General features: G+C 73.4%; 53 protein-coding genes and 2 riboswitches (1 of these 55 cut by a window edge). Of the genes, 19 read left to right on the forward strand and 34 right to left on the reverse strand.

What is annotated here, in order from left to right; genetic code table 11:
• Positions 1 to 154: 154 nt before the first annotated feature.
• The 3 genes from ABT232_RS25195 to ABT232_RS25205 form a co-directional block, all read right to left on the reverse strand.
• The gene (locus tag ABT232_RS25195) at positions 155 to 544 is read right to left on the reverse strand and encodes an SCO2097 family morphological protein (protein WP_351843666.1); all 390 of its coding nucleotides are present in this window, start codon (positions 542 to 544) and stop codon (positions 155 to 157) included.
• Positions 545 to 820: 276 nt separating this feature from the next.
• Positions 821 to 1648, reverse strand: a complete 828-nt coding sequence (locus ABT232_RS25200; protein WP_351843668.1) for a methyltransferase — start codon at positions 1646 to 1648, stop codon at positions 821 to 823.
• A gap of 158 nt (positions 1649 to 1806) precedes the next feature.
• Positions 1807 to 2367: an SAV_6107 family HEPN domain-containing protein gene (locus ABT232_RS25205; protein WP_351843670.1), complete on the reverse strand. Its 561-nt coding sequence runs from the start codon at positions 2365 to 2367 to the stop codon at positions 1807 to 1809.
• A 172-nt stretch (positions 2368 to 2539) separates the two neighbouring features.
• Here ABT232_RS25205 and ABT232_RS25210 point away from each other — a divergent pair, with 172 nt between their 5' ends.
• The 4 genes from ABT232_RS25210 to ABT232_RS25225 all read left to right on the forward strand — a co-directional run bounded on the left by ABT232_RS25210 (position 2540) and on the right by ABT232_RS25225 (position 8165).
• A complete protein-coding gene (locus ABT232_RS25210; protein ID WP_351843673.1) occupies positions 2540 to 3484 on the forward strand; it encodes an ATP-binding cassette domain-containing protein in 945 nt (314 codons plus the stop codon).
• Positions 3456 to 5540 carry a YhgE/Pip family protein gene (locus ABT232_RS25215; RefSeq protein ID WP_351843675.1) on the forward strand — a complete coding sequence of 695 codons (2085 nt, stop codon included), beginning with the start codon at positions 3456 to 3458 and terminating at the stop codon, positions 5538 to 5540. The genes ABT232_RS25210 and ABT232_RS25215 overlap by 29 nt, the downstream gene beginning before the upstream one ends.
• A 59-nt stretch (positions 5541 to 5599) precedes the next feature.
• Positions 5600 to 6229, forward strand: coding sequence for a TetR/AcrR family transcriptional regulator (locus tag ABT232_RS25220; protein WP_351843677.1), 630 nt, complete (start codon positions 5600 to 5602; stop codon positions 6227 to 6229).
• Positions 6230 to 6665: 436 nt separating this feature from the next.
• The gene (locus tag ABT232_RS25225; protein WP_351843679.1) at positions 6666 to 8165 is read left to right on the forward strand and encodes a phytoene desaturase family protein; all 1500 of its coding nucleotides are present in this window, start codon (positions 6666 to 6668) and stop codon (positions 8163 to 8165) included.
• 31 nt (positions 8166 to 8196) lie between these two features.
• Here ABT232_RS25225 and ABT232_RS25230 read toward each other — a convergent pair whose 3' ends face one another.
• From ABT232_RS25230 to ABT232_RS25255, 6 genes are all read right to left on the reverse strand, one after another.
• Positions 8197 to 9108 (reverse strand): SCO2102 family sporulation regulator, encoded by a 912-nt coding sequence (locus tag ABT232_RS25230; protein WP_351843681.1) that lies wholly within the window; start codon positions 9106 to 9108, stop codon positions 8197 to 8199.
• 56 nt (positions 9109 to 9164) lie between these two features.
• The gene (gene metF / locus ABT232_RS25235; protein ID WP_351843683.1) at positions 9165 to 10088 is read right to left on the reverse strand and encodes a methylenetetrahydrofolate reductase [NAD(P)H]; all 924 of its coding nucleotides are present in this window, start codon (positions 10086 to 10088) and stop codon (positions 9165 to 9167) included.
• Between the two features lie 100 nt (positions 10089 to 10188).
• On the reverse strand, positions 10189 to 10848 hold the full coding sequence (gene thiE, locus ABT232_RS25240) for a thiamine phosphate synthase (RefSeq protein WP_351843686.1): 660 nt from the start codon (positions 10846 to 10848) through the stop codon (positions 10189 to 10191).
• A gap of 128 nt (positions 10849 to 10976) precedes the next feature.
• Positions 10977 to 11342 (reverse strand): Rv2175c family DNA-binding protein, encoded by a 366-nt coding sequence (locus ABT232_RS25245; protein WP_351843688.1) that lies wholly within the window; start codon positions 11340 to 11342, stop codon positions 10977 to 10979.
• A 118-nt stretch (positions 11343 to 11460) separates the two neighbouring features.
• Positions 11461 to 12720 carry an NAD(P)/FAD-dependent oxidoreductase gene (locus tag ABT232_RS25250; RefSeq protein WP_351843691.1) on the reverse strand — a complete coding sequence of 420 codons (1260 nt, stop codon included), beginning with the start codon at positions 12718 to 12720 and terminating at the stop codon, positions 11461 to 11463.
• Positions 12721 to 12752: 32 nt separating this feature from the next.
• Entirely contained in the window at positions 12753 to 13103 is a 351-nt protein-coding gene (locus ABT232_RS25255) for an avidin-fold protein (RefSeq protein WP_351843693.1), read from the reverse strand.
• A gap of 52 nt (positions 13104 to 13155) precedes the next feature.
• A riboswitch (TPP riboswitch) is annotated at positions 13156 to 13267 on the forward strand.
• Between ABT232_RS25255 and thiO the strand changes: the two genes are divergently transcribed.
• From thiO to ABT232_RS25280, 5 genes are all read left to right on the forward strand, one after another.
• Complete coding sequence (gene thiO, locus ABT232_RS25260) at positions 13265 to 14431, forward strand: glycine oxidase ThiO (protein ID WP_351843695.1); 1167 nt, start codon at positions 13265 to 13267, stop codon at positions 14429 to 14431. (Overlaps the previous riboswitch by 3 nt.)
• The gene (gene thiS, locus ABT232_RS25265; RefSeq protein WP_351843697.1) at positions 14428 to 14628 is read left to right on the forward strand and encodes a sulfur carrier protein ThiS; all 201 of its coding nucleotides are present in this window, start codon (positions 14428 to 14430) and stop codon (positions 14626 to 14628) included. Before thiO ends, thiS begins: the two co-directional genes overlap by 4 nt.
• Positions 14629 to 14631: 3 nt before the next feature.
• On the forward strand, positions 14632 to 15426 hold the full coding sequence (locus tag ABT232_RS25270) for a thiazole synthase (RefSeq protein ID WP_351843699.1): 795 nt from the start codon (positions 14632 to 14634) through the stop codon (positions 15424 to 15426).
• A gap of 100 nt (positions 15427 to 15526) precedes the next feature.
• The gene (gene pknB, locus ABT232_RS25275) at positions 15527 to 17485 is read left to right on the forward strand and encodes a Stk1 family PASTA domain-containing Ser/Thr kinase (protein ID WP_351843701.1); all 1959 of its coding nucleotides are present in this window, start codon (positions 15527 to 15529) and stop codon (positions 17483 to 17485) included.
• A gap of 58 nt (positions 17486 to 17543) precedes the next feature.
• Complete coding sequence (locus tag ABT232_RS25280; RefSeq protein ID WP_351843703.1) at positions 17544 to 18422, forward strand: deoxyribonuclease IV; 879 nt, start codon at positions 17544 to 17546, stop codon at positions 18420 to 18422.
• Positions 18423 to 18444: 22 nt separating this feature from the next.
• On the opposite strand, the gene ABT232_RS25285 is transcribed toward ABT232_RS25280, so the two are convergent.
• Positions 18445 to 19077, reverse strand: a complete 633-nt coding sequence (locus tag ABT232_RS25285) for a sulfite oxidase-like oxidoreductase (RefSeq protein WP_351843705.1) — start codon at positions 19075 to 19077, stop codon at positions 18445 to 18447.
• 197 nt (positions 19078 to 19274) lie between these two features.
• Between ABT232_RS25285 and bfr the strand changes: the two genes are divergently transcribed.
• On the forward strand, positions 19275 to 19754 hold the full coding sequence (gene bfr, locus ABT232_RS25290) for a bacterioferritin (RefSeq protein WP_351843707.1): 480 nt from the start codon (positions 19275 to 19277) through the stop codon (positions 19752 to 19754).
• A 6-nt stretch (positions 19755 to 19760) separates the two neighbouring features.
• Here the strand turns inward: bfr and ABT232_RS25295 are convergent, their stop codons facing one another.
• Together ABT232_RS25295 and ABT232_RS25300 are read right to left on the reverse strand one after the other, a co-directional pair.
• Positions 19761 to 20000 (reverse strand): (2Fe-2S)-binding protein, encoded by a 240-nt coding sequence (locus ABT232_RS25295; RefSeq protein ID WP_351843710.1) that lies wholly within the window; start codon positions 19998 to 20000, stop codon positions 19761 to 19763.
• A 160-nt stretch (positions 20001 to 20160) separates the two neighbouring features.
• On the reverse strand, positions 20161 to 21513 hold the full coding sequence (locus tag ABT232_RS25300) for a class II 3-deoxy-7-phosphoheptulonate synthase (RefSeq protein ID WP_351843712.1): 1353 nt from the start codon (positions 21511 to 21513) through the stop codon (positions 20161 to 20163).
• Between the two features lie 116 nt (positions 21514 to 21629).
• Here ABT232_RS25300 and ABT232_RS25305 point away from each other — a divergent pair, with 116 nt between their 5' ends.
• Together ABT232_RS25305 and ABT232_RS25310 are read left to right on the forward strand one after the other, a co-directional pair.
• On the forward strand, positions 21630 to 21698 hold the full coding sequence (locus ABT232_RS25305) for a trp operon leader peptide (protein WP_351843860.1): 69 nt from the start codon (positions 21630 to 21632) through the stop codon (positions 21696 to 21698).
• Positions 21699 to 21793: 95 nt separating this feature from the next.
• Entirely contained in the window at positions 21794 to 23683 is a 1890-nt protein-coding gene (locus ABT232_RS25310) for an anthranilate synthase family protein (RefSeq protein WP_351843714.1), read from the forward strand.
• Here the strand turns inward: ABT232_RS25310 and ABT232_RS25315 are convergent.
• The 8 genes from ABT232_RS25315 to ABT232_RS25350 all read right to left on the reverse strand — a co-directional run bounded on the left by ABT232_RS25315 (position 23635) and on the right by ABT232_RS25350 (position 33635).
• Positions 23635 to 24630, reverse strand: a complete 996-nt coding sequence (locus ABT232_RS25315) for a 2-hydroxyacid dehydrogenase (RefSeq protein WP_351843716.1) — start codon at positions 24628 to 24630, stop codon at positions 23635 to 23637. The two genes, ABT232_RS25310 and ABT232_RS25315, sit on opposite strands and share 49 nt — an antisense overlap.
• A 79-nt stretch (positions 24631 to 24709) precedes the next feature.
• Complete coding sequence (locus ABT232_RS25320; protein ID WP_351843718.1) at positions 24710 to 25567, reverse strand: hypothetical protein; 858 nt, start codon at positions 25565 to 25567, stop codon at positions 24710 to 24712.
• 10 nt (positions 25568 to 25577) lie between these two features.
• Positions 25578 to 25919, reverse strand: coding sequence for a hypothetical protein (locus ABT232_RS25325; protein WP_351843720.1), 342 nt, complete (start codon positions 25917 to 25919; stop codon positions 25578 to 25580).
• A gap of 29 nt (positions 25920 to 25948) precedes the next feature.
• Complete coding sequence (locus ABT232_RS25330; RefSeq protein WP_351843722.1) at positions 25949 to 29686, reverse strand: CHAT domain-containing protein; 3738 nt, start codon at positions 29684 to 29686, stop codon at positions 25949 to 25951.
• Between the two features lie 34 nt (positions 29687 to 29720).
• Positions 29721 to 30749, reverse strand: coding sequence for a 6-phosphofructokinase (locus tag ABT232_RS25335; protein WP_351843723.1), 1029 nt, complete (start codon positions 30747 to 30749; stop codon positions 29721 to 29723).
• Positions 30750 to 30886: 137 nt separating this feature from the next.
• Entirely contained in the window at positions 30887 to 31561 is a 675-nt protein-coding gene (locus tag ABT232_RS25340; RefSeq protein WP_351843725.1) for a response regulator, read from the reverse strand.
• A complete protein-coding gene (macS, locus tag ABT232_RS25345) occupies positions 31558 to 32784 on the reverse strand; it encodes a MacS family sensor histidine kinase (protein ID WP_351843728.1) in 1227 nt (408 codons plus the stop codon). The genes ABT232_RS25340 and macS overlap by 4 nt, the downstream gene beginning before the upstream one ends.
• 47 nt (positions 32785 to 32831) lie before the next feature.
• Positions 32832 to 33635, reverse strand: coding sequence for a lysophospholipid acyltransferase family protein (locus tag ABT232_RS25350; protein WP_351843863.1), 804 nt, complete (start codon positions 33633 to 33635; stop codon positions 32832 to 32834).
• A gap of 177 nt (positions 33636 to 33812) precedes the next feature.
• Between ABT232_RS25350 and ABT232_RS25355 the strand changes: the two genes are divergently transcribed.
• Together ABT232_RS25355 and ABT232_RS25360 are read left to right on the forward strand one after the other, a co-directional pair.
• Positions 33813 to 34598 carry an alpha/beta hydrolase gene (locus ABT232_RS25355; RefSeq protein WP_351843731.1) on the forward strand — a complete coding sequence of 262 codons (786 nt, stop codon included), beginning with the start codon at positions 33813 to 33815 and terminating at the stop codon, positions 34596 to 34598.
• Positions 34591 to 35310, forward strand: coding sequence for a hypothetical protein (locus ABT232_RS25360; protein ID WP_351843734.1), 720 nt, complete (start codon positions 34591 to 34593; stop codon positions 35308 to 35310). The genes ABT232_RS25355 and ABT232_RS25360 overlap by 8 nt, the downstream gene beginning before the upstream one ends.
• A 39-nt stretch (positions 35311 to 35349) precedes the next feature.
• Here the strand turns inward: ABT232_RS25360 and ABT232_RS25365 are convergent, their stop codons facing one another.
• The 6 genes from ABT232_RS25365 to ABT232_RS25390 all read right to left on the reverse strand — a co-directional run bounded on the left by ABT232_RS25365 (position 35350) and on the right by ABT232_RS25390 (position 40480).
• Positions 35350 to 36144, reverse strand: a complete 795-nt coding sequence (locus tag ABT232_RS25365; RefSeq protein ID WP_351843736.1) for an endonuclease/exonuclease/phosphatase family protein — start codon at positions 36142 to 36144, stop codon at positions 35350 to 35352.
• A gap of 67 nt (positions 36145 to 36211) precedes the next feature.
• Positions 36212 to 37165, reverse strand: a complete 954-nt coding sequence (locus tag ABT232_RS25370; RefSeq protein ID WP_351843738.1) for an ROK family glucokinase — start codon at positions 37163 to 37165, stop codon at positions 36212 to 36214.
• 90 nt (positions 37166 to 37255) lie between these two features.
• Positions 37256 to 37777: a DUF5304 domain-containing protein gene (locus tag ABT232_RS25375; protein ID WP_351843740.1), complete on the reverse strand. Its 522-nt coding sequence runs from the start codon at positions 37775 to 37777 to the stop codon at positions 37256 to 37258.
• Between the two features lie 57 nt (positions 37778 to 37834).
• A complete protein-coding gene (locus tag ABT232_RS25380; RefSeq protein WP_351843743.1) occupies positions 37835 to 39010 on the reverse strand; it encodes an ArsA family ATPase in 1176 nt (391 codons plus the stop codon).
• An 84-nt stretch (positions 39011 to 39094) separates the two neighbouring features.
• Positions 39095 to 39538 carry an SRPBCC family protein gene (locus ABT232_RS25385; protein ID WP_351843745.1) on the reverse strand — a complete coding sequence of 148 codons (444 nt, stop codon included), beginning with the start codon at positions 39536 to 39538 and terminating at the stop codon, positions 39095 to 39097.
• A 144-nt stretch (positions 39539 to 39682) separates the two neighbouring features.
• Positions 39683 to 40480 carry a metallophosphoesterase family protein gene (locus ABT232_RS25390; RefSeq protein WP_351843748.1) on the reverse strand — a complete coding sequence of 266 codons (798 nt, stop codon included), beginning with the start codon at positions 40478 to 40480 and terminating at the stop codon, positions 39683 to 39685.
• 315 nt (positions 40481 to 40795) lie between these two features.
• Between ABT232_RS25390 and ABT232_RS25395 the strand changes: the two genes are divergently transcribed.
• Positions 40796 to 42592 (forward strand): AMP-dependent synthetase/ligase, encoded by a 1797-nt coding sequence (locus ABT232_RS25395; RefSeq protein WP_351843750.1) that lies wholly within the window; start codon positions 40796 to 40798, stop codon positions 42590 to 42592.
• Between the two features lie 563 nt (positions 42593 to 43155).
• On the opposite strand, the gene ABT232_RS25400 is transcribed toward ABT232_RS25395, so the two are convergent.
• Positions 43156 to 44298, reverse strand: coding sequence for a glycosyltransferase family 4 protein (locus ABT232_RS25400; RefSeq protein WP_351843753.1), 1143 nt, complete (start codon positions 44296 to 44298; stop codon positions 43156 to 43158).
• Between the two features lie 122 nt (positions 44299 to 44420).
• On the opposite strand from ABT232_RS25400, the gene ABT232_RS25405 reads away from it, so the two are divergent.
• On the forward strand, positions 44421 to 45659 hold the full coding sequence (locus ABT232_RS25405) for a glycosyltransferase 87 family protein (protein WP_351843755.1): 1239 nt from the start codon (positions 44421 to 44423) through the stop codon (positions 45657 to 45659).
• Positions 45660 to 45680: 21 nt separating this feature from the next.
• On the opposite strand, the gene ABT232_RS25410 is transcribed toward ABT232_RS25405, so the two are convergent.
• The gene (locus ABT232_RS25410) at positions 45681 to 47051 is read right to left on the reverse strand and encodes an MATE family efflux transporter (protein WP_351843757.1); all 1371 of its coding nucleotides are present in this window, start codon (positions 47049 to 47051) and stop codon (positions 45681 to 45683) included.
• A gap of 102 nt (positions 47052 to 47153) precedes the next feature.
• Here ABT232_RS25410 and ABT232_RS25415 point away from each other — a divergent pair, with 102 nt between their 5' ends.
• Positions 47154 to 47705, forward strand: a complete 552-nt coding sequence (locus ABT232_RS25415) for a PadR family transcriptional regulator (RefSeq protein WP_351843759.1) — start codon at positions 47154 to 47156, stop codon at positions 47703 to 47705.
• On the opposite strand, the gene ABT232_RS25420 is transcribed toward ABT232_RS25415, so the two are convergent.
• The 5 genes from ABT232_RS25420 to ABT232_RS25440 form a co-directional block, all read right to left on the reverse strand.
• Positions 47690 to 48880: a hypothetical protein gene (locus ABT232_RS25420; protein ID WP_351843761.1), complete on the reverse strand. Its 1191-nt coding sequence runs from the start codon at positions 48878 to 48880 to the stop codon at positions 47690 to 47692. The two genes, ABT232_RS25415 and ABT232_RS25420, sit on opposite strands and share 16 nt — an antisense overlap.
• Before the next feature lie 30 nt (positions 48881 to 48910).
• Complete coding sequence (locus ABT232_RS25425; protein ID WP_351843763.1) at positions 48911 to 49927, reverse strand: C40 family peptidase; 1017 nt, start codon at positions 49925 to 49927, stop codon at positions 48911 to 48913.
• A gap of 236 nt (positions 49928 to 50163) precedes the next feature.
• Positions 50164 to 51198: an NlpC/P60 family protein gene (locus tag ABT232_RS25430; RefSeq protein WP_351843765.1), complete on the reverse strand. Its 1035-nt coding sequence runs from the start codon at positions 51196 to 51198 to the stop codon at positions 50164 to 50166.
• 209 nt (positions 51199 to 51407) lie between these two features.
• A complete protein-coding gene (locus ABT232_RS25435) occupies positions 51408 to 52751 on the reverse strand; it encodes an NYN domain-containing protein (RefSeq protein ID WP_351843768.1) in 1344 nt (447 codons plus the stop codon).
• Positions 52752 to 52819: 68 nt separating this feature from the next.
• Entirely contained in the window at positions 52820 to 53059 is a 240-nt protein-coding gene (locus ABT232_RS25440; RefSeq protein ID WP_055541554.1) for a hypothetical protein, read from the reverse strand.
• Between the two features lie 158 nt (positions 53060 to 53217).
• On the opposite strand from ABT232_RS25440, the gene ABT232_RS25445 reads away from it, so the two are divergent.
• Together ABT232_RS25445 and ABT232_RS25450 are read left to right on the forward strand one after the other, a co-directional pair.
• The gene (locus ABT232_RS25445) at positions 53218 to 53952 is read left to right on the forward strand and encodes a rhomboid family intramembrane serine protease (RefSeq protein WP_351843771.1); all 735 of its coding nucleotides are present in this window, start codon (positions 53218 to 53220) and stop codon (positions 53950 to 53952) included.
• Positions 53949 to 54230, forward strand: a complete 282-nt coding sequence (locus tag ABT232_RS25450) for an Lrp/AsnC family transcriptional regulator (protein ID WP_351843774.1) — start codon at positions 53949 to 53951, stop codon at positions 54228 to 54230. Before ABT232_RS25445 ends, ABT232_RS25450 begins: the two co-directional genes overlap by 4 nt.
• A 95-nt stretch (positions 54231 to 54325) precedes the next feature.
• Here the strand turns inward: ABT232_RS25450 and ABT232_RS25455 are convergent, their stop codons facing one another.
• Complete coding sequence (locus tag ABT232_RS25455; protein ID WP_351843776.1) at positions 54326 to 55693, reverse strand: aminotransferase class V-fold PLP-dependent enzyme; 1368 nt, start codon at positions 55691 to 55693, stop codon at positions 54326 to 54328.
• A gap of 159 nt (positions 55694 to 55852) precedes the next feature.
• A riboswitch (SAM riboswitch) is annotated at positions 55853 to 55957 on the reverse strand (it continues 12 nt past the right edge of the window).

The raw sequence follows: 55957 nt of genomic DNA on the forward strand, positions 1-55957 counted from the left end.
CGGCCGAAACCGAAGGGGTCGTCCAGGCGGTAGGGGTTGTTGCTGACCAGCACGGCCTGCGGATCGGCGATCGCGGTCCGGCCGAACCTGGCCGCACGCATGTCCTGTGTCTGTCCGGGTCAGAAAGGCGGCGTCACGAGGAGCGACGAGGGGCTCAGTGGCCCTGCTCGTCGCGGCGGCGCTGCCAGCGCTGTTCGATGCGATCCATCATCGAGCGCCGCTGGCGTCCCTGGTGGCGGCCCTGCGGTCCGCCGGCGGGCTGTTCGCCCGGTCGGGGGGCCTTGCGCCAGCCGGTGACGGCGAGCACCGCACAGCCCAGCATGACGAGGAAGCCCACCACACTGAGCCAGACCTGCTGGGCGACCATTCCGGCCATGAGGAGCGCGATACCTACGAGGAAGCCCGCGACCGCCTGGTAGACCCGTCGCCGGGTGTACGTACGCAGCCCGCTTCCCTCAAGCGCTGTCGCGAACTTGGGATCTTCGGCGTACAGCGCTCGCTCCATCTGCTCGAGCATGCGCTGCTCGTGCTCTGAGAGCGGCACGGAGTCCTCCTCATCGTGCAGTCGCCGGGGCGACTCGGGGGGTCCCTTCAGGATAGGCAGGGAATCGCCCCCGTGAAACCCGCCCCTCTACGCCAATTGGCCAACCGGGTACCGCCATGGTCGGCCGGCTCGCTGAGGCTTGCATTCCCCAGTCACCGGTCCGTCATGCCGGGCGGTCTCCCTCGATCATACGGCGGGAAGCGCCCGATCGGGTGGCCTGTGGCGTACTCCATCCGCGAGCAATGCCCTGATCAGCGGCGCGGCACAGGAGGCGGCTCAGGCCTCCTCGGCCCCTCGGGTCTCACCGAGCACATGGAGCTGGGTGGCCACCGCGTGGAAGGCCGGGAGCTCGGCCGCCGCGGCCTCCAGCTTCAGCAGCGCGTCCACCGCTCCGGGCTCGGTGTCCACCAGCACGCCGGGGACCAGGTCGGCGAAGACCCGAACGCCGTGCACGGCGCCCACGCCGAGCCCGGCGCCCTCGACCAGCCCGGTCAGCTGGTCGGCGGTGAAGCGGCGCGGCACGGGGTCGCCGGCGCCCCAGCGGCCGTCCGGGTCGCCGAGGGCCTGCCGGGCCTCCGTGAAGTGGCCGGCCAGTGCCCGCGCCAGCACCGCGCCGCCGAGGCCGGCCGCGAGCAGGCTGAGCACGCCCTCGGAGCGCAGGGCGGCGACGGCGTTGCGGACGCCCTCGGCCGGGTCGTCGACGTACTCCAGGACGCCGTGGCAGAGCACCGCGTCGTAGCCGCCGCGCTCCACGACGTCGAAGAGGCCGTGGACGTCGCCCTGCACGCCCCGCACCCGGTCGGCGACGCCGGCCTCGGCGGCGCGTCGCTCCAGCGCGAAGAGCGCGTTGGGGCTGGGGTCGACGACGGTGACCCGGTGGCCGAGGCGGGCGACGGGCACCGCGAAGTTGCCGCTGCCGCCCCCGGTGTCGAGGACGTCCAGCGACTCCCGGCCCGTGGCCTTGACCCGGCGGTCCAGGGCGTCCTGGAGGACCTCCCAGACCACGGCGGTACGGAGCGCGGCGCGGGGGCCGGAGGGGCCGGAGCGCAGCGACGCCGCTGGCGGGTGGTGGTGGGAGACGGGTGGGCGCATCGGGTCCGACACGGCTAGTTGACTCCTCGGCGCGGCACCGCCTGTTGCACGGCGGAGCGAACGGGGTGCCTTCCGGGCCCGGGGGCGGGCGGAGGAAGGCCTCAGGCGCCCTCCACCCTATTGCCTCCGGTGCTCTGCCTGGTCACCGCCTTGCGCCGCGGCGGTCGCGCTCAGCCCGCGTCCGGCATCTTCCGCCCGGTGTCCGGTCCGTCCTCCCCTCCCCGGTCCTGGCGCGGCTGCGGGAGCACCGGCTGGAGCACCAGCGTCCGCTCGACGAGACGGATGAACATCGCCACGTCGCGTATCAGGTCGTCGGCGTCACGGCGGGTGGCCGCGCCCTGGATGCCGGCCTCGGCGCGGGCGCGGCGCGGGGCTCCGGAGGCGAACAGGGCACTCCACTCGGCGAGCTCGGGCGCGATCTCGGGGAGCACTTCCCAGGCGCTCCGGATGCGGGCCCGGCGTCGCGGGTGGGACTCGGGGCGGCCACGGGCGGCGAGCACGGCGGCGGCGGTGCGCAGGGCGGCGAGATGGGCCGTGGCGTAGCGCTCGTTGGGGGTGGCGAGGGCGGTGGCCTCGTCGAGTCCGGCGCGGGCCTGGGCCAGCAGGTCGAGCGCGGCGGGAGGGGCCGAGGCCCGGCGGAGCACGGGGTGCACGTCGCTCGCCGGGGCGTTCAGTGAGGGGGCAGGGCCGGTGGTGCGGCGCCGGTGGGCGGCGGCGGACGAGCTGGCCATGACGAACCTCCTGTCGTCTGGGTGACGGCACTGTGGCCGTATGTACCCATCGTGAGGTATGGCACTGACAATCCGTTCTGACCTGGGCTTTTGCTTCGATCGCAGGTTCGCGTTAGTTTTTGCACTGACCAGTCAGTTCAAATTGTCGGCTCACGTGGTGGGGGGACTTGCTGTGGGGGAGCCAGCTGCGGGGGGACTCGCCGTCAGCGCCCGGGACCTCGGACTCGAAGGGCCCCGGGGCTGGGCGTTCCGCGGGATCTCGGTGACGGCGGAGCCCGGTTCGCTGATCGCCGTCGAGGGGCCGTCCGGCTCGGGGCGCACGTCCCTGCTGCTCGCGCTCACCGGCCGGATGAAGGCCACCGAGGGCACGGCGGTGGTCGGCGAGGCCCGGCTGCCGAAGCAGCTGGCGGCGCTGCGCCGGGTCAGCGCGCTCGCTCACGTCACGGGCGTGACCGACCTCGAACCGGCGCTCACCGTCGGGGAGCACCTGCGGGAGCGGGCCCTGCTGCAGCGCCGGTTCGGCGACTCGCTGCGCGGCCTGCTCCGGCCGCGCCGGGAGCGCCGCGAGAGGACCGCGCTGCGGATCGACGCCGCGCTGGCCGCGGCCGGCCTCGACCGGGCCGCGCTGCCCAAGGGCTCACGGACCGCCGTACGGGATCTCGAGCGCCTGGAGGCGCTGCGGCTGTCCGTCGCCCTCGCGCTGATCGGCCGCCCGCGGCTGCTCGGCGTCGACGACACCGATCTGAAGCTGTCGGACGCCGAACGGGCCGAGGTCTGGGCGCTGCTCAGGTCGATCGCCGCGGCCGGGACCACGGTGCTGGCGGTGTGCAGCGAGGCCCCCGAGGACGCGCTGGTGGTGTCCACGCGGGCACCGCGGGCCACCGTGACGGACCGGGACGAGCCCGAGGCACCGGACGCGCCGGACACAGCGGACGCACCCGCCGGGGTGACCGAGACGGACACCCCCCAAGGCGGCCGCGAAGCCCGCGAGGCAGGCCAAGCAGGCGACGACCACGAGGCCGACGCCGAAACCGACGCCGAAACCGGAACCGACGCCGAAACCGACGACGAAGCGAAGGAGACGGCCCATGCGGTCGCCGAAACTCGCCGCGCTTGAGCTGCGGCGCTTCGCGCGGGGCAGGCTGCCGCGCGCCGCCCTGGTGGCGCTGTTGCTGCTGCCGCTGCTGTACGGGGCGCTGTACCTGTGGTCCTTCTGGGACCCGTACGGCCGGCTCGACCGGATCCCCGTGGCCCTGGTGAACCAGGACAAGGGGGCGACGGCCGACGGGAAGAAGGTCCGCGCGGGCGACGACATCGTGTCGGGGCTGCGCGAGAGCGAGGTCTTCGACTGGCACGAGGTGAGCGCCGCCGAGGCCCGCGCGGGCGTCGAGGACGGCAGGTACTACCTGTCGCTGACCATGCCCGAGGACTTCAGCACCCGGATCGCCTCCAGCTCGGGTGACTCCCCCGAGACCGGCGCGCTCCAGGTGCGCACGAACGACGCCAACAACTACATCGTCGGGCAGATCTCCCGGACGGTGTTCAGCGAGGTGCGCACGGCGGCCTCCACCAAGGCCTCGCGGTCCTTCCTGGACAAGATCTTCATCTCGTTCTCCGACATCCACGGCGAGACCGTGAAGGCCGCGAGCGGCGCCGACAAGCTCAAGGGCGGCATCGGGAAGGCGGAGCAGGGCTCCAAGGACCTCGCCGACGGCCTGAAGGACGCCAAGGACGGCAGCGGCGACCTGGCCAAGGGCCTGAAGAAGCTGAACACCGGCGCCGGCGACCTGGAGGACGGCTCCGCGCGGGTCGCGGAGGGCACCCAGACGCTCGCCGACAAGGTCAACGGCATCGCGGGCAAGGTGGGGCCCTTCCTGAAGGACAACGAGAAGGCCATCGGGGACACCGCCCAGTTCGTCGCCGACTCGGCCGGCACGATCCGCGACAACCTCGACAGCCTCACCGAGACGGCGCCGGCGGCGGCCGAGCGGGCCCGCGAGGCCTCCGGCAAGCTGGACGGCGTCTACAGGACCCGCTGCGAGACGGCCGTCCTGCCCGACGCCGCCTGCCCGGACCTGAAGCTGGCCAAGGGCGCGGCCGCCGACGTGGCCTCCCTCGCCGGCGACCTGGAGACCCTGGTCACCGAGCACGCCGCCGACCTGAAGACGCTCGACAAGCACCTGGCCACCCTGGAGAAGCAGGCCCAGGCGCTCGCCGACCGCGCGCCGCACCTCTCCGAGGACCTGGACGACGCCGTCAAGCGGATCAACAAGCTGAACGAGGGCGCCGGGAAGGTCGCCGAGGGCGCCGAGAAGCTGCACACGGGTCTCCGCACGGCGAAGACCGGCGCGACCGAACTGGACAAGGGCGTCGGCAAGCTGAAGACCGGCGCGGACGACCTCAGCGGCGGCATGTACAAGCTGGTCGACGGCTCGGTGAAGCTCGCGGACGGGCTGCACGACGGCGCCGAGCAGATCCCCGACTACGACGAACGGGAGCGTGACCGGCGTACCGAGGTGATGGCCGACCCGGTGCAGCTCGCCTCCAGGTCGCTGCACCAGGCACCCAACTACGGCACAGGTTTCGCCCCGTACTTCATCCCGCTGTCCCTGTGGGTGGGCGCGATGGTGGCGTACATGCTGATCCCGCCGCTGAACCGGCGGGCGCTGGCCGCGGGTGCCGCCGCCTGGCGGATCGCCCTGGCGGGCTGGCTGCCGGTGCTGGCGATCGGCGTCGCGCAGACCTCGGCCCTGATGGCCGTGCTGCACTGGGCGGTCGGCCTGGAGATGGCCCGGGCGGCCGGGACGGTCGGCTTCCTGTTCCTGGTGACGGGGTGCTTCGCGGCGATCGTGCAACTGCTCAACGCGCGCTTCGGGGCGGCCGGCCGGATCCTGGTGCTCGCGCTGCTGATGCTCCAGCTGACCTCGGCGGGCGGCACCTATCCCGTGCAGACCAGTCCGGGCTTCTTCGGCGCGATCCATCCGTTCCTGCCGATGAGCTACGTCGTCGAGGCGCTGCGACGGCTCATCACCGGCGGCGGCCTGGGCCCGGTCTGGCAGGCCTGCGCGGTGCTGGCGGCCTTCACCGCGGGCGCGCTCGCGCTGACCGCGCTGTCGGCCCGCCGCCGCCAGGTGTGGACGCTGGACCGGCTGCACCCGGAGCTGACCCTGTGACCCGGTCCGCCTCGCCTCCCGTGCGCTCGTCCGAGGCCGTTCCTGTGACAATCAGGGCCATGGAAAGCAGCAGCGCCCCGGCGGGCGGGAGCACGCGCCGCGAGGCCACCCGGCAGAAGCTCTACGAGGCGGCCGTCACCCTCATCGCCGAACAGGGCTTCTCCGCGACGACCGTGGACGAGATCGCCGAGCGGGCGGGCGTGGCCAAGGGCACGGTGTACTACAACTTCGCCAGCAAGTCGGTCCTCTTCGAGGAGCTGCTGCGGCACGGCGTGGGCCTGCTCACCGCCTCCCTGAAGGAGGCGGCCGAGCTGACCGACCGGGAGGGCGGCAGCAAGGTCGACGCCCTGGACGCGATGATCCGCGCGGGGCTGGGCTTCATCGCCCGCTACCCGGCCTTCACCCAGCTGTACGTGGCCGAGCTGTGGCGCACCAACCGCGCCTGGCAGGACACGCTCATGGTGGTGCGCCGGGAGGTCGTGGCGACCGTCGAGGACGTGCTCCGCGCGGGGGTGGACAACGGCGAGTTCACCGATGAGATCGATGTCCAGCTGACCGCCGCGGCGCTGGTCGGCATGGTCCTGGTGGCCGCTCTGGACTGGCAGTCCTTCCAGCCGGAGCGCACCCTCGACGACGTCCACGCGGCGCTGTCCCGGCTGCTCCAGGGACGGGTGAGCGGCCGCCGCTGACGAGGCGAAGGCGCCGGTCCGAGGTGGCCGCGTCCCCCGCGGGCCAGTCTCGGTCCGGCGCCTTCCGTTCCCCCGTACTCCCCCGTACGTTCCCCCGTCGGAACCCCGTACGTTCCCCCGTACCGGTCGTCCTCCGGGATTCCCCCGTGCCTCGCCTCCGCCGGCCTGGGCCGGCGGAAGGAGCGGATCCGGGCCCGCTCCGTTCCGGCGCCCCGTGTCGCCGGTGCCGGAGCCGTGCCCTTCTCCGTGCCTCCACTCTCTCGTCCGCGCGGGTCCGCCCCCATCCGCGCGCGTACTCATCTCGGTCCCTAGGTACGGGTACTCAGTGCTGCGCGCTCGTCCCCAGTGACGGCCCGCGCGGACTCCCGGACGAAGCCCGGAGAGACCCCCAGGGTGGCCGGACCGCCTGTCGGTGGGGGCGGATAAAGTCGCGGGCATGGCACGGATTGCGGTGATCGGCGCCGGGATGGGCGCGATGGCGGCCGCCGCCCGGCTGGCCGTCGCGGGCCACCGGGTGGCGGTGTACGAACGGACGGAGACCTACGGCGGCGCGGTCGGCCGGCGGGAGCGGGACGGTTTCGTCTTCGACACCGGCCCCGGTCTGCTGCCCCTGCCCGCGGTCTACCGGGACCTGTTCGTCAAGACCGGCAAGGAGCCGCTGGAGGAGTGCGTCGAGCTGGTCCAGGTCGACCCGTCGACGCGGCACGTCTTCGCCGACGGCACCGCGGTTCCGCTCCCGAACGCCTCCCGCGCGGGTGTCGTCGCCGCGCTGGACGAGGCGCTGGGAGCGGGCACGGGCGAGCGCTGGGGCGACTTCCTGGTGCGGGCCCGCGAGGCCTGGGACCGGACCCGCCGGCCGCTGCTGGAGGAGCCGCTGTGGCCGAACTGGCCGGTGCTGGCCGACCGCGAGCCCTATCCGGCGGTCCCGCACAAACGGCTGCTGCGCACCCGCCGGGCCGGCACGCTCGCCGAGATCGGCGCCTGGGAGCTGCGCGACCCGCGGCTGGCCGCCCTGCTGGAGAGCCACGCCCTCGGCCACGGCCTGGACCCGCGCACCACCCCGGCGAGCGCCGCCGTCCTGCCGTACATGGAGCACGCCTTCGGCACCTGGTACGTCCGTGGCGGTCTGCGCGAGCTGGCCCGCGCGGTGTACGACCGCTGCCGGGCCCGCCGGGTGGAGTTCCACTTCGGCGCAGAGGTCGCGCGGGTGCTGGAGAAGGACGGCCGCGCGGGCGGCGTGGAACTGGCCGACGGCACCGTGGCCGAGGCGGACTTCGTGGTCGCCGGGGTCGCCCCCGGCGCGCTGGAGCGGATCACCGCGGGCTCGGCGCTGCGGGGCGCCGGCGAGGTCCCGGCCCGGCGGGGGCTGCCGAGCCGGCTGACGGTGCTGCTGGCGCTGCGCGGCGGCCGTCCGGAGGGGGCCGCGCATCGGACGGTCGTTCATCCTCCGGACCGGCACGCCGAGTTGACGTACGTGTTCGACGGCGGGGCCGGGGCGGCGGTCGTGCCCACGGTCACCGTGCTGCGGCCCGACGACCCGGGGCTGGTCCCGGACGCCGGGCACGAGGCGGTCACGCTGACCGCCACCGTCGCGGCGGGGACGGCCGGTCAGGAACTGCGGCGGCACGCGGAGCGCATGGTCGACGCCGCCGCGCAGGCCGTGCCGGGCCTGCGCGACCGGGTGCTGTGGCAGGAGGTGCGCACCCCCGCCGACGTCGCGGAGGCGACCGGGGCGGCGGACGGGGCGGTGCCCGCGCCGGCGCTGGCGGCCGGTGCCGGGCGGCTGCTGCACCCGTCCAACTCCACCGGTGTGCGGGGGCTGTTCACGGTCGGCGGCTGGTCCCATCCGGGCGGCGGGCTGCCGCACGCGGGGATGTCGGGCGCGCTGGTCGCGGGGCTGATCGTGGAGGGGCCGGAGTTCCGGGGCTCCCAGTGAGCCGTGGCCGCCGAGCCGCGGTTACGGCGGCTCAGAAGCGGTAGCGCTCGTCGTACCCCTGCGCCTGGCCGTCGCCCTGGTAGGGGTAGGGCTGCTCCGGCGGGAGGTCGCCGCCGTAGGGGTCGTCGGTGGTGCGCTGCTGCGGGACCCACACGCCGCCGGACGGGGTCTCGCCGCCGTAGCCGCTCGCGTACTGGTCCTGCCCGTAGGCCTGCTGGCCGTAGGCGTGCTGGTCGTAGGCGGGGTCGTAGGCGACGCCGCTGTAGGTCTGGGTGCCGATGTACGGGTCGGAGTAGGCGGCGTACTGCTGCTGGCCGGTGGCGTCGTAGCCGTACTGCTGGCCGTAGCCGCTGTAGCCGTCGTAGGCGTAGCCCTGGTCGGCGGTCTGGGCGGTGGCCGCGTACTGGTCCTGGGAGCGGTCGCCGCCCGCGTGGCCGGTCTCGCCGTATATGCCGTAGGAGCCGGTGTCGTCCGGGAGGGGCTGCGGCTCGTAGACGGCGGTGCTCTCGGCGGCCGAGGCGGCGGAGCGCGCCGGGGTGAAGACGTCGTCGCGGTCGAGGTCGTCGCCGTAGGAGCCGGTGTCGTCACGCTCCGTGCCGTCCGCGTAGTCCGCCGCCTGGAGGTCGGAGACCTCCAGGGTGGGTTCCTCGCGGCCGCGGCGGTTGCGCTTGCCGGCGCCGGGCGCCGGTCGGCCGGTGACCGCCCAGCCGGACGCGAAGCCCCGGCGGAACGACAGCGTGACGTAGGTCTGGCCGACCGCGAAGGCGGCGGCACCCAGGCCGATCACGACGACGGAGGGGATCAGCACACCGACGACGACGCCCAGGAAGCCCACGAACGCCAGCAGCCGCCAGCGGAGTCGCGCCTTGTACTGCAGCAGGACCTCGCCGAGCAGCCACAGCGCGACGACGCCGAACGCGATGTAGAGGACCGTCCAGCCCATGTACGCCCCTCTCCCAGTGGCCGCTACGCAGTGTGTCGTATGACGGTGCGACCGGTCTAGGCCTGCGGTGGGTGGTGCAGACCCAGGTTCTCGTAGATTTCCAGCGTCGCCGTGGAGTTGTTGAGCGTGATGAAGTGCAGTCCGGGCACTCCCTCGGCCAGCAACCGCGCGCAGAACTCCGTGGCGAAGTCGATGCCAATGGAGCGTACAGCGGCCGGATCGTCTTTCGCTGTGAGGATCCGCTCTTTCAGGGCAGCGGGGAAGGCCGCGTTGGTGAGGGACGGGATCCGCTCCAGGGTCCGCACACTGCCGATGGGCATGACCTCGGGGATGATCGGCGTTTCGCAGCCGGCCGCCGCGACCCGGTCGCGCAGCCGCAGGTAGTCCTCCGGATCGAAGAACATCTGGGTGATCGCGTAGTCCGCGCCCGCGCGGCACTTGTCGACGAAGTGGCGGACGTCGGTGTCCCAGTCGGCGGAGCGCGGGTGCATCGCGGGGAAGGCCGCGACGCCGACGCAGAAGTCGCCGGAGTTCTTGATCAGTTCGACCAGTTCGGCGGCGTAGGCCAGGCCGCGCGGGTGCGGCACCCAGTCACCCATGGGGTCGCCGGGCGGGTCGCCGCGCAGCGCGAGCATGTTGCGGATCCCGGCGTCGGCGTACTGGCCGATGATGTTGCGCAGGTCGGCCACCGAGTGGTCGACCGCGGTCAGGTGGGCGATCGGTGTCAGGGTGGTGTCCGAGGCGATCGCCTCGGTCGCCCGGACGGTGCCGGCGCGGGTGGAACCGCCGGCGCCGTAGGTGACGGAGACGAAGTCGGGAGCAACGGCCTCGACCCGGCGCAGCGCGTTCCAGAGGTTCCGCTCGCCCTTCGGGGTCTTCGGGGCGTAGAACTCGAAGGAGTACGTCGTCTTGCCGGTCGCGAGCATGTCGCGGACGGTCGGAGCGTGATCCGACCTGGTGGATGCGGTGCCGAGGGCCATACGGGCAGGTTAGCCAGGGGGCGTGGGTCGCCCAACCGGAGCCGGGAAATTTGCCTGTTTTGTTCCTTTGTTGTCCACCCCTTGGACAAAACGGTGGACGCTACGCCTCCCGCAGGCGCTTCACCAGCTCCGCGGCCGCGGCTCCCGGGTCGTCCGCCTCGGTGATCGCGCGGACCACCACCACCCGGCGGGCACCCGCGGCCAGCACCTCGTCGAGGTTGGTGAGGTCGATGCCGCCGATGGCGAACCAGGGGCGGTCGGTGCCGAGCGCGGCGGTGTGGCGGACCAGGTCCAGGCCGGGGGCGTGGCGGCCGGGCTTGGTGGGGGTGGGCCAGCAGGGGCCGGTGCAGAAGTAGTCCACGCCGTCCTGGACGGCCGCCGCCTCCGCCTCGGCCGCGGAGTGCGTGGAGCGGCCGATCAGGACGTCCGCGCCGAGGACGGCGCGGGCCGCGGGCACCGGGAGGTCGCCCTGGCCGAGGTGGAGGACGTCCGCGCGGACGGCGTGCGCCACGTCCGCGCGGTCGTTGACCGCGAGGAGCTTGCCGTGCCGGGCGCAGGCCTCGGCGAACACCTCCAGGTGCGCCAGCTCCTCGGCCGCCTCCATGCCCTTGTCGCGCAGCTGCACGATGTCGACACCGCCGGCCAGCACCGCGTCGAGGAACTCGGGCAGGTCGCCCTGGCGCTTGCGGGCGTCCGTGCACAGATAGAGCCGGGCGTCGGCGAGCTGGGCGCGGGCGGTGGTGCGGGCGGTCTCGGGCATGGATGTCCCCCGGTGTCGGTGGCGTACGGGCCGCGGGCGGGCCCGGTGCGGGCCGCGGCGCGCCGCGGACATGGCCTCGGGCGCCGCGGCCCGTACGCCGGACGGTTGTTCGGTTCAGCGTGCTCAGATCACACGGCGAGCGCCTGGGCCCGGCGCTTCACCTCCGTGCCGCGATTCTCGCTCAGGGCCTGCGCGGGGGTGCCGGGCAGGCTCTCGTCGGGGGTGAAGAGCCACTCCAGCATCTCTTCGTCGGAGAAGCCGTCGTCCCGCAGGAGCGTCAGGGTCCCGGACAGGCCCTTGACGACCTTGTCCCCGTCGATGAAGGCGGCGGGGACGTGCAGCGCGCGGTTCTCACCACGGCGTACGGCGATCAGCTGGCCGTCCTTGACCAGCTGCCGCACACGCGTCACCTCGACGCCGAACTGTTCGGCGATGTCGGGGAGGGTGAGCCAGGCGGGGACGAGAGCATCGATCTTTGCGTCAATCTCGGTCACGTCACAAGCCTGCCATCCCCCACTGACACTCGGTACCCAGGGCACCCCCGACGGGGCCGACCGGGTGCAGGGCGCGCTCCGGCGCCGCGGCGGGAGGAGCGGCCGGGCCGCCGCGGGCCTACGCCGTCGCCGCCTTCAGCGGCCGCGACGGGTCCGTCATCAGGGCCGGGTCCATCGGGGTGCCCGACTCGATCAGGCGGCGGCCCTGGGCCAGGTCGCGGGGCCGGCCGACGGCCAGCAGGGCCACCAGGCGGCCGTCGAGGAGCCAGCAGACGGTCCAGGCGGGGCCGGAGGGGTCGCCGCGCCAGAGGAGGGTGTCGGCCGAGCCGTGGTGGCCGGCGTACTGGACGAAACGGCCGAACTGCTCGGACCAGAAGTACGGCACCGGGTCGTAGACCGCGAGGGGCTCTCCCGTGGGCGCGCCGAGGATGTTCGCGGCGACCGTGCGGGGGCCCTGGAGGGCGTTGTCCCAGTGGTGGACCAGCAGGCGCTCGCCGTAGCGCCCGGACGGGAAGGACGCGCAGTCGCCGACCGCGTGGACGTCGGGCACCGAGGTGCGCAGGTGCGCGTCGGCGACGACCTCGCCGTGCGGGCCGAGGGCGATGCCGGAACCCGCCAGCCAGGCGGTCGCGGGGCGGGCGCCGATCCCGACGACCACGGCCCCGGCGGGCAGCCGGGTGCCGTCGTCCAGGACGACCTCCCCGGCCTCGCCGGACGCCGCGGGCCGGACGTGCTCCACGCGCGCGTGGGTGCGCAGATCGGCACCGGCGTCGGCGTACCAGGCGGTCATCGGCGCGGCGACCTCGGCGGGCAGCGCGCCCGCGAGCGGCCGGTCCGCGGCCTCGACGACGGTCACCGCGCAGCCCGCCTCGCGCGCGGCGGTGGCGAACTCCGCGCCGATCCAGCCGGCGCCGACGACCACGATGTCGTGCTGCCGGGCGAGCACCGGCCGCAGCCGCTCGGCGTCGTCCAGGGTGCGCAGCAGATGCACGCCGGGCACGCCCTCCGCGCCCGGCAGCCGAATCGGTTCCGCGCCGGTGGCGACGACCAGGACGTCGTAGGGCACCGGTCCGGCCTCGGTGTCCAGCTCGTGGTCGGCGGGGCGCACGCCCCGCACCTCACGGCCGAGGTGCAGCTCGATGCCGAGTGCCTCGAAGTCGACGTCGAAGGCGGAGCCCTCGGCGGTGCCGAGCAGTACCGCCTTGGACAGCGGCGGCCGGTCGTACGGCTGGTGGGGTTCCGCGCCGATCAGCGTCACCGTGCCGTCGAAGCCCTGCTCCCGCAGGGCGACCGCGGTCTGCACGCCGGCCATGCCCGCGCCGGCCACGACCACCCGCCGCGGTGCGGACGATCCCCGTTCCTGCGTCTGCTCGCTCACCTGATCACCATAGACAACTGACATTTCGTCAGTCAGCGCTCGTGTTCCGTGACCTGCTCCACAACACTGGTCCCGGAGCCCTCCTGGGACTCCCAGCGCCAGCTCTCCTCCAGCCGCACCCGCCCGTCGGGCAGCTCCACCACGCGTGACACGCAGTGCCCGCCGGACGTCGTGCCGTCGTTCCGCAACTGGACGTACCGGAAGTCCAGCCGGTCGCCCTCCCGGGTACCCACCAGATGCCCGCGGACGACGTCGCCGCCCGCGTACTCGGCCCAGATCGCGCCGTCCCGCTCGTGGTAGGCGAACCGGGTGCGGGTGCCCACCTGGCCGGGGGCCTGGTCGGCGACGGGGGCGAGGACGAGACCGTCGAGGCTGCGGGCCACGGGCGGAGGCTCCCTTACTGAGACATACGGCGGCGGGCTAGGGTGGCCAACGTAAAGCACTCGCGGGAGCCCGGACGCACCGGGCTGAGAGGGAGGCTGGCGGCCTCCGACCGTACGAACCTGATCCGGGTCATGCCGGCGAAGGGAGGGGCTGGACGCCCATGTCGCGTACGTCCGACACAGCAGACGTCCTGGTCGTCGGGGGCGGGATCATCGGTCTGGTCACGGCCTGGCGGGCCGCGCAGCGCGGGTTCGCCACGGCGGTGGTGGACCCCGAACCGGGCGGCGGGGCCGCCCAGGTGGCGGCCGGGATGCTCGCCGCCGTCACGGAACTGCACTACGGCGAGGAGACCCTGCTCGGTCTGAACCTCGCCTCGGCCGGCCGCTATCCCGCCTTCGCGGCCGAGCTGACCGAACTCACCGGCCACGACCTCGGCTACCGCCGGTGCGGCACGCTCGCCGTCGCCCTGGACGCCGACGACCGCGCCCACTTGCGTGAACTGCACGCGCTGCAGCGGCAGTCGGGCCTGGAGTCGGAGTGGCTGTCCGGGCGCGAGTGCCGGCGCCTGGAGCCGATGCTGGCGCCCGGCGTGCGCGGCGGGCTGCGGGTGGACGGCGACCACCAGATCGACCCGCGCCGGCTCACGGCCGCGCTGGTGGCGGCCTGCGAGCGGGCCGGGGTGGTGTTCCACCGCGCGTGGGCGGACCGGCTCACCGTCGCGGGGGACCGCGCCACGGGGATCGTCACGGGCGACGGCACCGCGCTGGCCGCCGGGCAGGTGGTGCTCGCCGCCGGGAGCCTGAGCGGGCGTCTCGCGGGCGTACCGGAGGACCTGCTGCCGCCGGTGCGGCCGGTGAAGGGCCAGGTGCTGCGGCTGACCGTGCCCGAGCGGTACGCGCCGTTCCTGAGCCGGACCGTGCGGGCCGTGGTGCGCGGCAGCCAGGTCTACCTGGTGCCGCGGGAGAACGGCGAGCTGGTGGTCGGGGCGACCAGCGAGGAGCTGGGCTGGGACACCACGGTGACCGCGGGCGGCGTGTACGAGCTGCTGCGCGACGCCCACGAGCTGGTGCCGGGCATCACCGAGCTGCCGCTGACCGAGACCCGCGCGGGACTGCGCCCCGGCTCCCCCGACAACGCGCCGCTGCTCGGCCCGACCGACCTGGAGGGGCTGCTGCTGGCCACCGGCCACTACCGCAACGGGGTGCTGCTGACCCCGGTCACCGGCGACGCGCTGGCGCACGCGCTGGCCACCGGTGAACTGCCGGAAGAGGCACGCCCGTTCACGCCGAAGCGTTTCACCGCCGCACTCACGGAGCAGCCCGCATGAACATCTCGGTCAACGGCGAGACCCGCGAGGTCGCGCCGGGCACGGCGCTCGACGCCCTGGTCCGCACGCTCACCGCGGCGCCCTCCGGAGTGGCCGCCGCGCTCAACGAAACCGTCGTCCCGCGCGGGCAGTGGGCGACGACCGCGCTCTCCGACGGAGACCGCGTCGAAGTCCTCACCGCCGTCCAAGGAGGCTGACCCATGGCCGACGATCCCTTCGTCCTCGGCGGTACGTCGTTCACGTCCCGCCTGATCATGGGCACCGGCGGCGCGCCCAGCCTGGAGGTGCTGGAGCGGGCCCTGGTGGCGTCCGGGACCGAGCTGACGACGGTCGCCATGCGGCGGGTCAACCCCGAGGTGCACGGCTCGGTGCTGTCCGTGCTGGACCGGCTCGGGATCCGGGTGCTGCCGAACACCGCGGGCTGCTTCACCGCCGGCGAGGCGGTGCTCACGGCGCGGCTGGCCCGCGAGGCGCTGGGCACGGACCTGGTCAAGCTGGAGGTCATCGCCGACGAGCGGACCCTGCTGCCGGACCCGATCGAGCTGCTGGACGCCGCCGAGACCCTGGTCGACGACGGCTTCACGGTGCTGCCCTACACCAACGACGACCCGGTGCTGGCCCGCAAGCTGGAGGACGTCGGCTGCGCGGCGATCATGCCGCTCGGCTCCCCCATCGGCTCCGGGCTCGGCATCCGCAACCCGCACAACTTCCAGCTGATCACCGAGCACGCGCGCGTGCCGGTGATCCTGGACGCCGGGGCCGGTACGGCGTCCGACGCGGCGCTCGCGATGGAGCTGGGCTGCGCGGGTGTGATGCTCGCCTCCGCCGTGACCCGGGCCCAGCAGCCGGTGCTGATGGCGGAGGCGATGCGGCACGCGGTCGAGGCGGGCCGGCTGGCCCACCGCGCGGGCCGCATCCCGCGCCGCCACTTCGCCGAGGCGTCCTCACCGACGGAGGGCCGGGCCCGTCTGGACCCGGAGCGTCCGGCGTTCTGATCCGCCGCCGCCCCGGGCACGGTCACAGCTCTGCTGCAGTCCGGTCCCGGGGCCGCGGAACGGATCGGCGGTGTCGGTGGCGGCTCGTAGACTCACCTGCGTGGACACGACCCTTCAGGACCCTCTGGTCGGGCGACTGCTCGACGGCCGCTATCGCGTCGAGGCGCGGATCGCGGTCGGCGGGATGGCCACGGTCTACCGGGCCGTGGACACCCGCCTCGACCGCGTGCTCGCGCTGAAGGTGATGCACCCGACACTGGCCGCGGACGCCTCGTTCGTCGACCGGTTCATCCGGGAGGCGAAGTCGGTCGCCCGGCTCGCCCACCCCAACGTGGTGCAGGTCTTCGACCAGGGCACCGACGGGTCGTACGTCTATCTGGCGATGGAGTACGTCGCCGGGTGCACCCTGCGTGACGTGCTGCGCGAGCGCGGCGCGCTCCAGCCGCGGGCCGCGCTGGACATCCTGGAGCCGGTGCTCGCCGCGCTCGGCGCCGCGCACCGCGCCGGGTTCGTGCACCGGGACATGAAGCCGGAGAACGTGCTGATCGGGGACGACGGCCGGGTCAAGGTCGCCGACTTCGGTCTGGTGCGCTCCGTCGACACGGTCACCAGCACCACCGGCGCCGTCCTCGGCACCGTCTCCTACCTCGCCCCCGAGCAGATCGAGCACGGCACCGCCGACCCGCGCGTGGACGTCTACGCCTGCGGCGTGGTGCTGTACGAGATGCTGACCGGCGGCAAGCCGCACGCCGGGGACACCCCCGCCCAGGTGCTGTACAAGCACCTGCACGAGGACGTCCCGCCGCCGTCGGCCGCCGTCCCGGGCCTGGCGTACCTGCTGGACGAGCTGGTCGCCTCGGCCACCGCCCGCAGCCCGGAGATCCGCCCGTACGACGCGGTGGCGCTGCTGGCTCACGCGCGTGAGGCGCGGGCCGCGCTGACCGAGGCCCAGCTCGACGCGGTCCCGCCCCAGGCGCTCGCGGCCGGCCATGACAACGCCGAGGACCGCACCAGCGTGATCCCGCGCTCGCTGACCTCGCCGCTGCCCGGCTTCGCCGACGCGGGTGGACCTCCGTCGCGCCCGCTGCCCATCGACGGGGACGACGAGCCGCCGGCCGACCGGACCAGCCGGCTGCGGACCCCGCCGCCTCCGGCGCCCCGGCGCCGGCCCCGGCCGCCGCGCGCGGTGGTGACGATCGTCGCGGCCGTCCTGCTGGTGCTCGGTGTCGGCGCGGGCGTCTGGTACATCAACTCCGGCCAGTTCACCCAGGTCCCGCCGCTGCTGGCGAAGACCCAGGAGCAGGCGGAGCAGCGGCTCGCGGACGCCGGCCTGGAGCTGGGCGACGTCGAGCACGCCTACAGCGACACGGTCGAGCGCGGCACCGTCATCAGCACGGACCCCGAGCCGGGCAGCCGGATCCGGCAGAACGACGCGGTGTCGCTCACCCTCTCCGACGGGCCCCGGACCGTGAAGGTGCCCGATCTCGAGGGCTACCGTCTGGACAAGGCGCGGGACCTGCTCAAGGACGAGGGCCTGGCCCCGGGCATGGTCACCCGGACGTTCAGCGAGGACGTGCCGCGCGGCTTCGTGATCGGCACGGAACCGGTGGCGGGCACCGAGCGCAAGGCGGGCTCCGCGATCGCGCTCACCGTCAGCAAGGGCAGCCCGATCGACGTCCCGGACGTCACCGGCCAGGACCTCGCCGACGCCCGGCAGCAGCTCCAGGACGAGGGGCTGAAGGTGCGGGTCGCCGAGCAGCAGGTCAACTCGGAGTTCGACAAGGGCCAGGTCGCGCGGCAGACCCCGCGCGCCGGGAGCCGGGCCGCCGAGGGCGACACCGTGACGCTCACCGTGTCCAAGGGCCCGGTGATGGTCGAGGTCCCGGACGTGGTCGGGGACGACGTGGACGAGGCGCAGGACAAGCTGGAGGCCCTCGGCTTCCAGGTCGAGAAGGACCGCGGTCTGCTCGGCCTGTTCGGCGACACGGTGAAGAGCCAGTCGGTGGCAGCCGGCGACAGCGCCCCGAAGGGCTCCACCATCACCCTGACCATCCGCTGACCGGCGCCGGTCACCCTCCGCCGACGGGGCACGGGAAGGCGCATGACACCCTTGACGGGTGAAGAGTGAAGTTCCCGGCCCCCTGCGCAACCCGGTCGGCGGTCATGTCCCGGTGGCCGGCGGTCTCAGTTCGGTGGGGCTGTCGTACGCCCGTGACCTGCGGGCGGAGACCGTGCAGGTCTTCGTCGCCAACCCGCGCGGCTGGGCCACGCCGGCCGGCAGTCCGCGGCAGGACGAGGAGTTCCGGGCCGTGTGCGCCGAGGCGTCGATCCCGGCGTATGTGCACGCGCCGTATCTGATCAACTTCGGTTCGCACACCGAGGCGACCGTGGAGCGGTCCGTGGAGTCGCTGCGGCACTCGTTGCGGCGCGGCCGGGAGATCGGCGCGCTCGGGGTGGTCGTGCACACCGGCAGCGCGACCGGCGGCCGGGACCGGTCGGTGGCGCTGAAGCAGGTGCGGGAGCACATGCTGCCGCTGCTCGACGAGCTGACCCACGACGACGATCCGTTCCTGCTGCTGGAGTCGACGGCCGGCCAGGGCTCCTCGCTCTGTTCGCGCACCTGGGACTTCGGGCCGTACTTCGAGGCGCTGGACGCGCATCCGAAGCTGGGCGTGTGCCTGGACACCTGCCACATCTTCGCCGCCGGGCACGATCTGACCGGCCCGAGCGGTATGCACCAGACCCTCGACCTGCTGGTGGACACCGTCGGCGAGGGCCGGCTGAAGCTGATCCACGCCAACGACTCCAAGGACGTGGTCGGCGCGCACAAGGACCGGCACGCCAACATCGGCGCCGGTCACATCGGCGAGGACCCGTTCCGGGCGCTGATGACGCACCCGGCCACCGCGGGCGTACCGCTGATCATCGAGACGCCCGGTGGCAAGGAGGGGCACGCCGCGGACGTGGAGCGGCTGAAGAAGCTCCGGGACGGCTGAGCGGCCAGAGGGAAAGCCCAGGTCAGAGCTCGGGGCCGTCCCCGGGCTCCTCCTGGTAGGAGTAGCGCTGCTCCCGCCAGGGGTCGCCGATGTTGTGGTAGCCGCGCTCCTCCCAGAAGCCGCGGCGGTCGGCGGTCATGTACTCCACGCCGCGCACCCATTTGGGGCCCTTCCAGGCGTAGAGGTGCGGCACCACCAGGCGGAGCGGGAAGCCGTGCTCGGCGGTGAGCAGTTCGCCGTCCTTGTGGGTGGCGAAGATGGTGCGGTCGGCGGCGAAGTCGGCGAGCCGCAGGTTCGAGCTGAAGCCGTACTCCGCCCACACCATCACATGGGTGACATTCTCGGCGGGCGGCGCGATCTCCAGGATGGTGCGCGCGGGGATGCCGCCCCACTCGGCGCCGAGCATGCTGAACTTCGTCACGCAGTGCAGATCGGCCATCACCGTGGTGTACGGCAGGGCCGTGAACTCCTCGTGGGTCCAGCAGTGCTTCTCGCCGTCGGCGGTGGCCCCGAACACCCTGAATTCCCAGCGTTCGGGCCGGAACTTGGGCACCGGGCCGTAGTGCGTGACCGGCCAGCCGCGCTGCACTCGCTGCCCCGGCGGAAGCTCGGAACGTGCCGCTTCTCCTGATTCGTGCTCCACCGGATGACCCATGACTCCATCCTGACAGACCTCGACCGGTGCCCATGACCAGCGGTGTGCGGCGGCGTCCAGAGGTGTCTTGAAACGGGCAACTGGCACTAAGCATGCACTTACTTACTAAGTACGCACTTACTGGACGATCTTCGACGGGCGGTGAAATCATGCGGCGGCAACCCTCCCCGTTTTTCCGTGTGGAAGGAGCCTCTGCGATGCAGGGCGACCCCGAGGTCATCGAATTCCTCAACGAGCAGCTGACCGGTGAGCTGACCGCGATCAACCAGTACTTCCTGCACGCGAAGATGCAGGAGAACTTCGGCTGGACGAAGCTCGCCAAGTACACGCGGCACGAGTCGTTCGACGAGATGAAGCACGCCGAGGTGCTGACCGACCGGATCCTGTTCCTGGACGGGCTGCCGAACTACCAGCGGCTGTTCCATGTGCGGGTCGGGCAGACGGTCACCGAGATGTTCCGGGCCGACCGCGAGGTCGAGGTGGAGGCGATCGACCGGCTCAAGCGCGGCATCAAGGTGATGCGCGAGAAGGGCGACATCACCTCGGCGAACATCTTCGAGTCGATCCTGGAGGACGAGGAGCACCACATCGACTACCTCGACACCCAGCTCGACCTGATCGAGAAGCTGGGCGAGGCGCTGTATCTGGCGCAGCTGATCGAGCAGCCCGAGAGCTGAGCGCCGCTAGGCGGCGGCGGCCTCGTCCACACCGGCGAGCACCGGCTTGCCCTGGTCGGCCAGCTCCCGCCGGGGGCACGCCCCGCGACCCAGGATGGCCTGAATACGACGTACGCACGACCCGCAGTCCGTGCCCGCCTTGCAGGCGGAGGCGATCTGGCGGGGGGTGCAGGCGCCGTTCTCCGCGTGCTGCTTGACCTGCTGCTCGGTGACGCCGAAGCAAGAGCATACGTACACGCGGTTCACCTCCCGCAGGGATCGCTTGAGTGGTGCCGTCCCCGTTGATCGGTGAGGCTAACCTAACCTTACCCATCCCACAGGACCCGCAAAAGAGAAATGGGGCGCGGATCGTATGTGATCCGCGCCCCACTTCATGGCTGAAAACAGCCGGTAACAGGTGCCCCTGTCACTGGTCCCTGTACATCTCCGCCACGAGGAAGGCGAGGTCGAGCGACTGGCTGCGGTTGAGCCGCGGGTCGCAGGCCGTCTCGTAGCGCTGGTGCAGATCGTCGACGAAGATCTCGTCGCCGCCGCCCACGCACTCGGTGACGTCGTCGCCGGTCAGCTCCACATGGATGCCGCCCGGGTGGGTGCCGAGCGCCTTGTGGACCTCGAAGAAGCCCTTGACCTCGTCGAGCACGTCGTCGAAGCGGCGGGTCTTGTGACCGGAGGCCGCCTCGAAGGTGTTGCCGTGCATCGGGTCGGTCACCCAGGCCACGGTCGCGCCGGAGGCGGTGACCTTCTCGACCAGCTCGGGCAGCTTGTCGCGGACCTTGTCGGCGCCCATCCGGACGATGAACGTCAGCCGGCCGGGCTCCCGCTCCGGGTCGAGGCGCTCGATGTACTGCAGCGCGTCCTCGGCCGTGGTCGTCGGACCCAGCTTGATGCCGATCGGGTTGCGGATCTTCGAGGCGAACTCGATGTGCGCGTGGTCCAGCTGCCGGGTGCGCTCACCGATCCACACCATGTGCCCGGAGACGTCGTACAGCTGGCCGGTGCGCGAGTCGACACGGGTGAGCGCCGACTCGTAGTCGAGCAGCAGCGCCTCGTGCGAGGCGTAGAACTCGACGGTCTTGAACTCCTCCGGGTCGGCCCCGCAGGCGTGCATGAAGTTCAGCGCGTTGTCGATCTCGCGGGCCAGCTGCTCGTAGCGCTGGCCGGACGGGGACGACTTCACGAAGTCCTGGTTCCAGGCGTGCACCTGGCGCAGGTCGGCGTAGCCGCCGGTGGTGAAGGCGCGCACCAGGTTCAGCGTGGAGGCGGACGCGTGGTACATCCGCTTCAGCCGCTCCGGGTCGGGGACGCGGGCGGCCTCGTTGAAGTCGAAGCCGTTGACCGAGTCGCCCCGGTAGGTCGGCAGCGTCACCCCGTCACGGGTCTCCGTCGGCTTCGAGCGCGGCTTGGAGTACTGGCCGGCGATCCGGCCCACCTTCACCACGGGCACGGACGCGGCGTACGTCAGCACGGCGCCCATCTGGAGCAGGGTCTTGAGCTTGTTGCGGATGTGATCGGCGGACACCGCGTCGAACGCCTCGGCACAGTCGCCGCCCTGGAGGAGGAACGCCTCTCCCTTGGCGACGGCCGCCATCCGGGCGCGCAGCTGGTCGCACTCGCCCGCGAAGACGAGCGGCGGATACGACTCGAGGTCCGCGATCACCTTGCGCAGAGCCTCGGGGTCGGGGTACTCGGGCTGCTGCGCCGCGGGCAGGTTTCGCCAGGTGTTGCCAGCGCTCGCGCTGGTCTTAGCGTTCACGGTCACGTCCTCAACATTACGGGGTGATGTCCGGGCTTCCGGACCACGCCCAGCAAGTGAGACGCGGCAGACGCGGGACGGACACGGGTGACGCGTCCCGGTCATGGGGTAGGGTGCGCCGTATGTTCGCGCACTCGATCCAGACCTGCATCCAGAACTGGTGGTGGACCGCTTCTCCGGCGGCCCGCTGACTGCGCGTATCCACACTTCGCGAAGGCCGCCCGAGGGGCGGCCTTCGGTGTTTTCCGGCGGCCCGCTCCTTGCCCACTGAGAAGGAGCACGGACCATGAACCTGCTCGGCTTGCTGGACGACCCCCGTCCGTTCGCCCTGCTGCGCCGCCGCACCCCGGGCCTCGACCACGACCGGGTCGAGGTGCTGATCGGCCCGGTCACCTCCCGTGACCGGCTCGCCGACCTGCCCGACGAGGGCCTCGCCCTGGTGCCGTTCCGGCAGATCCGCGAGCGCGGCTTCGACGTCCGCGACGACGGCACCCCGCTGCTGGTGCTCACCCCGGAGGAGTCGTACGACCTCCCGCTCGCCGAGGCGCTGGAGCAGCTTCCGGCGCACGAGGTGCGGGTCGAGGGCGGTGCCTTCGACGTCGCCGACGAGGAGTACGCGGAGATCGTCGGGCGGGTGCTGGACGAGGAGATCGGCCGCGGCGAGGGCGCCAACTTCGTGATCCGGCGGAATTACGAGGGCGACATCCCGAGGTTCGGCCGGGCCGACGCGCTGGCGCTGTTCCGGCGGCTGCTGGCCGGTGAGCGCGGGGCGTACTGGACGTTCGTGGTGCACACCGGGGAGCGGACGCTGGTGGGCGCCAGCCCGGAGGTGCATGTGCGGATGTCCGGCGGCACGGTCGTGATGAACCCGATCAGCGGGACGTACCGCTATCCCGCCGAGGGGCCCACACCCGAGCATCTGCTCGACTTCCTCGCCGACGGCAAGGAGATCGAGGAGCTGTCGATGGTGGTCGACGAGGAACTGAAGATGATGTGCACCGTCGGCGACATGGGCGGGGTGGTCGTCGGGCCGCGGCTGAAGGAGATGGCGCATCTCGCCCACACCGAGTACGAGCTGCGCGGCCGCTCCTCGCTGGACGCGCGGGAGGTGCTGAAGGAGACGATGTTCGCGGCGACCGTGACCGGCTCGCCGGTGCAGAACGCCTGCCGGGTCATCGAGCGGCACGAGGTCGGCGGGCGGCGCTACTACGCGGGCGCGCTGGCGCTGCTCGGCCGGGACTCCGGCGGGGCGCAGACCCTGGACTCCCCCATCCTGATCCGCACCGCCGACATCGACGCCGACGGGCGGCTGCGGGTGCCGGTCGGCGCCACCCTGGTCCGCGGTTCCGACCCGGCCGGCGAGGTCGCGGAGACCCATGCCAAGGCGGCCGGGGTGCTGGCGGCGCTGGGGGTGCGTCCGGGCCGGCCGAGCGAGGAGGCGGTGCGGCCCCGGCTGGCGGACGATCCGCGGGTGCGGGCCGCGCTGGACGGGCGGCGGGCGTCGCTGGCGCCGTTCTGGCTGCGGATGCAGGCGCCCGCCGAGGGCGCGGCGGCGCTGGAGGGGCACGCGCTGGTGGTCGACGGGGAGGACACCTTCACCGCGATGCTGGCGCACATCCTGCGGTCGAGCGGCCTCGAGGTGACCGTGCGCCGGTACGACGAGCCGGGGCTGCGGGAGGCGGTGCTCGCCCACGAGGGCCCGCTGGTGCTGGGCCCCGGCCCCGGTGACCCGGCCGACACCGCCGACCCCAAGATGCGGTTCCTGCGGGCGCTGACCGCCGAGGCCGTCCGCGGGCACCGGCACGGGGTGCTCGGGGTCTGCCTCGGGCACGAGCTGATCGCGGCGGAGCTGGGACTGGAGATCGTCCGCAAGGAGGTGCCGTACCAGGGGGCGCAGACGGAGATCGATCTGTTCGGGCGGCCGGAGACGGTCGGCTTCTACAACAGCTTCGTGGCGCGCTGCGACGACGAGGCGGCCGGCGAGCTGGCCGCGCACGGCGTGGAGGTGAGCCGGGCGGCGAACGGCGAGGTGCACGCGGTGCGGGGTCCCGGCTTCGCCGGGGTGCAGTTCCACCCGGAGTCGGTGCTGACGCTGAACGGTGCCGCGGTGGTGCGGGAGCTGGTCGGTCAGCTGCGCGGCACCAGCACGTTCTCCGAGCGGCGGCCGGCGAGGTAGTCCTCCACGTTGCGGACCGTGGTCTCGACGATCTGGCCGACGGCCTCCTTGGTGTAGTACGCCTGGTGGGAGGTGACCAGGACGTTCGGGAAGGTGACGAGGCGGGCCAGGGTGTCGTCCCCGACGGCCTCCAGGGACTTGTCGAGGAAGAACAGTCCGGCCTCCGCCTCGTAGACGTCGAGACCGACGCCCGTGAAGCGGCCCTCGCGCAGTTCGGCGACGAGGGCCGCGGTGTCGATCAGGCCGCCGCGGCTGGAGTTCACCAGGATCGCGTCGTCCTTCATGCCCTTCAGCGCGTCGGCGTCGATCAGGTGCTGGGTCTGCGGCATCAGCGGGACGTGCAGGGTGACCAGGTCGGACTCGGCGAGCAGCCGCTCCTTGGGGACGTACGTCATGCCGAGCTGCATACAGGCGGGGTTCTCGGCGATGTCCCAGCCGAGCAGCCGCATGCCGAAGCCGTGGGCGATCCGGGCGAAGGCCTCGCCGATCTTGCCGGTGCCGAGGACGCCGGCGGTGCGGCCGTGCATGTCGCGGCCCATCAGGCCGTCGAGACGGAAGTCGAAGTCGCGGGTGCGGGTGGACGCGCGCACGATCCGGCGGTTGACGGCCATGGCGAGGGCCCAGGCGAACTCGGCGACCGAGTACGGCGAGTAGAAGGAGACCCGCGCGACCGTCAGGCCGAGGCGTTCGGCGGCCCGCAGGTCGATGTTGTTGAAGCCGGTGGAACGCTGGGCGATCATCCGGGTGCCGCCGGCCGCCAGGGCCTCCAGGACCGGCTCGCCGAGCTCGGCGTTGACGCTGCTGGAGACGATCTCGTAGCCGGCCGCGATCGGGGCGGTGTCCTCGTTGAGGAAGACGTCCAGGCAGCGGGCCTCGTGGTGGCCCGCGAACGCCTCCTCGATCAGGGGCTGCTCGTCGGCCTGCACACCGAACGCCAGGATCTCCACGAAGTCCTCCGGGGGTTCACGCCGGAATTGTCTGGTACCGGCGAATATACGGGCGGCCGCTCGATGCGGCAGGCGGACCTCACAGCCCGCGCCGCAGCCGCTCGGTCAGCGCACGCCCCTGCTGGGGTGAGGGACGCCGGTCGCCGAGGCGGGCCTGGAGGCGGTCGAGGTACAGGTCGACGGCGGACTCCACCAGCTCGGCGTAGACCTCGGCGGCGAGCGCGGCGCGGCGGCGGGCGACGGCCGCCGCGACCAGCGCGATCAGCGCGGCCGGCCACCACAGGGCGGCCAGCGGCAGATACAGCACCGCCCAGCCGCCGAGGGTGAACGCGGTGTCCAGGCGGGCGCGGGTCTCGGTGAGGGTGTCACGGGTGGCGGTGGGCAGCAGCAGCCACAGGCGGGGCCAGACGGTGGCGAGGTCGATGCCGTACTCCTCGCGGAGGCGTACCGCGGGGGCGTGCAGCCGGTCGCCGAGCCAGGTCGGGTGCTGGGGCGGGATGAGGGCGAGGGCGTTGCGGCGGGCGGCGTCCTCGGCGCGGCCGTCGGCGCGGTATGCGGTGTCGGCCTCCTCCCAGGCGGCGGACCGGCGGGCGGTGCGGCGGGCGGCGAGGGCGGCGAAGGGGCGCGGCCAGGCGCCGGCCAGGACGCGTTCGACGGGTCCGGCGAGGGCCTGGGCGAGCAGGCCGAGTCCGGCGGAGAGCGGTACGGCGGCCAGCACCAGCAGGACGGCTCGGACCGCGAGCGCGTTCTGCCGGTCCGGTTCGCCCTCGGTGAGCGCGGCGAAGCCGTCCCGCAGCGCGCCCAGGTCCGACCAGCCGCGCTGGCCGAGTTCCAGGGCCGCCGCGGCGACCACCAGATAGCCCAGGCCCGGCAGCACCAGCAGCGTGAACCAGCGTTCGGCCAGTTTGCGGCCCAGCTCGGCGAGGAAGCCCGTCACCCGGCGGCCCTCAGGAGTCCGCGACGAAGTCGAGCACCCGCTCGTGCACCAGGCACTCCGGCGGTCCCTGCCCGGACAGCCGCTGCTCGACGCGTCCGCAGCGGCCGACCGGGCAGAGGTACAGGCCCTCCACGGGCGGTCCGGGCGCGCCGACCGCGGTCGGGGCGTGGCGGGCGAGCAGCGGTCCGGTCACGGTGACGTCGAGGTCGCGCAGCACCTCGGCGAAGTCGGCGCCCTGGCGCAGCCGCCGGACCGCCTGTTCGAGCGCCGCGCGCCGGGGGCCGCTGAGCAGGCGCAGGGTGGCCAACTCCCGGCAGAACTCGGCGTGCAGATCGTCGTCGGCTGGTTCCACGGGGTCGATCGTAGGCGGAGTGGTCATGCTCATGCCCCCGTATGCACATGCGCGGCCCACGCAAGCGGTCGCTCCGGCCACCGCGCCCGCAGACGCAGCGTGGCGTGGTGCAGGGCCAGGGCGGCGGGGGGAGGGGCTTCGGTGGGGGTGGGGGCGGTGGTCCACGGGAACGGGGGCTTCGCCAAGGTTCCGTACACCTCGCGGGCGATCTCCTCGGCAGTGTCGTCGTCGACTCGCCACAGGGTGCCTATCACCTGGGAGAAGCCGGCGAGTTGGAGTGAGCCGGCCAGGTGCAGGGACTCGTCGGGCAGGTGGGTGCCGCCGACGGCGGTCTCGCAGGCCGAGAGGTAGGCGAACTCGGCGCCGGGCAGGTCGAGCCGGGAGACGTCCAGCACGGACAGCCGGCCGCCGGGCAGCAGCAGCCGTCCCTCGGAGGGCCGGTCGGGTTCCTGGACGCCGTGGCAGGCGAAGTGGGCCCAGGAGTGCGTGGTGAGCGCGGACCGGACAGCGTCGGCGTGGGCCGCGTCGCTGGCGAGCAGGGTGCCGCCGACCGCGGTGTGCGCCAGCCCGGCCTCGCGCAGGGCGCCGGGGAGCGGGGCGTGGCCGTCGAGTTCGGGGACGGCGACGATCAGCGCGCGGGCTCCGGCGGCGGGCGCGCGCCGGGTGCGGGCGCGCAGCAGGGCGGCCACGCTCGGGGTGCGGGAGGACACCACCCGGTCCGGCACCTCGCCCGCCGCGTGCAGCGGCAGGAAGGACAGCGCGCCGGCCGGGCACCACCACAGGCGGGGCGGCGGCTCGCCGGGCGGTGGGGGGCCGGTGATGCCGAGCGCGTCGAGGACGGGCCCGGCGACCGTGCGCCACAGCCAGTCGAGGACGTCGCCGACGGCCCGTTCGGCGAAGGCGCGGGCGAGTCCGGAGCGGCCGGCCGCGGCGGCGGCCGTCAGCAGGGTCCCGGCGTGTTCGCGGGCCTCGCCGTCCGAGTACTCGGGCAGCCGGCAGACCTTGAGGTCCGCCGGGTCGGGGCCGGTGAGCAGCAGAGCGTAGCCGCCGCGGGCGGGACCGCCGGCGACCACGACGACCGGTCCCTGCTCGGCCGCGGCGAGCAGTTGCGCGGCGCGCGGCGGGCGCAGGAAGTCCTGGAAGCCGTCGCGGGCGCGGATCTCCTCCAGGGTCTCCTGCCACTCGCGGGCCAGCCGGTGGCGGCGGTCCGCCTCCTCCCCGGACAGGCCGTCGCCCGAGGTGCGGTCCAGCCCTTGCCGCAGTGTGTCCAGCCGGGCGGCCAGCTCCGGTGCGACGGCGGCCAGTTCGTCGGTCTCGGTGCGCAGCTCCAGTGCCTGCGCGGCGAGCACCCCGCGACCGGCCTCCAGCAGCTCCAGCGCCTCGGCGGGGCGCCCGGCGGCCAGCGCGATCAGCCCGGCGAAGGAGCCGGCCCGCGCCACGGCGCCGAGCATCTGCTCCTGGTCGGACCGGTCGACTCCGCGCCAGGCGAGCAGCGGCAGCGTCTCGATCGCGCTGCGGGCCGCCGCGAGCGACCGCTCGGTGTCCCCGGTGGCCCGGGCCACGGTGGCCAGCTCCAGCGCGGCCGAGGTGCGCACGAGGGCGGACTGGGCCGGGTCGGCGGCGAGTTCGGCGTTCACGGCCAGCGCCTCGTCGCGCACCGCGTCATGGCTGCCGTCGACGCGTGCCATCTCGCTGAACGCCCGGGACAGCGCGGCCAGGGCCCCGGCGCGGCGCGGTTCACCGGGCGGCAGCGCGGCGACGGCGGCCCGGGCGGCCGTCGCCGCGCGGTCCAGGTCGGCCCGCTCGCCGCGGTGCCGGTGCCGTTCCCACAGGGCGTGCGCGAGGCCGGCGTACAGGGCGGCGCCGCTGCGCTGCGGGTCCTCGCGCAGGTCGTCCCGCAGCGCCGCCTCGAAGTGGCGGACGGCGGTGTCGGCGGCCTCGGGTGCGGCGTCGGGCCGCCGGGCGCGGGCGAGGAGGACTCCGCCGAGCGCGTTCAGCAGGTGGGCGCGCCACTGGTGGCCCGGTGTGGTGGTGGACAGGGCGCGCTCCACCAGCTCCTGGGCGCGGTCCAGTTCGGCGGGGGCGTCGGCCTCGCGCGCGTACTCGACGATCAGGGCGACCAGGGTGCCGAGGACCACGGGGTACTCGGCGCCGAACTCGGGGGTGGACTCGGCCAGCCGGTCGGCGGCGGCGACGGCCTCGCGCAGCGAGGCGAGGTGCCGGGCGCGGGAGTACCGCTCGGACAGTGCCATGACCAGGCCGGCGGAGAGCTGGGCGGGCGCCTCGGTGTCCGGCGGCAGCAGGGCGAACCCTTCGCGGCAGTGGGCCACCGCCTCGTCGAGCAGGGCGAGGTCGGAGGTGGCCCGGTAGCGGTTGGCCAGGACCTCGGCCAGCCGGGCGAGGGCTCGCGCCCGGTGTTCGGGGGTGCCGGCCAGTTCCAGGGAGCGGCGGGCGGCGGCCTCGGCGGGGTCGAGGTCCCTGGGCCGGGTGAGTTCGCCGTGTGCGAGCAGCAGGTCGGTGAGGGAGCCGAACACCGGGCTGCTGTCGGCGTGGGCGGCGCCGGGCGCGGTCAGCCGGGTCACCGTGGCGAGGGCGCGGGCGACGGACGCCGGGTCGCCGGACTCGCGGTACTCGTGCAGCGCGGCCGCCGCGTACGAGATCACCGCGTCGCCGCGCGGGTGGTCGTCGGTCATGCCCTCGGCCATCAGCTCCAGGGCGCGGTGGCGGTCGGCGGGGTCGCCGCGTAACTGGTAGCGGTACTGGAAGTGGCGGCCGAGGTCGGCGGCGTACCGGGCGGGTTCCACGGCGTACAGCTCGGCGTGGGCCTCGATGGTCTGGTCGAGGATCTCGGGGTCGTGGCGGCGGGCGAAGCGCTGGGCGAGCACGCTCGCGTAGGTGTGCCGGTCCGTGTCGCGGACCAGGTGGTAGAAGGGGTGGCGGCGCATCGCGCGCTGGAGTTCCAGGACTTCGTCGAGGAGCGTGACGTCCTTGCGCTCCTGCGCGGTGGCCTGGAGCAGGACGCCCGCGGTGGCCGCCGCGTGGCCCAGCCAGGCGCGGCTCGCCGGTTCCTGGGCCGCGAGCGCGGCACGGGCCAGTTCGGGGGCGTCCGCGGCGAGAGCGGAGTCCCGCAGCCGGGCGGCGCGGTCGGCGAGCAGCCGGGCGAGGTGGCCGGCGCGGCCGGGTGCGGTGGCCTCGGTGGCGCCGTCGTGGGCGGCGCGGGCGTGGGCGATCGCGGCGGTCTCGTCGGCCGGGTCGGCGTCCCGCGCGAAGCGCAGTTCCGCGAGGTGGGCCAGGAGGTCGTGGACGGTGGCGTGGGCCGTGGCGTCGGGGGCCGGGCCGCGCAGGCAGCGGGTGCCGCACAGTAGGGCGGCGTCCAGGCACCAGGGGCGCAGCCAGTCGGGGGTCGCCTCGGCGCGGGCGCGGGCCGCGAGGCCGGCGGCGAGCCGCCCCGCGGCGGTGGCGGTGGCCGCGTCGACCTCGGCCGCGGGGTCGACGAGCGGGCGCAGGGGCGCGGGCACCGCCGTGGGGCCGGCGCCGGACAGGACCGCGGCGGTGAGGAGGGCGACGGCGAGTTCCGGTGCGTCCGCCACGCCGCCGTCCGCCGCTTTCGCGGCGGACGCGGACAGGACGGCCAGCGGGCGGACGCGGTCGGGCGGCGGGGGCGGCGGGCTCTGGCCGGCGCGCAGCGCGGGCCAGGCGGTGCGGAGCAGGTCGGCCTGCTGTTCCAGCAGGACCCGCAGTCCCAGCGTCCTCCACCATCCCGCCATGGCTCCCCCGTCCCTCAGCGCCGGTGACACCTCGTCAACCGAAGAACACCCCGACTTCCTCGTAGAGTTCCGGCTTCACCCTTTTGAGTTGCGCGGTCGCCTCGGCGAGGGGCACCCGGACGATGTCCGTGCCGCGCAGGGCGACCATGGTGCCGAAGTCGCCGTCGCGGACGCAGTCGATGGCGTGCAGGCCGAAGCGGGTGGCGAGCCAGCGGTCGAAGGCGCTGGGGGTGCCGCCGCGCTGCACATGCCCGAGGACCGTGGTGCGGGCCTCCTTGCCGGTGCGGTGCTCGATCTCCCTGGCCAGCCATTCGCCGACGCCGGACAGCCGGACGTGCCCGTAGGAGTCCAGCGAGGCGTCCTTGAGGACCGGGTCGCCGTCCTTGGGCACGGCACCCTCGGCGACGACGACGATCGGCGCGTACGACGCCTTGAACCGCGAGGCCACCCAGGCGCACACCTGGTCGACGTCGAAGCGCTGTTCGGGGATGAGGATGACGTTGGCGCCGCCGGCCAGCCCCGAGTGCAGGGCGATCCAGCCGGTGTGGCGGCCCATCACCTCCACCACCAGCACCCGCATATGGGACTCGGCGGTGGTGTGCAGCCGGTCGATGGCCTCGGTGGCGATGCCGACGGCAGTGTCGAAGCCGAAGGTGTAGTCGGTGGCCGACAGGTCGTTGTCTATCGTCTTCGGCACCCCGACGCAGGGCACCCCGTACTCGTCGGACAGCCGCGCGGCGACGCCCAGGGTGTCCTCGCCGCCGATCACGATCAGCGCCTCGACCTCGTGCTTGGCCAGGTTCTCCTTGATCCGCCGCACCCCGCTGTCGTCGTTCAGCGGGTTGGTGCGCGAGGAGCCGAGGATGGTGCCGCCGCGCGGGAGGATGCCGCGCACGGCGGGGATGTCCAGGCGGGTGGCGTCCCCCTCCAGTGGGCCGCGCCAGCCGTCCCGGAAGCCGGTGAAGTGGTAGCCGTACTCCTGCACGCCCTTGCGGACGATGCCCCGGATGACGGCGTTGAGCCCGGGGCAGTCGCCGCCCCCGGTCAGTACTCCGACCCGCATGGAAAGTCCCTTCGCCGGGTTGCCGTGTGGTGCCGTGTCATGTGCCGTACGACGCACGCTAACGGTGACCCAGGTCACTTCGGCAGGGCCCGGCAGGGCGGTTCCGGTGAAGTGTCAGCCGGTGTCAGCCGGTTGGCTCACTCCTCGTCGAGGCCGCGCTCTATCGCGTACCGCACCAGCTCCACGCGGTTGTGCAGCTGGAGCTTGCCGAGGGTGTTCTGCACGTGGTTCTGCACGGTGCGGTGCGAGATGACCAGGCGTTCGGCGATCTGCTTGTAGCTCAGGCCCTTGGCGACCAGGCGCAGCACCTCGGTCTCCCGGTCGGTCAGCCGGGGCGCCCCGGGCTGGTCGGTGTCGGCGGCGGGCGCGGGCTCGGAGGCCAGCCGCCGGTACTCGCCCAGCACCAGGCCCGCGAGGCCCGGCGTGAAGACCGGGTCGCCGACGGCCGTACGGCGCACCGCGTCCAGCAGTTCCTCGGTGGACGCCGACTTCAGCAGATAGCCGGTCGCGCCGGACTTCACGGCCTCCAGGACATCGGCGTGCTCCCCGCTCGCCGACAGCACCAGCACGCGCAGCGCGGGATCGGCGGCCACGACCTCCTTGCAGACCTGGACGCCGGGCTTGGCGGGCAGGTTGAGGTCGAGGACCAGCACGTCCGGAGCGGCGGCCTTGGCACGGCGCACCGCCTGCTCGCCGTCGCCGGCGGTGGCGACCACCGCGAAGCCGGCCTCGGCCAGATCACGGGCGACGGCGTCCCGCCACATCGGGTGGTCGTCGACCACCATGACCTTGATCGTGCCCTGCTCGCTCATCGCTTCCCCCGTGCCAGGTGTTCGTTCTTCGGGACCTTCAGCTCCACCTCGGTGCCCTGTCCGGGCGTGGAGATCAGTTCGGCGCTGCCGCCCAGGTCGCGCAGCCGGCCCCGGATCGACAGGGCCACGCCCATCCGGCCCTCGCCCTCGGCCTGCGCCAGGCGGCCCGCCGGGATGCCCGGCCCGTCGTCCCGGACCGTCACGATCACCTCGCCGGGATCGTCCTCGATGAGGATCCACGCGCGCGCGTGCCCGCCCGCGTGCCGCTCGACGTTGTCCAGGGCGGCGCCGACGGCGGCGGCCAGCTCCCGGGCGGCGTTCGCCGGCAGGGTGACCGGGGCGCCCGGCTCGGCGACGCTGACCCGGGCTCCGGCGTACGGCAGGAGCAGGCCGCGCAGATCCACCGGCGCGACCGGGTCGAGGTCCTCGTCGGGCTCCTCCACGACCCGGACGACCGCGCCCTCGGCGGCGTCCTCGGAGACCCGGGAGACCGGCACCGCGGCGCCGGAGACCAGGGTGCGCAGCGCCACCTCCTGCTCGCCGGCCATCCGTCCCAGCTCGGCCGCCTCGCCGCCGATCACCGCGCCGCGCCGCTGCACCATGGCCAGCACCTGGAGCACCCCGTCGTGGATGTCCCGGGCCAGCCGCTCCCGCTCCCGGGTGGCGGCCTCGATCTCCAGGGCGCGGGCGAGGGTGCGCTCGGAGGCGCGGGCGACCTCGACGACGTAGCCGATGGCGATGGAGGCGACCCAGACCAGGATCACGTTGTGGACGGTGTCGCGGACCGGGGCACCGCGTTCGATGAGGTTGGCGACCGCGACCGCCGTGGAGGCGACGGCCGCCCAGCGCCAGCCGCCCTTGATGGCGAAGGCCAGCACCGATCCGGCGGTCCATATCGACGGCAGGGTGGGGCCGCCCTCGACGATCCGCTCATGGGAGTCGGCGACCAGTGTGAGGAGGATGCCGGTGACCGCGATGGTGAGGTCGGCCGCGAGGAAGCGCCTGGTGCAGCCGGCCGCGCCCGCCACCTTGGGCAGGGTGGCCAGGGTCCAGCCGACGAGGACCGCGTAGAAGCCGACGGCGACCCAGGGGCGGGAGAACTCCTGGTACGCGGTGGCGAAGAGGCCGACCGCGTACAGCATGGTCAGCACCCGGTAGCCGGCGAGCGCCCGCCACAACGGCTGCTCGACCGACATCCTCATGACTCTCTCGCGCTTGGTCATGCCCCCACCCCCGTACGGACCGACGCGTCCAGGCCCCGGACCGTTCCTCAGTCCGCCTGATCCGTGCGCGCCCGGTCCTGGTCCGCCCCGTCGCGGTGCGCCTTCTCCTTGTCGGCCTGGTCCTTCTCGGCCTGCGCGAGCGCGGCCTTCGCCGCCTTCGCCGCTTCCTTCTCCGCCTTGGCCGCGTCCGCGATCTGCCGCTTGGCCGCGGTCGCGTACATGTCGACGTACTCCTGGCCGGAGAGCTTCATGATCTCGTACATGGCCTCGTCGGTCACCGCGCGGAGCACGAACCGGTCGTGCTCCATCCCCTGGTAACGGCTGAAGTCCAGCGGCTTGCCGATGCGGATGCCGGGCCGCATGACCTTCGGGACGACCTTGCCGGGCGGCTGGATCTTCTCGGTGTCGATCATGGCGACCGGGATGACCGGCGCGCCGGTGGCGAGCGCCACGCGCGCGAGGCCGCCCGGCTTGCCCCGGTAGAGACGGCCGTCGGGCGAGCGGGTGCCCTCGGGGTAGATACCGAACAGCTCACCGCGTTCGATCACGTCTATGCCGCTCTTGATCGCGGCCTCGCCCGCGCCGCGCGCGCCGGAGCGGTCCACGGGCAGCTGGCCGACCCCCTTGAAGAAGGCGGCGGTGAGCCGGCCCTTGATCCCCGGGGTGGTGAAGTACTCGGCCTTCGCGATGAAGGTGACCTTGCGGTCGAGGACCGCGGGCAGGAAGAACGAGTCGGAGAAGGACAGGTGATTGCTCGCCAGGATCGCGGGCCCCTCGGCGGGTACGTTCTCCAGGCCCTCCACCCAGGGCCGGAAGACGAGCTTCAGCGAACCCCCGACGGTGACCTTCATCGCGCCGTACAACAACCGAGTGCCTCCTGTGTTTGTCGAACAGACCTTAACCCGGAGGCCGGGCAATGCGGCCGACGGCCCTGGTCGGTGTCAGTGCGGTCGCGTACGGTGAAGCAACACCCGGACTCGAGTCACGCCCCTTTTGTTGAGACCCCTGAGATGAACAGGAGACCGAAGGTGCCGGTCCTCCCTGGAGCCGAGCCGTACCGCCACGAGGGCGGAGAGGTCGGCGTCCTGCTCTGCCACGGCTTCACCGGTTCCCCGCAGTCGCTGCGCCCCTGGGCGGAGCACCTCGCCGGACACGGCCTGACCGTCTCCCTGCCGCTGCTCCCCGGGCACGGCACCCGCTGGGAGGACATGCAGCTCACCGGCTGGCAGGACTGGTACGCCGAGGTGGACCGCGAGCTGCGCGCCCTGCGTGCGCGCTGCGCGCAGGTGTTCGTGGCCGGGCTGTCCATGGGCGGCGCGCTCGCCCTGCGGCTGGCCGCCCGGCACGGCGACGCGATCAGCGGCGTGGTCGTCGTCAACCCGGCGAACAAGGTGCACGGCCTGTCCGCCTACGCCCTTCCGGTGGCCCGGCACCTGGTCCGCACCACACGGGGCATCGCCAGCGACATCGCCAAGCCCGGCAGCGTGGAGATCGGCTACGACCGGGTGCCGCTGCACGCGGCGCACTCCCTGCGGACCTTCTTCCGGGTCGTCGACGGCGAGCTGCCCCAGGTCACCCAGCCGCTCCTGCTGCTGCGCAGCCCGCAGGACCATGTGGTGCCGCCCGCGGACTCCGCCCGGGTGCTCAGCCGGGTGTCGTCCACCGATGTCACCGAGCTGCTGCTGGAACAGAGCTACCACGTCGCGACGTTGGACCACGACGCGGACCGGATCTTCGAGGAAAGCCTGGCGTTCATCGGCCGGCTCGCACCCAGTGTCGGCGCCGGCAAGGAAGGGACGGCCGCAGGTGGCTGAGCACGACTCGGAGCGAGAGGACCGCGAGAGCCGGGAGGAACGGGAGAAGCGGGAGGCACGCGAGGCGCAGGAGGCGCGGGACGGCGGCCTGGGCGGGGTGCCCGGACTCGGCGGTGTCGCCGGCGGCGCGGGGGTCGGCGGCGCGGGCCGCTCCGGCCGGGAGCCCGAGGAGCCGGGCGTGCCCTTCGACGAGGAGGCCGCCTGGGCGGCGATCGTCGCCGGGTACGGCGAGGAGCCGCCGGACCCGCCGGGCGCCAAGCCCTTCAAGTCGATCGAGGACCTGGCCCTGCTGGAGGTCGAGACGAACGACTCCGACGTTGAGGGTGACGGCGAGGGCGGGACGCCGAAGAAGGAGGCGTCCAAGCCGCTGGGCAGCTCCGTCTCGTTCGCCCCGGGCGTCGGCGGCGGTCCCCGCGACTACTCGGCGCCCGAACCGGCCGAGGAGGACTTCGACGAGGACGACGAGGGCCATTTCGTCCCGCCCGAGCCGCCCCCGCTGCCCGCGGCCGACGCGACCGCCAAGTTCGCCTGGCTCGGTGTGCTCGGCGGCCCGGTGCTGCTTCTGCTGGCCGTGCTCTTCGGCTGGGAGATGACCTGGTGGCTCACCACCCTCGGCATCGGCGGCTTCGTGGGCGGCTTCGCCACCCTGGTGGTGCGGATGCGCACGGACGACGAGGACGACGAGGACCCCGGCCGCGGAGCGGTCGTCTAGGCCGGGCCCGAGGCCGGCGGCGAAGCCCGGCGCCGCGGGCTAGGGTCGCTGGCCAGGACCGCGGCCCCGGCCGCCCTCGTCCGCCGGCACCCTGAGGGCGGCCAGCACCGGAAGGTGGTCCGTGGCCGCCCTCAGGTCCGTGTCCGTGACCCCCGGATGGCCGAGCGGGACGCCGCAGCCCAGCACCTCGACGCCCTTGGTCGCGAGGATCGCGTCGATGCGCTGGTGGGGTGCGGCGGGGGTCGAGGTGTACTCGGCTCCCCAGGGCGCGACGGCCCAGCAGTCCTGGAGGTCGGCGGTGAGCCGCCGGAAGGTGCGGCCGCCGGGGCGTTCGTTCAGGTCGCCGCCCGCCACCGCGTGCTCCACGCCCATCCCCGCGAGCCGGTCGAGGAGCAGTCCGCCCTGCTCGTACCGCTCGTCGGTCTGGAGGCTGAGATGGCAGCTCAGCACCCCGAGCCGGGCGCCCCCGAACCGTACGACGGCGGTGGCGAGGCCGCGCCGGTGCAGGCCCGGGGTGAGCGGCAGCAGTACGTCCTCGGTCCGCTCGACGGTGGCCCGCAGCGAGCAGAGCAGGGCGGGCCCGGAGGCCGTACCGCCCCCGGACAGGACCACCAGGTCGGCGGCACTGGCCAGCCGGGCGAGCTTCTTGCGCCAGCGGAAGAACCGGGGCGCCTCCTGGACCAGGACGAGGTCCGGGGCGCAGGCGCGGATGACCCGGGCGAGGGCGGCGGTGTCGTCCCGCAGGGAGCGGATGTTGTAGCTGAGCACTCTGACGACGGCCGAGCCGTCGGGTTCCGTGCGGGAGTCGGGGAGCAGCGCGGACGTCGTCTCCATGCGGCTCAAGATACGCCCGTGCCCGCCGCTCCCGGGGGGAACGACGGGCACCGTACACCTTCGGGCGTCACATGATCGGGTCGGGCTCCCGGGCCAGGTCGGCGGCGCCGACGAGGCCCGCCTTGTTGCCCAGCTGAGCGGCGATCACATCGGCGACCGGCCGCCAGTTGCCGCCGACCAGCCAGCGCTTGTACGACTTGCGGATCGGGTCGAGCACCAGCTCGCCCTCGTCCGACAGGCCGCCGCCGACGATGAACGCGGACGGGTCGAACAGCGACGCGAGGTCGGCGAGGCCCGCGCCGGCCCAGCGGGCCAGCTCGCGGTAGGAGTCCACCGCGACCGGGTCGCCCTGGCGGGCGGCGACGGAGATGTGCTTGCCCTCGATGCCGTCGGGGGTGCCGTCGCCGAGCGCGAGCAGCGTCTCGGCGCGCTCCGGGGTGGCGTTGGCGCGCTGCTTGGCGTACCGCACGAGGGCGCGGCCGGAGGCGTACTGCTCCCAGCAGCCCTGCGAGCCGCAGCCGCACAGCAGGCCGTCCGGCACCATGCGGATGTGGCCGAACTCGGCGGCCACGCCGAAGTGGCCACGGCGCAGCTTGTTGCCGATGATGATGCCGCCGCCGAGGCCGGTGCCGAGCGTGATGCAGATGACGTTGCGGTGGCCCTTGCCCGCGCCGAACTTGTACTCGCCCCAGGCGGCCGCGTTGGCGTCGTTCTCCACGACGACCGGGAGACCGACGCGGGCCTCGACCTTCTCCTTCAGCGGCTCGTTGCGCCAGTCGATGTTCGGCGCGAAGTAGACCTCGGAGCGCTGACGGTTGACGTAACCGGCCGCGCCGATGCCCACGCCGACGATGTCGTGACCGGCACGCGCACCCTCCACCGCCGAGGCGATGGCGTCCACGATGGCCTCGGGTGTGGTGGGGGTCGGCACCTTGAAGGTCGAGAGGATGTTGCCTTCCTCGTCGACCACGCCGGCCGCGATCTTCGTGCCGCCGATGTCGACGCCGATGGTGAGTCCCATGAATCCCTCAGTTTCGGTCGAGCCCCGCTACGGCCAACCGTACCCGAGGCCCTGCCGTACGGTGCCCGTCGTCCGCCCGTCGGGCACGGGTCAGTCCAGGTCGATGCGTTGCCCCGGGCCGGTGCCCTCGCCCGGGTCGCGGCGGTGGTCGTCGTCGGGCTCGTCGAGTTCCTCGGTCCCGGCCGACCGTGCGGTCCCGCTGGTCCAGCGGTGCTCCTGCTGCTGGACGGCGGAGCGGTAGGCGGCGAGGAGTTCCTGGCCGGCCGCGGCGAGGTGGTCGAAGACGTCCGGGTTGCGTTCGATGACGGGTTCGACGGCGGCCTTGGCCTGCTGAACGACCTGCTGCACCACCTGCTGGGCGGCGGGTCCGGCGACCGCGCCGAACAGCGGGGACTGGAGGCCTGCCAGCTTGTCGAAGGCGGTGTCGACGAACTTGCGCAGTTCCTCGGCCGCGGAGCCGGGCGGTGGCGTCTGCCGGGTCCGGCGGCGGGCCTTCTCCGCCTCCAGGTCCTCGGCGCAGGCGGTCGCCCAGGCGTCGGGGTCGCCCGGCGGACGGAGGTGGTCGGCCGTCTGCTCCTGAGCCGCGTCGGAGATGGGGCGCTCTTCGCTCATGGCGGACTCCTGACTACGTTTCGTCCCTCCGACGTTACCCGAACGGAGGGCGCCGGTTCACCGGCTCGTCGGCCACAGCCGGGGGTCCGGCGCGAACCGGATGCGCAGCTCGCCCTCGCTCAGCCCGGCCCCGTCGACGGTGCAGCGGCGCAGCGCGGACGGCAGCGGGACGATCCGGCGGAACCCGCCCGCGGTCACGACGAGTTCGTCGCCGCGCCGGATCAGGTCGAGGTCGTCGCGGCGGGCCCCGGGGAGCGGGAGGTGCCAGACGAGCACGCCGTCCTCGGCGAGCCGGTCGGTGACCGGCCACTCGACGGCGGCGGGGCGGGGCTCGACCACCGGGACGGACAGGGCGGCCAGGTCGTCGGCGCCGCGCGGGTCGTGGCCGAGGTGCGGCACCGGACGGACGTCGTACGACTCCTGCCACTCGGCGAGGACCTTGCGCTGCTGGGCGAGGGGGCCCGCGAGCCAGCCGTCGGTCTCGCCGGCCGGTTCCGGGAGCACCCGGCCGGCGAGCAGCACGTCGGGGCGGTGGCCGTACAGGGCGAGGCCGAGGGCGGCGGTGCGGACGGCGTCGGCGCCGGCCGGGGTGGCGTCGGCGACCAGGCGGACGCTGGTGGTGCGGTCGGCGAGGACGGCCGCGACGGCGGCGAGTTCCACGTCCCAGCGGGCGGCGGTCTCGTACAGCCACTCCGCGGGCATCGGGACGCCGGCCAGTCGGCCGAGGACCGGGCGCAGGGCGCGGGCCGCCTGGCGCTCGGGCGGCAGGAGGCGGCGGAGGTAGCGGCGCAGTTCCTCGGGGAGGGCGAGGAGGGCGAGCGCCTGCGGGGCGGGCGGGAGGTCGACGACGACCAGGTCGTGGGCGTCGGCGAGGGTGGCGTCGCGCAGCGCGCGCAGCACGGCCAGTTCCTCGGCGCCGGGGAGCGGGGTGACTTCCTCGGGGTCCAGGCGGGCCGCGCCGAGGAGGTCGAGGGCGGTGGAGGCGCGCTTCTGGAAGGCGGTGAGGTCGTCCCGGAAGGCGGCGGCCGCGTCGGGGCGCCAGGCGGTGAGGGTGGGCGTGATGCGCACCGGGGCGGGGCCCGTGGGGGTGCCCAGGACCGCGCCGAGGGTGTCGGTGCGGTCGGTGCCGAGGACGAGGGTGCGGGTGCCCTCGCGAGCGGCGGTGAGCGCGGTGGCGGCCGCGAGGGTGGTACGGCCGGTGCCGCCCTGGCCGGTGATCAGGATGGTGCGCATGGGGGTGAACGCTACCGGGGTCGTCCGAGGAGCCCGGCTCGCCGGGCCCGCACCCGTCCGCGGGGCGGGCCGGTGGCCCCGGACCTACTTGGGCTCCGACTCCACCCTCTTCTTCAGGCCCGCCAGCGCGCGGTCGATGATGACCTTCTCCGCCTTGCGCTTGATCATGCCGAGCATCGGGATCTTGACGTCGACGGTGAGCTGGTAGGTGACCTCGGTGGCGCCGCCCGCGGCGGGCTTGAGGAGGTAGGAGCCGTCGAGGGAGCGCAGCATCTGGGACTTGACGAGGGTCCAGGACACCTCGTGGTCGCCGGTCCAGGTGTACGCGAGCGTCTGGTCGTCCTTGATCGCGCCGGCGTCCATGACCAGGCGGACCTGTTCCGCGCGGCCCTGGTCGTCGGTCCGGAGGACCTCCGCCTCCTTCACCTCACCCGTCCAGTCCGGGTAACGGGCGAAGTCGGCGATGACCGCCATGACGTCGGCCGGTGCCGCCTCGATCGTGGTGCTCGAACTGGTGTGTTCCGCCATCGCCGTGGCTCCTCCGGATGCGGGCCGGTCGTCAGCAAGTGTGCGCACGTGTGTGCCGCGTGAAGGCTACCGCGCGGCGACCGGCCCGACGTCACCCGCGCCCGCCCCACCTGCGCGGACCGCGGCCCTGTGGCGCGCCGCTCGTCACCACTCCAGGGCCCAGGGCCGTCCGGTGCTCGCGAAGTGCCCCACGTTCACGCACTCCGTCGACCCGATCCGCATGCGCCGGACCAGCGGCTGGTGGACGTGGCCGAACAGCGCGTAGCGCGGCCGGGTGCGGCGTATCGCGTCCAGCAGCGCCTTGCTGCCGCGCTCGAAGCGGCGCGCGACGGTGTCGTAGACGAGCTCCGGCACCTCCGGCGGGATGTGGGTGCACAGGACGTCGACCTCGCCGACCGCCTCGATCTTCGCCGCGTACTCCTCGTCGCTGATCTCGAACGGGGTGCGCATCGGGGTGCGCAGGCCGCCGCCGACGAAGCCGAAGACCCGGCCGCCGATCTCCACCCGCTCGCCGTCCAGCACGGTCGTGCCGGGCCGGGCGTACTCCTTCCACAGTCGCGGCATGTCGACGTTGCCGTAGGTCGCGTACGTCGGGGTGGGAAAGGCGGCGAACATCTCGGCGTACTGCCCGCGCACCGCCCGCTCGATCACCTCCGCGCGGTCTCCGTCGATGCCGGCCCACAGCCGGGTACCCAGTTCGCGGGCCTCCTCGAAGCGGCGGGCGGTGCGCAGGGCGACCAGGCGGTCGGCGTTCTCGACGCCGAACAGGTCCGGGAAGATGCCGCGGGAGTGGTCGGCGTAGTCGAGGAAGAGGACGAGGTCTCCCAGACAGATCAGCGCGTCGGCGCCCTCGGCGGCCCGGGCCAGATCCCGCGCGTTGCCGTGCACGTCGCTGACCACATGGATGCGCGTCCTGCGGTTTCCGACCGGTGTGGGTGACATGGCGATCAAGCGTAAGCGTGTGCGGCATACGTGAACAGTGGCGGCCGGACCTGCGATTACTCGCCAGTCGGGAAAGGCGTGGACTACTGTGCGCGAAGCAGCAGCAATCCGTGTGACGCAGCGAACATCTCGCCGGGACCCCCTGTCGTGAACGCCATACCGGCGGGTAACGTCCGGGCAGTCCAGTCGTGCTCAGGAATTCAACAAGCCGGACGCCCGGCCTCCGCTGGACCCCTGAGCACCTGCCCGAGCCTTGGACCGGACCGTCGCATCACACAACGTCGTGGCGCCGGCGCCCTATGAGGAGCAGCAGTCTTGCGCGAGTTCAGCCTTCCGGCTTTGTACGAGGTCCCCTCGGACGGCAATCTGACCGACATCGTCCGCAGAAACGCCGCGCAGCACCCCGAGGTCGCCGTCATCGCCCGCAAGGTCGGCGGGGCCTGGCAGGACGTCACGGCGACGGCGTTCCTCGCCGAGGTCCGGGCCGCCGCCAAGGGCCTCGTCGCGGCGGGCGTCCAGCCCGGCGACCGCGTCGGCCTGATGTCCCGCACCCGCTACGAGTGGACCCTGCTGGACTTCGCCATCTGGAGCGCCGGCGGCGTCACCGTCCCGGTGTACGAGACCAGCTCGCCGGAGCAGGTGCAGTGGATCCTCAGCGACTCGGGTGCCACCGCCTGCGTCGTCGAGACGGACAGCCACGCCGCGGCCGTCGAGTCGGTGCGCGAGTCGCTGCCCGCCCTCAAGAACCTCTGGCAGATCGACGCCGGCGGCGTGGAGGAGCTGGGACGGCTCGGACAGGACGTCAGCGACACGACGGTCGACGAGCGCAGCTCGCTGGCGAAGGCCGACGACCCGGCGACCATCGTCTACACCTCCGGCACCACCGGCCGGCCCAAGGGCTGTGTGCTCACCCACCGCAGCTTCTTCGCCGAGTGCGGGAACGTCGTCGAGCGGCTGCGGCCCCTCTTCCGCACCGGTGAGTGCTCGGTGCTGCTCTTCCTGCCGCTCGCGCACGTCTTCGGGCGTCTGGTGCAGGTCGCGCCGATGATGGCGCCGATCAAGCTGGGCTGCGTCCCGGACATCAAGAACCTCACCGACGAACTGGCCGCGTTCCGGCCCACGCTGATCCTGGGCGTGCCGCGGGTCTTCGAGAAGGTCTACAACTCGGCCCGGGCCAAGGCGCAGGCCGACGGCAAGGGCAAGATCTTCGACAAGGCGGCGGACACCGCGATCGCGTACAGCCGGGCGCTGGACACCGCGTCCGGCCCGTCGTTCGGCCTGAAGCTGAAGCACAAGGTCTTCGACAAGCTCGTCTACAGCAAGCTGCGCGCGGTGCTCGGCGGGCGTGGCGAGTACGCCATCTCCGGCGGCGCCCCGCTGGGCGAGCGCCTCGGCCACTTCTTCCGCGGCATCGGTTTCACGGTCCTGGAGGGCTACGGCCTGACCGAGTCCTGTGCCGCCACCGCCTTCAACCCCTGGGACCGGCAGAAGATCGGCACGGTCGGCCAGCCGCTGCCGGGCTCGGTGGTGCGGATCGCCGACGACGGCGAGGTGCTGCTGCACGGCGAGCACCTGTTCAAGGAGTACTGGAACAACCCGGGCGCGACCGAGGAGGCGCTGGAGGACGGCTGGTTCCACACCGGCGACCTCGGCACCCTCGACGAGGACGGCTACCTCAGCATCACCGGCCGCAAGAAGGAGATCATCGTCACCGCCGGCGGCAAGAACGTCGCCCCGGCCGTGATCGAGGACCGCATCCGGGCGCACGCGCTGGTCGCGGAGTGCATGGTGGTCGGTGACGGACGGCCGTTCGTGGGCGCGCTGGTCACCGTCGACGAGGAGTTCCTGGGCCGCTGGGCGGCCGAGCACGGCAAGCCGGCCGGCTCCACGGCGGCGTCGCTGCGCGAGGACGCGGATCTGCTGGCCGCGATCCAGGCGGCGGTGGACGACGGCAACGCGGCGGTGTCCAAGGCGGAGTCGGTGCGCAAGTTCCGCATTCTGCCGTCGCAGTTCACGGAGGACTCGGGGCATCTGACGCCGTCGCTGAAGCTGAAGCGGAATGTGGTGGCGAAGGACTTCTCGGCCGAGATCGAGGCGATCTACGCGAAGTAGCTCCGCTGGTGTCGCGGGGGTTCTCGGCTCGTCGGTGACGACTTGCCGCCGGCCTCGCGCCTGCGCCGGTGCGCCTTGGGCGCGGGGGCGGGTGCGGGGCCGTTGTGGTTCGTCGCGCAGTTCCCCGCGCCCCTGGTGACGGCGCCGGCGTCTGCGGGTGGGCCCGCGCCCAGCGATGAGGTGCGTGTTCGCCGTCGGCGAGTGCGGGCTCGTCGTGGCTCGGCGCGCGGTTCCCCGCGCCCCTGACGAACCTCCCGGCGCCCACCGGCGGGCCCGCGCCCAGCAGCAAGGTGCGCGTTCGCCGTCGGCGAGTGCGGGCTCGTCGTGGCTTGTCGCGCAGTTCCCCGCGCCCCTGGTGACGGCGTCGGCGTCTGCGGGTGGGCCCGCGCCCAGCGATGAGGTGCGTGTTCGCCGTCGGCGGGTGCGGGCTCGTCGTGGTTCGGCGCGCGGTTCCCCGCGCCCCTGACGAACCTCCCGGCGTTCACCAGTGAGCCCGCGCCCAGCGATGAGGTGCGGGCTCGTCGGGGCTTGGCGCGCGGTTTCTCGCGCCCCTGGGTGCTGTGTTAGAGGAGCTCGCGCAGTTTTTCCGCCAGGAGGTCCCAGCGCCACTTCTCCTCGACCCAGGTGCGGCCGCGCTCGCCCATGCGGCGGCGTAGTTCCGCGTCGGCGAGGAGGGTGGTGATGCGGTCGGCGGCCTCTTCCGGGGCGCCGCCGCGGACGACCCAGCCGGTCTCGCCGTCGAGTACGGCGTCGGGTGCGCCGCCGGAGTCGCCGGCGACGACGGGGAGCCCGGTCGCGGAGGCCTCGAGGTAGACGATGCCCAGTCCCTCGACGTCGAGACCGCCCCGCCGGGTGCGGCACGGCATGGCGAAGACGTCGCCGGCGCCGTAGTGCGCGGGCAGCTCAGACCACGGCACGGCGCCCGTGAAGCGCACGGACGCGGCGACCCCGGTCTCCTCGGCGAGCCGGCGCAGGTCCTTCTCGTAGGGCCCGCCGCCGACGATCAGCAGCACCGCCTCGGGTTCGCGGGCCAGGATCGCCGGCAGGGCCCGGATCAGCGTGTCCTGGCCCTTGCGCGGCACGAGCCGGGAGACGCAGACCACGACCGGCCGGTCCGTGAGCCCCAGCCGGGCCCGCACCTCGGCGCCGCCCGACTCCGGGTGGAAGGTCTTCTCGTCGACGCCGGGCGGCAGCTGCGTCATCCGTGCGGCGGCGTCCGGGGTGAGCGCGGTGGCTATCCGCGAGCGCGTGTACTCGCCGAGGTAGGTGAGGGTGTCGGTGCCCTCGCCGATCCGGCGCAGCAGCTGCCGGGCGGCGGGCAGCTGGGCCCACCCGGCCTCGTGCCCGTGGGTGGTGGCCACCAGCCGCTCGGCGCCGGCCTTCCGCAGCGCCGGCGCCATCAGCCCGAGCGGCGCGGCCGCCCCGAACCACACCGACGTACAGCCGTGTTCCCGCAGCAGTCCGACGGCCCGCCGGGTCGCCGCGGGCGTCGGCAGCAGCATGGTCGTGGTGTCCCGTACGACGGTGAAGGGCTGCTCGGCGTCGAACGCGGCGGTCGCCTCGCGGCCCTCGCGGCCGCGCTTCCAGGTGGAGGCGTAGACGACCAGCCGGTCGGGGTCGAGGCGGAGCGCCATGTTGTGGAGGAACGCCTGGATGCCGCCGGGGCGGGGCGGGAAGTCATTGGTCACGATCAGGGTCTTGCGCATCGCCGCCGACCCTACCCAACGTAGACTCACAGGCGGCACGGCCGCGCTTCTCGGGTCTTCCACAGGCGGCCGGGAGATCATGGCCCCTCAGGCAACGGGCAGGCGGACGAACAGGGGCGCAGGTGGACAGGACGGACGGCCGACGGCACCTGACCTGGCTGCTGGGCGTATGGGCCCCGACCCGCCTGGTCCTGCTGCTCTTCGTCTTCAAGGTCTTCGTCTTCCCCGGCCCGGACGTCACCAGCGACATCTCGGTGATCTACCAGGGCTGGTCCGGGGTCCTGCGCACCGGAACGTTTCCGCTGGGCGATGTCACCTGGCAGTACCCGCCGGCCGCCGCCCTCGCCGTGCTCTCCCCCGGTCTGCTGCCCTTCCTGGACTACGCGCAGGCCTTCTTCGTCCTGGCCTTCCTCGCCGACCTGGCCGCCCTCGCCCTGCTGCTGTACGCCGGCCGGCGGCCCGGCCGGACCCTGCGCGGCGCCTGGGTGTGGGTCGTCGGCGTACCGCTGCTCGGCCCGACGGTCTACGCCCGCTACGACGTGATGGTCACCGCCGTCGCCGTGGCCGCGCTGCTCGCGGGCGCCCGGCATCCGCGTCTGATGGGCGCCCTGACCGCCTTCGGGGCGCTGCTGAAGGTGTGGCCGGTGCTGCTGCTGGTGGCCGCCCGCAGACGGGCCGCCTGGGCCTCGGCTGCGCTCACGGCGGGCGGCCTCGCCGCGCTGTTCGCGCTCGCCATGCCCGGCGCCTTCGCCTTCCTGACCTTCCAGCGGGACCGTGGCACCGAGGTGGAGTCGCTGGGCGCCCTGGTCTTCCATGTGGCCCGGCACTTCGGCTGGGACGGGCAGGTGCTGCTGAACTACGGCTCGGTGGAGTTCCTCGGCCCGTACGTCGACGTGGTCAGCACCGCCGCGCTCGCGCTGACCGGCATGGCGTTCGGCTGGCTGCTGCTGTGGCGGCTGCTGGCGGTGCGGTTCGCGGCGCACACGCGCGCCGACGCCGCGTTCGTGGCGGTGCTGATGTTCACCACCACCAGCCGGGTGATCAGCCCGCAGTACCTGGTGTGGCTGGTCGGCCTCGCGGCGGTGTGCCTGTGCTTCCGGGAGAGCCGGATGCGGGTGCCGGTCGGGCTGGTGCTGGCGGCGTGCCTGGTGACGGTGCTGGAGTTCCCCGTCTGGTTCGCGCACGTCGTCGCGAGCGACGCCCTCGGCGTCACCCTGCTCTTCGTCCGCAACGGTCTGCTGGTCGCCGCCACCGTCGTCGCGGCCCGCGTCCTGTGGCGTGCGACGGTGACACCTCCCTCCGGGCGGACCCCGCTGCCCCCGCAGACCACCCGCGCCAAGGAGCCCACGGTCTCCTCCTGAGACGGCCCGCCCGGCACCGGCTCACCCCACCCGCGCCGGCCGCCCCGGTGCCGCCTCCCGGCGGTGGCCCCGCCGCAGCAGCAGCGCCACCGCCGCACACTGCACGGCCATCGCGAGCGCCAGCGCCAGACACACCCCGGGCAGCCCGAGCCCGGACAGCGCGAGGGCCAGCGGCAGCTGCACCGCCGTGCCGAGCAGCGTCACCCGCAGCAGCAGCGGCGCTCCCCCGCTGCCCTCGAAGACCCCGCCGAGCGCGATGAAGCAGGCCATGAGCAGCAGATACGGCCCGACGCAGCGCAGGAACAGCACTCCGGCCGCGGCGACCTCGGGCCCGGCGCCGAAGGCGGCCATGATCCAGGGCGCGGTGAGCGCCAGCAGCGCGGCGGCGAGCGCGCCGACCGTCCCGGAGAGCAGCACGGCCGCCCGGCCGACCGCCCACCGCTCTCCCCCGCCGGCCCCGGTCCCGCTCTCGGCCGTGCCCGGCCCCGCGGAGGCCCGCCGGCCCGCGCCGAGCAGCTGGGCGGTGTGGATGGCGGCGGCCTGCCGTACCGCGTAGAAGGCCATGGTGGCGACGTAGAGCGCCTTGTAGGCGACGGCGTACGCGGCGACGGCCGTGACGCCGATCCGCGCCACGATCGCCACCAGTGCGAGCGCGCCGCCCTGCCGCACGGTGAAGTCGGCGGCCATCGGCAGCCCGGTGCGCAGGGTGCGGCGCAGGGCGGGGCCGACTCCCTCGGCGGGGCGGGCCGACCGGGCCTGGCGCAGGAGTGCGGCGCGGCGCAGCACGGACAGTCCGACGGCGAGGGCTACACAGCGGCACAGGACGGTGGAGACGGCGGCGCCCTGGACTCCGTGGCGCTGGATCAGCCAGGGGTCGCAGACCAGGATCAGCCCGTTGGCGAGCAGGGCGAGCCGCATCGGGGTGCGGGTGTCGCCGGTGCCTTTCAGGATGCCGTCGACGAGGTTCTGCGCGTAGAAGACGGCGATGCCCGGCAGGGAGATCGCGAAGTAGCCGACCGCGAGCGGCAGAGCGCTGCTCGCGTCGCCGAGCACCGCTCTCGCCAGGGGTTCCCGCAGCAGGAACCCGCCGACCGCGACCACCGGCGTGAGCAGTGCCCACACGGCCCAGCCGCCCCGTACGGCCGCGCGCACCGCCCCCGGATCGCGGGCGCCGCGGGCGTGCGCGACCAGCACGGTGGTCCCGGAGCCGAAGACCAGGGAGACACCGAGCAGCACGTTCTCGGTGTTGGTCGCGACGGCGACGGCGGCCACCGCGGGACCGCCGAGCCGGGCGACCCAGACGGTGTTGATGATCCCGGCGGCGACGGAGGCGAGGAGTTCGACGTAGACGGGCCGGGCGAGCGAGAGGAGCTGTCTGCGATGTGTGTCCACGTCCGGTGTCCCCCTGGGTCGGCGCCGCCAATACCTCGATTCGAGATATCTCGACAAGAGGTACCATCGTCCTACGATCGCCGCAAGGAGGGACCGGCCCGCATGCTGGAGCTGTCGATCCTCGGTTTCCTCGCCGAAGAGCCGCTGCACGGATACGAGTTGAAGGAACGCATCAAGGCGCTCAGCGGCCATGTCCGCCCGGTCAGCGACGGCGCCCTGTACCCGGCGATCACCCGCCTCGTCACCGCGGGCAAGCTCGACCAGCACACCGAACCCGGCACCGGGGCCGCCCCGCGCCGCATCCTCTCCCTCACCGACGAGGGCCGCGCCGACCTGCTCGAACGCCTGCGCCATCCCAAGCAGGCGGAGATCACCGACCAGGTCCGCTTCAACACGCTGCTGGCGTTCCTGCGGCACCTGCCCGACCCCGGCGAGCAGGCGGCGGTGCTGCGCCGGCGGCTGGATTTCCTCCAGACCCCGGCGAGCTTCTTCTACCGCGCGGGCGAGCCGGTGCGGGCCGAGCAGGCGGGCGACCTGTTCCGCGAGGGCCTGCTGCGGGTGGCCCGGGCGACCGGCGAGGCGGAACGCGGCTGGCTCAGGGAGGCCATCGCACAGCTGGACGGCACGGCGGACCCGGCTCAGCCGCCGAACTGATCCCGCAGATACTCCCGCCAGAGCCCGGTGAACTCCTCCGGCCCGGTCCCCAGCACCTCGTCCAGCGCCTCCTCGACCGCCCCGGCCCGCTCCTGGTGCGCGCCGACGGCCCGGTAGAACGCGCCGAGCCGCTCCTCGCCCCAGCGGTCCGCGATGAGCCGGCAGGCCATCCAGCCGCCCTCGTAGGCCCGTGCCAGTGCGTTCGCGTCCCCGGTGAACCCGAAGTCCGCGTCGGCGGGCAGCCCGGCCGGCGGCCGCCCCTCGGCCACCGCGCGCGCCAGCTCGGGCGCGGCCTGCTCCGGCAGTCGTCCGGTGTCCCGGTAGCCGACCCAGTCCGCGTAGCCCTCCGACAGCCACAGCGGGGTCGCGGCGTTGGTGTGGACGCGGGTGGCGACATGGGTGGCCTCGTGGGTCAGCACGACCTGCCGGCCGACGGGTCCGAGCACGCCGTAGGCGTCCGGGTTGACGATGATCCGGTCGGCGGGCGCGCTGCCCGCCCCGGTCTCCCCGGTGGTGACCGCGGCGATGCCCCGGTAGGAGGAGGCGGGCGAGCCCAGCAGAGCCGCCATGCCGTCCAGCGACTTCGGTACGAGGATCACGAGCCGGCGGCTCCAGGCGGTGCCCCAGGCGTCGGACACCGCGGGTACCGCGCGGTCCGCGAGCCCGGCGAAGGTCCGCAGTTCGTCGCGGGACCGGCCGACCCCCAGCACCAGGCTGTCCGCGCCGCGCACCGCGGTCACCGTGCCCTGGTCCCACAGTTGCTCGGCGGCCTCGCGCGCGGGCCGGTCGGAGACGACCGACCACCGCCCGGCGGCGTCACGGGCGAGGCCCAGGGTGCGGCCGGCGGTGACGGGAGCGGCGTCGTACCCGGAGACGCGGTAGCTCAGCTCGGCCTCGGCGGTGGCCCGGTCACCCGCGCGGTCCAGGGACTTCAGCCGGTACGACCAGTCCGCGAGCGGCACCGCGCGCAACCGGTCGAAGCCGGCGCTCGTGCCCGTCGTCCGGTGGGCCGCCGCGTCGTGGTCGAGTACGGCGGCCGCGCGCCGGTCCAGCAGCCGCTGCACCTCGGCCCGCGCGCTGTCGGCCGCGGGCCGTCCTCCGCATCCCACCAGGGCGACGAGCAGCAGGCACAGCGCCATCAGCAAGGGCCCTGACGCCCGCCTTCGAATCGCCACCTTCCCGAGGGTAAGGCCGCCCGGCCCGGTTCAGACCCGGGTGACCGCCGAGACCGGCATCATCCCGACCGGGTCGTAGCGCACCGGCGCCCCCGGATAGGGCGCGTGGATGACCTGGCCGTTGCCCACGTACATGCCGACATGGCTGGCGTCGGAGCGGTAGGTGACCAGGTCGCCGGGCTGGGCCTGGGAGAGCGGCACCTGCCGGCCGGCCACCCGCTGCCCCTGCGAGGTGCGCGGCAGGGCCACCCCGGCCTGCGCGTACGACCACTGCATCAGGCCGGAGCAGTCGAAGCCGGCCGGTCCGGCGGCGCCCCACACGTACGGCTTGCCGAGCGCCGAGCGGGCGGCGGCGACCGCGGCGGCGGCGCGGCCGGAGGCGGGGGCGGCGTCCCCGAGGTCGGGCATGTCCTGGCGGCCGGAGCGCGAGGCCCGGTCGTAGGCGGCGCGTTCGGCGTCGGGGAGGGAGTTGAGCAGTCGCCGGGCCTTGGCGAGCTTGCGCTCCACGGACCGCTTGTGGGAGGCGACGGCCTTGCGGCTCTTCTCCAGTTCGCCGAGCTTCTCGGCGGCCTCCGCGCGCTCCTGGGCGAGTTCGCGCATCGCCGACTGGAGGTCCGTCAGCCGTCCGGCCTGGTGGGCGCTGATCCGGTCGAGGACGGAGGCCTTGTCGAGGTAGTCGTCCGGGTCCTCGGAGAACAGCAGGGCCAGTGACGGGTCGAGGCCGCCGGAGCGGTACTGGGCGCCGGCCAGCGAACCCAGCGCGCCCCGCATGTCGTTGATGCGCTCCTGCTGCCGGGCGATCCGGTCCTGGGCCCGGCTCACCTGGCCGCGCAGCGAGTCGGCGCGTTCGTCGGCCTTGTTGTAGGCCTCGGTGGCCTTCTCGGCCTCCGCGTAGAGGCGGTCCACCTCGGCGCGGGTGTCGTCGTGCGGTGCGGCCAGGGCCGGCACCGCGCCGAGCGCGGCCGCCGCGGCCGACAGCAGAGAGACCGCGACACTTGCGCCCCGGTCGAGACCGGACGACGGTGCCTGTCGGCGATGGGACCCCACGAGAAGCCGCGCTCCTTCCACTGGCGGACAGGAAGAACCCCCGGCGGCGGGCAGTGCCCGGCGGAGGGGGAAACGCGGCAGACAGTAACGCCGTGACACGGTGACGGCCAAAGACCTCGGCGACCACATACGGTGACGCCCCGCCGCTGACGCAGGTCATCGGCGGGGCGCGAGGTCAGAACCCGTCCCGGTGATTCGCCCGTTCGGGGGGCGTGGTGTCCCGATCTTGGAACGGATCAGATCCGGACGCCGAACTGGAACGGCATGTTGTTGATCGACTCGTAGCGCACGACGGTGCCGGTGCGCGGGGCGTGCAGCACCTGGCCGTTGCCCGCGTAGAAGCCGACGTGGTGCAGGTCGCCGTAGAAGATGACCAGGTCGCCGACCTTGAGGTCGGACTGGCTGTAGATCCTCGTGCCGTAGTTGGCCTGGGCCTGCGAGGTGCGGGGGATGCCGACGCCGGCCTGGGCGAAGGCCCAGGAGGTCAGGCCCGAGCAGTCGAAGGAGGACGGGCCGGAGGCGCCGTAGACGTACGGCGAGCCGATCTTGCTCTGGGCGGCCTGGAAGGCGGCCAGCGCCCGGCCGGAGGCGGGGGCGGTGCTGCCGAGGTCCACGCGGTCGGAGGCGGAGCGGCTGGCACGCTGCTCCTCCTCGGCCAGCGCCGCCTTCTCCTGCGCGGTGAGGGTGTTGAGGAGCTTCTGCGCCTCGGCGAGCTTGGTCTGGACTTCCTTCTTCTTCTTGCCCAGTTCGGTGCGGGTGGAGGAGAGGTCCTTCAGCTTCTCGGAGGCCTCGGAGCGCTGCTGGGCGAGCTCGCGCTGCTTCTCCTGGATCTCCTTGAGCGCCTCGACCTGCTGGCCGCTCAACTGGTCGAGCGTGGAGGCCTTGTCGAGGTAGTCGTCCGGGTCGGCGGAGAGGAAGAGCTGGAGCGACGGGTCGATGCCGCCCGAGCGGTACTGGGCGCTGGCCATCGAACCCAGGCCGTTGCGCAGCTCGTTGACCTCTTCCTGGCCACGGGCGACGTTGTCCTGGATGGTGGAGATCTCCTTCTGGAGCTTCTCCTGCTTCTCCTTGGCCCCGTTGTACTTCTCGGTGGCCTGCTCCGCCTGCTCGTAGAGCTTGTCGACCTTGGCCTTGACCTCGTCCTTGCTCGGCTTCTCGCTCGGTGCCGCTTGGGCGGCCTGGGAGCCGAGGGCGACGGCAGCTGCGGCTGCGGTGGTCAGCACGGTCACACGGGCGCGACTGGGCTGCTTGGGTCGACGATGGGACGCCACGGAGGTGAACTCCTTCTTCTGAGTGATCACCCGCTCGGAGGTTCGAGGCTCGACCCTAGTGACCTTCTTGTGATCATTCAAATCCTCACGAGAAAAATCTCGTCACACCCTGCATTCTTTACACATAACTCACGTGCCGTGATACCGGGTTGACACTACGTCGCGCGACAGAACCGCCAATTCGGGCGACAGGCCTCGTACATCGACCTTCAGGACAGTCGCTTGAGAAGTACCGCGGAAGCCACCGGTCGGGCACCGGCCCGCGCCACCCCGTCCGCGACCTCGCGGTCGGTGGAGGCGACGATGACCGGGCGGCCCGGCGGCTCGGCGCGCACCAGCTGACGGATCAGCTCGTCGGCGGTGATCCCCGGCTTGGAGAACAGCACCCGCACCCCGCGCGGCGGCGCCAGCAGCACCGGCGCGGCCAGCTCGGCCCCGTCGAAGACACAGGTGACCTCGGCGCCGGTCTGCGCGGCGAGCTGCGAGAGCTGGCCGAGCAGCCTGAGCCGCTGCTTCTCCAGCGGCATCTGGGGATAGCCGGTCTTGGTGACGTTGTAGCCGTCGACGACCAGGTGCGCCTGCGGCAGCGCGAGCAACTGGTCGAGGATCGCCGGGTCGTTCTCGGACAGGGCGCGCGCGGCGATGTCCTTCGGGGTCATGCGTCCCGGTTCGACCGCGTCCACCGTCTCGGCGGGGCGCACCGACACCGGCGGCAGGGCGAGTTCGCGGCGCAGTCCCTGGGTGGCGTCGAGCAGGGTGTCCAGCAGCAGCCGCACCCGCATGTCCTCCACGCTGCGTCCCTCGCGGGCGGCCCGGCGGGTGGCCTCCAGGGCCGCCTCGGCCTCACCGAGCCGCGCCTTGAGCCGCCGCACCTCGCTCTCGGCGGAGGACACCTGGGCGTGCCCCTCGGCGCGTACGGTCTCCATCTCGCCGCGCACCTTGCGCAGCGCCGCCTCGCCGCGCTTGACGTCGCTGAGCGCGGCACGCAGCTTGCGGTGAAGCGATTCCGCTTCCTTGCGGGCGCCGTCGAGCTCCCCGCGCAGCCGCTCGGTCTCGGCGCGGGTGTGCTCGCGGGCCGCTTCGAGTTCGGCGCGCAGCCGCTCCAGTTCGGCCCGGCTCTCCTCGTCGGCGCGCTCGGCGTCGGCGCGCTGGGCCTCCTCGCCGGCGGCGGTCACCAGCTTGACCCAGCCGGCGGGCCGCAGCACATAGGCCGCGGCCGCCACGTCGAGCGGGTCCGCGGCCGGTGGCGGCGAGCCGGAGTCGAGGGCGCCGGCCAGTTCCGGCTGGGCCTCTCTCAGCTTCTCGCCGATGCGCTGCCGGAACAGCGGATCGGTCTCCAGCGCCGCGGCCATCGCGTTGCCCGCGAACTTGGCCCGGCGGTTCGGAGCGAACCGCGCGTACTGCCGCAGCTGGGCGGGCAGTTCCGCGACGGTCAGTCCGCCGAAGCCGTCCGAGACGATCTGCACGACCCGGCGGCGCACCCCTTCGGGCAGCGGACGGTCGAGCACCTCAGCGGCGCCGTCGCCCGGCCCCCCGCCTTGTGTCTCCACCATCCGTCACACCCCAATGCCTCTACGGGACCCCCGCGAGGGGATCGCGTCTGCGGGCCCCGCCTCCATCGTCAGGAGCCGGCGCCCGGCCTGTCCACGAGTTCCACCTGGTCCACCGCGTTGCACCAGCGGCAGCGCACCGACTCGATGGTCTCACTGACCACCTCGCGCTCCTCGACCTTCGGCTCACCGGCCAGATCGAGGTGGACGTACTCGACTACCTTCGACGAGCGCGTCACGTCGAAGCGGGTGAGATTGCCGCAGAGGGTGCAGCGCCACCGCGTCGTGGCGGTCGGCAGGGGAACCGTCATCGTGACCTGTTCGCTTTCCTTCTAGTGTCCGTGACACGCCGGTCTTCCCGCGGCGTGTGGCTCGTAACCCTACGGCCTGCCGGGTACCGGGCGCCCGGGTGTCCACGGCGGCGAGGCGGTCTGTGCGGTTGCGTCCGGTTACGTCATGCTCTGTATTCATGATCAGCAACTGGATCCCGCCGACGGGCCGCACCCGCCGCCGGTCGTCGGCGCCGGTGACCTACGCACTGATCGCCCTGTGCTGCCTGGTCTTCCTGATCGGCCCCGCCTCGGGTCTCAGTCCGGCGTACGGCACCGGCGACGAACTGCTCGCCGCGCAGCGGGCCTATTTCCGGCGCTGGGGAGTGGTGCCCGCAGAACTGTTCGAAGGGTCCCCCCGAGCCGCCCTGACCCCGGTCACGGCGCTGTTCGTGCACGGCAGCTGGGTGCACCTGCTCGGCAACATGCTTTTCCTCTACGTCTTCGGGGTGATGACCGAGGAGCGGATGGGCCGAGTGCAGTTCATCCTCTTCTACCTGGGCTGCGGCTACCTCGCCCTGCTGGGGTACGCGGCCGCCAACTCCGACTCCCCGCAGTCGCTGGTGGGGGCCTCCGGGGCGATCTCGGCGGTCCTCGGCGCGTTCCTCTTCCTCTTCCCCCGGGCGCGCGTCACCAGTCTTCTGCCGTTCCTGCTCTTCCTGCCGCTGCGGTTCCCCGCCTGGCTCGTGCTGCCCTTCTGGGCGGCCCTGCAGTGGCTGGCGGCGGGCCGGGCCACCGAGGGGCCCGGCGTGGCCTACCTGGCGCACCTGGTGGGCTTCGCGCTGGGCCTGCTCTACGCGTGGGCCCGGTTCGGACCTGCGGCTAGAGTGAGGGCCGCCCCAGCTCCGGCACCCGAGGGAGAGAACCAGCCGTGATCACCGCGATCGTCCTGATCAAGACCAGCGTGGACCGGATCCCCGAGATCGCCGAGTCGATCGCCGCGCTGGAGAACGTCAGCGAGGTCTTCTCCGTGACCGGCACCTACGACCTGATCGCGATGGTCCGGGTCAAGGAGCACGAGGAACTGGCGGAGGTCATCCCGGGCCGCATCAGCAAGATCCCCGGCGTCGAGGGCACCGACACCCACGTGGCGTTCCGCACCTACTCCCAGCACGACCTGGAGGCGGCGTTCTCCATCGGCCTGGACAACTGAGCGGGCGCCCCGGCACCGACCGGGATCCCGCCCGCTCCGGGACGCGGCCGGGCGCGCCCCGCGGCTGATCCCGCTGGGCGCGCCCGGCCGGCGGCTCACGCGGAGGTGTCCGGCACGCAGCGCCCCTCCTCGGTGCGGTAGCTCCAGCGGGCGCCGTCCCGCACCAGTTCGCGCACCGCGCCCAGGAACCGCTCCACGTGCTCGTCCGGGGTGCCCGCGCCGAAGCTGACCCGGATGGCGTTCAGGGACTTCTCGCCGGGCGCGGCCTCGGGGGCGCCGCACTCGCCCTGCGTCTGCGGGTCGCTGCCCAGCAGGGTGCGCACCAGCGGGTGGGCGCAGAACAGGCCGTCGCGCACCCCGATGCCGTACTCCGCGGAGAGCGCGGCGGCGAAGTGGGAGCTGTTCCAGCCCTCGACGACGAAGGAGATCACCCCGACGCGCGGGGCGTCGTCGCCGAACAGGGAGAGCACGCGCACCTCGGGCACCTCGGCGAGGCCGGTGCGGACCTTCTCGACCAGGTACTGCTCGCGGGCGACCAGGGAGTCGAAGCCGGCCTCGGTGAGGGCCTTGCAGGCGGAGGCGATCGAGTAGGCGCCGATGACGTTCGGGGAGCCGGCCTCGTGGCGGGCCGCGGTCTCGTGCCACTCCACGTCCACGCCGCCGTCATCGCGCCGGGAGACCTTGCGGCTGGCGCCGCCGCCCGCGAGGTACGGCTCGGCCTCGCGCAGCCAGTCGGCACGGCCCGCGAGGACACCGGAGCCGAAGGGGGCGTACAGCTTGTGGCCGGAGAAGGCCACCCAGTCGACGTCCAGGTCGCGCACCGACACCGGGTGGTGGGGCGCGAGCTGAGCGGCGTCCAGCACGATCCGGGCGCCGTGCGCGTGCGCCGCCGCGGCCAGCTCCCGCACCGGCCACAGCTCGCCGGTGACGTTGGAGGCGCCGGTCACGCACACCAGGGCCGGGCCGTGGGGCTCGCGGTCGGCGAGGGCGCGCTCCAGGGTGGCCACCGCCTCGGCCGGGGTGCGCGGCGCGTCGAGGTAGGTGACCTCGGCGTTCTTCCAGGGCAGCAGGGAGGCGTGGTGCTCGGTCTCGAAGACGAAGACCCGGCAGTCGGCGGGCAGCGCGGCGGCGAGCAGGTTGAGCGAGTCGGTGGTGGACCGGGTGAAGACGACCTGGTCGGCCTCGCGGCAGTCGAGGAACTCGGCGACGGTCCTCCGGGCGTTCTCGAAGAGGTCGGTGGACAGCTGGGAGAGGTAGCCGGCTCCGCGGTGCACGCTGCCGTAGTACGGCGCGTAGGCGGCGACGTCGTCCCAGACCCGCTGGAGCGCCGGCGCGCTGGCGGCGTAGTCCAGCGCGGCGTAGGCGACCTCGCCGCCGGTGACCAGCGGGACGGTGACATCTCGTCCCAGAACGGGCAGCGGGGCACAAACGGACTGGTCGGCGGCAGCGGTGGAGACAGACATGACGGAACTCCCGTGAAGGCATACGGAGATCACCGCGCGAGCGGCACGCTCGAGCGCGGAGAAAAGGAAAGGGGATGCGGAGGCGGGGCTCTGCGGCCCTATCGCATTCGCTTGCTCACGGAAGGCTCCTCGACGACCAGGACCCCTGGTGGTGCGAGGGGTCCGCGCTTGCCGTGTGCCTTGCTGCCCACGGCCTGGTCTTCACCCGGGGCACCCCGCCACGGACGGAGGGTTGCCGGACAGTCGGCCGGGGCCTCATGACTG

Source organism: Streptomyces sp. NPDC001532 (genome assembly GCF_040298625.1).
Taxonomy (GTDB): Bacteria; Actinomycetota; Actinomycetes; order Streptomycetales; family Streptomycetaceae; genus Streptomyces.

What these genes read in the sequence shown, in the direction of transcription:
- ABT232_RS25205 (WP_351843670.1), bottom strand. Translation starts at nt 2,367, where the DNA reads ATGGCCAGCTCGTCCGCCGCCGCCCACCGGCGCCGCACCACCGGCCCT.
- ABT232_RS25215 (WP_351843675.1), top strand. Translation starts at nt 3,456, where the DNA reads ATGCGGTCGCCGAAACTCGCCGCGCTTGAGCTGCGGCGCTTCGCGCGG.
- ABT232_RS25220 (WP_351843677.1), top strand. Translation starts at nt 5,600, where the DNA reads ATGGAAAGCAGCAGCGCCCCGGCGGGCGGGAGCACGCGCCGCGAGGCC.
- ABT232_RS25225 (WP_351843679.1), top strand. Translation starts at nt 6,666, where the DNA reads ATGGCACGGATTGCGGTGATCGGCGCCGGGATGGGCGCGATGGCGGCC.
- ABT232_RS25230 (WP_351843681.1), bottom strand. Translation starts at nt 9,108, where the DNA reads ATGGGCTGGACGGTCCTCTACATCGCGTTCGGCGTCGTCGCGCTGTGG.
- metF (WP_351843683.1), bottom strand. Translation starts at nt 10,088, where the DNA reads ATGGCCCTCGGCACCGCATCCACCAGGTCGGATCACGCTCCGACCGTC.
- thiE (WP_351843686.1), bottom strand. Translation starts at nt 10,848, where the DNA reads ATGCCCGAGACCGCCCGCACCACCGCCCGCGCCCAGCTCGCCGACGCC.
- thiO (WP_351843695.1), top strand. Translation starts at nt 13,265, where the DNA reads ATGTCGCGTACGTCCGACACAGCAGACGTCCTGGTCGTCGGGGGCGGG.
- thiS (WP_351843697.1), top strand. Translation starts at nt 14,428, where the DNA reads ATGAACATCTCGGTCAACGGCGAGACCCGCGAGGTCGCGCCGGGCACG.
- ABT232_RS25270 (WP_351843699.1), top strand. Translation starts at nt 14,632, where the DNA reads ATGGCCGACGATCCCTTCGTCCTCGGCGGTACGTCGTTCACGTCCCGC.
- ABT232_RS25285 (WP_351843705.1), bottom strand. Translation starts at nt 19,077, where the DNA reads ATGGGTCATCCGGTGGAGCACGAATCAGGAGAAGCGGCACGTTCCGAG.
- bfr (WP_351843707.1), top strand. Translation starts at nt 19,275, where the DNA reads ATGCAGGGCGACCCCGAGGTCATCGAATTCCTCAACGAGCAGCTGACC.
- ABT232_RS25310 (WP_351843714.1), top strand. Translation starts at nt 21,794, where the DNA reads ATGAACCTGCTCGGCTTGCTGGACGACCCCCGTCCGTTCGCCCTGCTG.
- ABT232_RS25330 (WP_351843722.1), bottom strand. Translation starts at nt 29,686, where the DNA reads ATGGCGGGATGGTGGAGGACGCTGGGACTGCGGGTCCTGCTGGAACAG.
- ABT232_RS25335 (WP_351843723.1), bottom strand. Translation starts at nt 30,749, where the DNA reads ATGCGGGTCGGAGTACTGACCGGGGGCGGCGACTGCCCCGGGCTCAAC.
- ABT232_RS25340 (WP_351843725.1), bottom strand. Translation starts at nt 31,561, where the DNA reads ATGAGCGAGCAGGGCACGATCAAGGTCATGGTGGTCGACGACCACCCG.
- macS (WP_351843728.1), bottom strand. Translation starts at nt 32,784, where the DNA reads ATGACCAAGCGCGAGAGAGTCATGAGGATGTCGGTCGAGCAGCCGTTG.
- ABT232_RS25350 (WP_351843863.1), bottom strand. Translation starts at nt 33,635, where the DNA reads ATGAAGGTCACCGTCGGGGGTTCGCTGAAGCTCGTCTTCCGGCCCTGG.
- ABT232_RS25365 (WP_351843736.1), bottom strand. Translation starts at nt 36,144, where the DNA reads ATGGAGACGACGTCCGCGCTGCTCCCCGACTCCCGCACGGAACCCGAC.
- ABT232_RS25370 (WP_351843738.1), bottom strand. Translation starts at nt 37,165, where the DNA reads ATGGGACTCACCATCGGCGTCGACATCGGCGGCACGAAGATCGCGGCC.
- ABT232_RS25375 (WP_351843740.1), bottom strand. Translation starts at nt 37,777, where the DNA reads ATGAGCGAAGAGCGCCCCATCTCCGACGCGGCTCAGGAGCAGACGGCC.
- ABT232_RS25380 (WP_351843743.1), bottom strand. Translation starts at nt 39,010, where the DNA reads ATGCGCACCATCCTGATCACCGGCCAGGGCGGCACCGGCCGTACCACC.
- ABT232_RS25385 (WP_351843745.1), bottom strand. Translation starts at nt 39,538, where the DNA reads ATGGCGGAACACACCAGTTCGAGCACCACGATCGAGGCGGCACCGGCC.
- ABT232_RS25390 (WP_351843748.1), bottom strand. Translation starts at nt 40,480, where the DNA reads ATGTCACCCACACCGGTCGGAAACCGCAGGACGCGCATCCATGTGGTC.
- ABT232_RS25400 (WP_351843753.1), bottom strand. Translation starts at nt 44,298, where the DNA reads ATGCGCAAGACCCTGATCGTGACCAATGACTTCCCGCCCCGCCCCGGC.
- ABT232_RS25415 (WP_351843759.1), top strand. Translation starts at nt 47,154, where the DNA reads ATGCTGGAGCTGTCGATCCTCGGTTTCCTCGCCGAAGAGCCGCTGCAC.
- ABT232_RS25435 (WP_351843768.1), bottom strand. Translation starts at nt 52,751, where the DNA reads ATGGTGGAGACACAAGGCGGGGGGCCGGGCGACGGCGCCGCTGAGGTG.
- ABT232_RS25440 (WP_055541554.1), bottom strand. Translation starts at nt 53,059, where the DNA reads ATGACGGTTCCCCTGCCGACCGCCACGACGCGGTGGCGCTGCACCCTC.
- ABT232_RS25445 (WP_351843771.1), top strand. Translation starts at nt 53,218, where the DNA reads ATGATCAGCAACTGGATCCCGCCGACGGGCCGCACCCGCCGCCGGTCG.
- ABT232_RS25455 (WP_351843776.1), bottom strand. Translation starts at nt 55,693, where the DNA reads ATGTCTGTCTCCACCGCTGCCGCCGACCAGTCCGTTTGTGCCCCGCTG.